This window comes from Actinoplanes solisilvae, from assembly GCF_003999975.1.
Lineage (GTDB): Bacteria > Actinomycetota > Actinomycetes > Mycobacteriales > Micromonosporaceae > Actinoplanes > Actinoplanes solisilvae.
The window spans coordinates 394,946-451,387 of the sequence record NZ_RJAC01000004.1 but is presented as its reverse complement, the minus strand read 5'-3'; the positions used below and the strand labels follow the sequence as shown (position 1 = coordinate 451,387).

General features: G+C 71.2%; 53 protein-coding genes and 1 pseudogene (2 of these 54 only partly in view). 36 read left to right on the top strand and 18 right to left on the bottom strand.

Going from position 1 to position 56,442, the window contains the following annotated elements; all coding sequences use genetic code 11:
• From EER30_RS15515 to EER30_RS15505, 3 genes are all read left to right on the top strand, one after another.
• Positions 1–75, top strand: partial view of an LLM class flavin-dependent oxidoreductase gene (locus EER30_RS15515; RefSeq protein WP_127501121.1) — the 3' portion only. It extends 921 nt beyond the left edge of the window; only the last 75 of its 996 coding nucleotides appear in the window; its start codon lies off the left edge, out of view; it ends in the stop codon at positions 73–75.
• 261 nt (positions 76–336) lie between these two features.
• Entirely contained in the window at positions 337–1,017 is a 681-nt protein-coding gene (locus tag EER30_RS15510) for a YceI family protein (protein ID WP_127501120.1), read from the top strand.
• Between the two features lie 133 nt (positions 1,018–1,150).
• The gene (locus EER30_RS15505; protein WP_240670032.1) at positions 1,151–2,011 is read left to right on the top strand and encodes a GGDEF domain-containing protein; all 861 of its coding nucleotides are present in this window, start codon (positions 1,151–1,153) and stop codon (positions 2,009–2,011) included.
• Here EER30_RS15505 and EER30_RS15500 read toward each other — a convergent pair.
• On the bottom strand, positions 1,987–2,469 hold the full coding sequence (locus EER30_RS15500; RefSeq protein ID WP_127501119.1) for a cupin domain-containing protein: 483 nt from the start codon (positions 2,467–2,469) through the stop codon (positions 1,987–1,989). The genes EER30_RS15505 and EER30_RS15500 overlap by 25 nt on opposite strands.
• Before the next feature lie 103 nt (positions 2,470–2,572).
• Between EER30_RS15500 and EER30_RS15495 the strand changes: the two genes are divergently transcribed.
• From EER30_RS15495 to EER30_RS15465, 7 genes are all read left to right on the top strand, one after another.
• A complete protein-coding gene (locus tag EER30_RS15495) occupies positions 2,573–3,931 on the top strand; it encodes an FAD-binding oxidoreductase (RefSeq protein ID WP_164842340.1) in 1,359 nt (452 codons plus the stop codon).
• 601 nt (positions 3,932–4,532) lie between these two features.
• Positions 4,533–5,543 carry an AAA family ATPase gene (locus EER30_RS15490; RefSeq protein WP_127501117.1) on the top strand — a complete coding sequence of 337 codons (1,011 nt, stop codon included), beginning with the start codon at positions 4,533–4,535 and terminating at the stop codon, positions 5,541–5,543.
• Positions 5,540–6,502 carry a DUF58 domain-containing protein gene (locus EER30_RS15485; RefSeq protein WP_127501116.1) on the top strand — a complete coding sequence of 321 codons (963 nt, stop codon included), beginning with the start codon at positions 5,540–5,542 and terminating at the stop codon, positions 6,500–6,502. The genes EER30_RS15490 and EER30_RS15485 overlap by 4 nt, the downstream gene beginning before the upstream one ends.
• Positions 6,499–7,449 (top strand): VWA domain-containing protein, encoded by a 951-nt coding sequence (locus EER30_RS15480; protein WP_127501115.1) that lies wholly within the window; start codon positions 6,499–6,501, stop codon positions 7,447–7,449. The genes EER30_RS15485 and EER30_RS15480 overlap by 4 nt, the downstream gene beginning before the upstream one ends.
• Before the next feature lie 64 nt (positions 7,450–7,513).
• Complete coding sequence (locus EER30_RS15475; RefSeq protein ID WP_127501114.1) at positions 7,514–8,374, top strand: S1C family serine protease; 861 nt, start codon at positions 7,514–7,516, stop codon at positions 8,372–8,374.
• 7 nt (positions 8,375–8,381) lie between these two features.
• On the top strand, positions 8,382–9,068 hold the full coding sequence (locus tag EER30_RS15470; RefSeq protein ID WP_127501113.1) for a response regulator transcription factor: 687 nt from the start codon (positions 8,382–8,384) through the stop codon (positions 9,066–9,068).
• Positions 9,069–9,119: 51 nt separating this feature from the next.
• Positions 9,120–10,331, top strand: coding sequence for a sensor histidine kinase (locus EER30_RS15465; protein ID WP_205650245.1), 1,212 nt, complete (start codon positions 9,120–9,122; stop codon positions 10,329–10,331).
• Here EER30_RS15465 and EER30_RS15460 read toward each other — a convergent pair.
• The gene (locus tag EER30_RS15460) at positions 10,321–11,106 is read right to left on the bottom strand and encodes a PaaX family transcriptional regulator (protein ID WP_127501111.1); all 786 of its coding nucleotides are present in this window, start codon (positions 11,104–11,106) and stop codon (positions 10,321–10,323) included. The genes EER30_RS15465 and EER30_RS15460 overlap by 11 nt on opposite strands.
• A gap of 88 nt (positions 11,107–11,194) precedes the next feature.
• Here EER30_RS15460 and EER30_RS15455 point away from each other — a divergent pair, with 88 nt between their 5' ends.
• From EER30_RS15455 to EER30_RS15415, 9 genes are all read left to right on the top strand, one after another.
• The gene (locus tag EER30_RS15455) at positions 11,195–12,376 is read left to right on the top strand and encodes an ABC transporter substrate-binding protein (RefSeq protein ID WP_127501110.1); all 1,182 of its coding nucleotides are present in this window, start codon (positions 11,195–11,197) and stop codon (positions 12,374–12,376) included.
• Positions 12,376–13,146, top strand: coding sequence for an ABC transporter ATP-binding protein (locus EER30_RS15450; protein ID WP_127501109.1), 771 nt, complete (start codon positions 12,376–12,378; stop codon positions 13,144–13,146). Before EER30_RS15455 ends, EER30_RS15450 begins: the two co-directional genes overlap by 1 nt.
• Positions 13,143–13,796 carry an ABC transporter ATP-binding protein gene (locus tag EER30_RS15445; RefSeq protein WP_240670031.1) on the top strand — a complete coding sequence of 218 codons (654 nt, stop codon included), beginning with the start codon at positions 13,143–13,145 and terminating at the stop codon, positions 13,794–13,796. The genes EER30_RS15450 and EER30_RS15445 overlap by 4 nt, the downstream gene beginning before the upstream one ends.
• A complete protein-coding gene (locus tag EER30_RS15440) occupies positions 13,793–14,626 on the top strand; it encodes a branched-chain amino acid ABC transporter permease (protein WP_127501108.1) in 834 nt (277 codons plus the stop codon). Before EER30_RS15445 ends, EER30_RS15440 begins: the two co-directional genes overlap by 4 nt.
• Complete coding sequence (locus EER30_RS15435; RefSeq protein WP_127501106.1) at positions 14,623–15,831, top strand: branched-chain amino acid ABC transporter permease; 1,209 nt, start codon at positions 14,623–14,625, stop codon at positions 15,829–15,831. The genes EER30_RS15440 and EER30_RS15435 overlap by 4 nt, the downstream gene beginning before the upstream one ends.
• Positions 15,794–16,753 carry an SDR family oxidoreductase gene (locus tag EER30_RS15430; RefSeq protein WP_127501105.1) on the top strand — a complete coding sequence of 320 codons (960 nt, stop codon included), beginning with the start codon at positions 15,794–15,796 and terminating at the stop codon, positions 16,751–16,753. The genes EER30_RS15435 and EER30_RS15430 overlap by 38 nt, the downstream gene beginning before the upstream one ends.
• The gene (locus EER30_RS15425) at positions 16,750–17,691 is read left to right on the top strand and encodes an amidohydrolase family protein (protein ID WP_127501104.1); all 942 of its coding nucleotides are present in this window, start codon (positions 16,750–16,752) and stop codon (positions 17,689–17,691) included. Before EER30_RS15430 ends, EER30_RS15425 begins: the two co-directional genes overlap by 4 nt.
• Positions 17,688–18,143, top strand: coding sequence for a MaoC family dehydratase (locus EER30_RS15420; protein ID WP_127501103.1), 456 nt, complete (start codon positions 17,688–17,690; stop codon positions 18,141–18,143). The genes EER30_RS15425 and EER30_RS15420 overlap by 4 nt, the downstream gene beginning before the upstream one ends.
• Before the next feature lie 70 nt (positions 18,144–18,213).
• Positions 18,214–19,842 carry an acyl-CoA synthetase gene (locus EER30_RS15415; protein ID WP_240670030.1) on the top strand — a complete coding sequence of 543 codons (1,629 nt, stop codon included), beginning with the start codon at positions 18,214–18,216 and terminating at the stop codon, positions 19,840–19,842.
• A gap of 43 nt (positions 19,843–19,885) precedes the next feature.
• On the opposite strand, the gene EER30_RS15410 is transcribed toward EER30_RS15415, so the two are convergent.
• Both EER30_RS15410 and EER30_RS15405 read right to left on the bottom strand, forming a co-directional pair.
• Positions 19,886–20,635 carry an RlpA-like double-psi beta-barrel domain-containing protein gene (locus EER30_RS15410; protein WP_164842339.1) on the bottom strand — a complete coding sequence of 250 codons (750 nt, stop codon included), beginning with the start codon at positions 20,633–20,635 and terminating at the stop codon, positions 19,886–19,888.
• Positions 20,636–20,810: 175 nt separating this feature from the next.
• Complete coding sequence (locus tag EER30_RS15405) at positions 20,811–21,083, bottom strand: hypothetical protein (RefSeq protein WP_127501102.1); 273 nt, start codon at positions 21,081–21,083, stop codon at positions 20,811–20,813.
• Positions 21,084–21,414: 331 nt separating this feature from the next.
• Between EER30_RS15405 and EER30_RS15400 the strand changes: the two genes are divergently transcribed.
• Both EER30_RS15400 and EER30_RS15395 read left to right on the top strand, forming a co-directional pair.
• On the top strand, positions 21,415–22,230 hold the full coding sequence (locus tag EER30_RS15400) for an SAM-dependent methyltransferase (protein WP_240670029.1): 816 nt from the start codon (positions 21,415–21,417) through the stop codon (positions 22,228–22,230).
• 415 nt (positions 22,231–22,645) lie between these two features.
• Complete coding sequence (locus EER30_RS15395) at positions 22,646–26,662, top strand: discoidin domain-containing protein (protein WP_127501100.1); 4,017 nt, start codon at positions 22,646–22,648, stop codon at positions 26,660–26,662.
• Positions 26,663–27,031: 369 nt separating this feature from the next.
• Here EER30_RS15395 and EER30_RS15390 read toward each other — a convergent pair.
• Together EER30_RS15390 and EER30_RS15385 are read right to left on the bottom strand one after the other, a co-directional pair.
• Positions 27,032–27,823 (bottom strand): annotated as a pseudogene (locus EER30_RS15390) (DedA family protein); the annotation flags it as partial.
• A 390-nt stretch (positions 27,824–28,213) separates the two neighbouring features.
• Complete coding sequence (locus tag EER30_RS15385) at positions 28,214–28,990, bottom strand: TIGR02452 family protein (RefSeq protein ID WP_127501099.1); 777 nt, start codon at positions 28,988–28,990, stop codon at positions 28,214–28,216.
• 137 nt (positions 28,991–29,127) lie between these two features.
• Between EER30_RS15385 and EER30_RS15380 the strand changes: the two genes are divergently transcribed.
• Positions 29,128–30,354 carry a M48 family metallopeptidase gene (locus EER30_RS15380; RefSeq protein WP_240670027.1) on the top strand — a complete coding sequence of 409 codons (1,227 nt, stop codon included), beginning with the start codon at positions 29,128–29,130 and terminating at the stop codon, positions 30,352–30,354.
• On the opposite strand, the gene EER30_RS15375 is transcribed toward EER30_RS15380, so the two are convergent.
• From EER30_RS15375 to EER30_RS15365, 3 genes are read right to left on the bottom strand one after another with little or no spacing between them, the layout of a single operon-like run.
• Positions 30,311–30,667 (bottom strand): hypothetical protein, encoded by a 357-nt coding sequence (locus EER30_RS15375; protein WP_127501098.1) that lies wholly within the window; start codon positions 30,665–30,667, stop codon positions 30,311–30,313. The two genes, EER30_RS15380 and EER30_RS15375, sit on opposite strands and share 44 nt — an antisense overlap.
• Positions 30,664–33,183: an AfsR/SARP family transcriptional regulator gene (locus EER30_RS15370; protein ID WP_127501097.1), complete on the bottom strand. Its 2,520-nt coding sequence runs from the start codon at positions 33,181–33,183 to the stop codon at positions 30,664–30,666. Before EER30_RS15370 ends, EER30_RS15375 begins: the two co-directional genes overlap by 4 nt.
• A gap of 49 nt (positions 33,184–33,232) precedes the next feature.
• The gene (locus EER30_RS15365) at positions 33,233–33,853 is read right to left on the bottom strand and encodes a hemerythrin domain-containing protein (protein WP_127501096.1); all 621 of its coding nucleotides are present in this window, start codon (positions 33,851–33,853) and stop codon (positions 33,233–33,235) included.
• A gap of 174 nt (positions 33,854–34,027) precedes the next feature.
• Here EER30_RS15365 and EER30_RS15360 point away from each other — a divergent pair, with 174 nt between their 5' ends.
• Positions 34,028–34,630, top strand: a complete 603-nt coding sequence (locus tag EER30_RS15360; protein WP_127501095.1) for a hypothetical protein — start codon at positions 34,028–34,030, stop codon at positions 34,628–34,630.
• 52 nt (positions 34,631–34,682) lie between these two features.
• Here EER30_RS15360 and EER30_RS15355 read toward each other — a convergent pair whose 3' ends face one another.
• Positions 34,683–35,558, bottom strand: a complete 876-nt coding sequence (locus EER30_RS15355; RefSeq protein WP_164842338.1) for a DUF4231 domain-containing protein — start codon at positions 35,556–35,558, stop codon at positions 34,683–34,685.
• 296 nt (positions 35,559–35,854) lie between these two features.
• Between EER30_RS15355 and EER30_RS15350 the strand changes: the two genes are divergently transcribed.
• The 4 genes from EER30_RS15350 (at position 35,855) to EER30_RS15335 (ending at position 38,505) form a co-directional block, all read left to right on the top strand.
• A complete protein-coding gene (locus tag EER30_RS15350) occupies positions 35,855–37,267 on the top strand; it encodes an amino acid permease (RefSeq protein ID WP_127501093.1) in 1,413 nt (470 codons plus the stop codon).
• Positions 37,268–37,361: 94 nt separating this feature from the next.
• Positions 37,362–37,520, top strand: coding sequence for a DUF308 domain-containing protein (locus EER30_RS15345; protein ID WP_127501092.1), 159 nt, complete (start codon positions 37,362–37,364; stop codon positions 37,518–37,520).
• 212 nt (positions 37,521–37,732) lie between these two features.
• Positions 37,733–38,017 (top strand): zinc ribbon domain-containing protein, encoded by a 285-nt coding sequence (locus tag EER30_RS15340; RefSeq protein ID WP_205650244.1) that lies wholly within the window; start codon positions 37,733–37,735, stop codon positions 38,015–38,017.
• A 95-nt stretch (positions 38,018–38,112) separates the two neighbouring features.
• Positions 38,113–38,505, top strand: coding sequence for an HdeD family acid-resistance protein (locus EER30_RS15335; protein ID WP_127501091.1), 393 nt, complete (start codon positions 38,113–38,115; stop codon positions 38,503–38,505).
• Positions 38,506–39,184: 679 nt separating this feature from the next.
• Here EER30_RS15335 and EER30_RS15330 read toward each other — a convergent pair.
• From EER30_RS15330 to EER30_RS15315, 4 genes are all read right to left on the bottom strand, one after another.
• Positions 39,185–40,810 (bottom strand): S8 family serine peptidase, encoded by a 1,626-nt coding sequence (locus tag EER30_RS15330; protein WP_127501090.1) that lies wholly within the window; start codon positions 40,808–40,810, stop codon positions 39,185–39,187.
• Between the two features lie 121 nt (positions 40,811–40,931).
• The gene (locus EER30_RS15325) at positions 40,932–41,363 is read right to left on the bottom strand and encodes a GNAT family N-acetyltransferase (protein WP_127501089.1); all 432 of its coding nucleotides are present in this window, start codon (positions 41,361–41,363) and stop codon (positions 40,932–40,934) included.
• A 33-nt stretch (positions 41,364–41,396) separates the two neighbouring features.
• Positions 41,397–42,167, bottom strand: a complete 771-nt coding sequence (locus tag EER30_RS15320; RefSeq protein WP_127501088.1) for an NAD(P)-dependent oxidoreductase — start codon at positions 42,165–42,167, stop codon at positions 41,397–41,399.
• The gene (locus tag EER30_RS15315; protein ID WP_127501087.1) at positions 42,164–42,832 is read right to left on the bottom strand and encodes a GntR family transcriptional regulator; all 669 of its coding nucleotides are present in this window, start codon (positions 42,830–42,832) and stop codon (positions 42,164–42,166) included. Before EER30_RS15315 ends, EER30_RS15320 begins: the two co-directional genes overlap by 4 nt.
• Before the next feature lie 120 nt (positions 42,833–42,952).
• Here EER30_RS15315 and EER30_RS15310 point away from each other — a divergent pair, with 120 nt between their 5' ends.
• The 4 genes from EER30_RS15310 to EER30_RS15295 all read left to right on the top strand — a co-directional run bounded on the left by EER30_RS15310 (position 42,953) and on the right by EER30_RS15295 (position 46,089).
• A complete protein-coding gene (locus tag EER30_RS15310) occupies positions 42,953–43,669 on the top strand; it encodes a PIG-L deacetylase family protein (RefSeq protein WP_127501086.1) in 717 nt (238 codons plus the stop codon).
• On the top strand, positions 43,666–44,370 hold the full coding sequence (locus EER30_RS15305) for a 4-carboxy-4-hydroxy-2-oxoadipate aldolase/oxaloacetate decarboxylase (protein WP_127501085.1): 705 nt from the start codon (positions 43,666–43,668) through the stop codon (positions 44,368–44,370). The genes EER30_RS15310 and EER30_RS15305 overlap by 4 nt, the downstream gene beginning before the upstream one ends.
• A 157-nt stretch (positions 44,371–44,527) precedes the next feature.
• Entirely contained in the window at positions 44,528–45,106 is a 579-nt protein-coding gene (locus EER30_RS15300) for a GNAT family N-acetyltransferase (RefSeq protein WP_127501178.1), read from the top strand.
• 62 nt (positions 45,107–45,168) lie between these two features.
• Positions 45,169–46,089 (top strand): S66 peptidase family protein, encoded by a 921-nt coding sequence (locus tag EER30_RS15295; RefSeq protein WP_127501084.1) that lies wholly within the window; start codon positions 45,169–45,171, stop codon positions 46,087–46,089.
• Between the two features lie 9 nt (positions 46,090–46,098).
• Here EER30_RS15295 and EER30_RS15290 read toward each other — a convergent pair whose 3' ends face one another.
• Complete coding sequence (locus EER30_RS15290; RefSeq protein ID WP_127501083.1) at positions 46,099–46,479, bottom strand: VOC family protein; 381 nt, start codon at positions 46,477–46,479, stop codon at positions 46,099–46,101.
• A gap of 234 nt (positions 46,480–46,713) precedes the next feature.
• Between EER30_RS15290 and EER30_RS15285 the strand changes: the two genes are divergently transcribed.
• From EER30_RS15285 to EER30_RS15265, 5 genes are read left to right on the top strand one after another with little or no spacing between them, the layout of a single operon-like run.
• Positions 46,714–48,615 (top strand): hybrid sensor histidine kinase/response regulator, encoded by a 1,902-nt coding sequence (locus EER30_RS15285; RefSeq protein WP_240670026.1) that lies wholly within the window; start codon positions 46,714–46,716, stop codon positions 48,613–48,615.
• A gap of 17 nt (positions 48,616–48,632) precedes the next feature.
• Entirely contained in the window at positions 48,633–49,829 is a 1,197-nt protein-coding gene (gene lhgO / locus EER30_RS15280) for an L-2-hydroxyglutarate oxidase (protein ID WP_127501082.1), read from the top strand.
• An 11-nt stretch (positions 49,830–49,840) separates the two neighbouring features.
• A complete protein-coding gene (locus EER30_RS15275) occupies positions 49,841–50,863 on the top strand; it encodes a HEAT repeat domain-containing protein (RefSeq protein ID WP_127501081.1) in 1,023 nt (340 codons plus the stop codon).
• Positions 50,864–50,899: 36 nt separating this feature from the next.
• On the top strand, positions 50,900–51,718 hold the full coding sequence (locus EER30_RS15270; protein ID WP_127501080.1) for an SAM-dependent methyltransferase: 819 nt from the start codon (positions 50,900–50,902) through the stop codon (positions 51,716–51,718).
• A complete protein-coding gene (locus tag EER30_RS15265; protein WP_127501079.1) occupies positions 51,715–53,352 on the top strand; it encodes a putative bifunctional diguanylate cyclase/phosphodiesterase in 1,638 nt (545 codons plus the stop codon). The genes EER30_RS15270 and EER30_RS15265 overlap by 4 nt, the downstream gene beginning before the upstream one ends.
• Here the strand turns inward: EER30_RS15265 and EER30_RS15260 are convergent.
• The 3 genes in view from EER30_RS15260 to EER30_RS15250 are tightly spaced (each overlapping or abutting the next) and all read right to left on the bottom strand, a layout consistent with a single transcriptional unit that may run on beyond the window.
• Positions 53,343–55,355, bottom strand: coding sequence for an FtsX-like permease family protein (locus EER30_RS15260; RefSeq protein ID WP_127501078.1), 2,013 nt, complete (start codon positions 55,353–55,355; stop codon positions 53,343–53,345). The genes EER30_RS15265 and EER30_RS15260 overlap by 10 nt on opposite strands.
• Positions 55,352–56,008 (bottom strand): ABC transporter ATP-binding protein, encoded by a 657-nt coding sequence (locus tag EER30_RS15255; RefSeq protein WP_127501077.1) that lies wholly within the window; start codon positions 56,006–56,008, stop codon positions 55,352–55,354. Before EER30_RS15255 ends, EER30_RS15260 begins: the two co-directional genes overlap by 4 nt.
• Positions 55,983–56,442: the 3' portion of a PadR family transcriptional regulator gene (locus EER30_RS15250; RefSeq protein ID WP_127501076.1), read on the bottom strand. 89 nt of this gene lie beyond the right edge of the window; 460 of the gene's 549 nt are visible here — the last part of the coding sequence; its start codon lies beyond the right edge, outside the window; the stop codon is at positions 55,983–55,985. Before EER30_RS15250 ends, EER30_RS15255 begins: the two co-directional genes overlap by 26 nt.

The window sequence follows — 56,442 nt, the reverse complement described above, 5'->3', positions numbered from 1 at the left end:
CACCACGCTTCGAGCGTGTCGGATCGCGTACGTTCCGTCGAACTCACCGGCGAAATCATGCGCGTATCGAAATAGCTCGTTCCGCATTCCGGAATGGTGTCGATCGTCACGCGAGTCGCTTTTGTTTCAAGGTCCGGAACTCTGTGTGACGAACGACGTCCCAATGTGACCTGGGTCGCTGCCTAAATCGGTCGTTTCCACATTTTCAGGTCGAGTGGTGTGGGCCACTGACCTGCGGTTGAGCACCCTCGGTGGCGATCCAGGAGGCAGCAGCGCACATTTACCGCCTAGGATTCTTTGAATTCGGAGAACCTGCTCGAGGGGTGGAGCGCTGCTATGGTCGATCGACCGATCCGCGAGTGGAACGGCCTGACCATTCCCGACCCGGGTGTGTACAAGCTGGACGACGGCCATAAAAGACTCGGCTTTCTCGCCCAGCACATGATGGTCAGCCCGGTGCGCGGCGAGTTCGCCCGCGGAAACGCCACCATTGTCGTCGGCGAGGACCCGGCCCGTTCCTCGGTCACCGCCACGATCGACACCACCAGCATCAACACCCACAACCCCGACCGCGACACCCACCTGTCCAGCCCCGACTTCCTCGACGTGGCCCGCTTCCCGACGATGGAGTACCGCAGCACCGGGGTGCAGTGGCAGGAGAGCAACGACGACATCTTCCTGTGGGCGCGGCTGCGTCAGAACCCGCTGTCGCGCCGGCCCAACGCGGCCGCCGTGCCCGCGGCGAAGGCCAGCGGCAAGTTCGTCGTCTCCGGCCTGCTCACGATCAAGGACGTGACCCGGCCGGTCGACCTGAACGTCGAGTACGGCGGTGCGCGCCGCGACCCGTACGGCCGCGACATCTTCGGCTTCAGCGCGACGGCCGACTTCGAACGCGAGGACTTCGGGCTGGTCTGGAACGTGGCCCTGGAGACCGGCGGCTGGCTCGTGGGCAAGACGGTGCGCATCGAGATCGCCGGCGAGGCCGTGCTCGAGACGGGCGTGCGGGAGCTGACCTGACCCTGCGGGAAGCCGTTTTGCTTTAACTCTCAAGTCAATAGCGGGCGGGTCGATAGGGGGCGTCATGGGCCGCCCTGGTCCGTGAGGACCGGAGGGACGGGTGGCGGACTCGGCGCACGGCAGGACGGGCACCGTGCAGACCACCTTCTTCGGGCTCGGGCTGGCCGCCGTCGTGGCGGTCATGTTCGCCCACCCGCACCCGCCGCGCTCGGGCCGCAAGCCCTACAGCCTTCTCCCGTACGGGGCCATGATCGTTGCTTTCGGTGCGCTGGTGAGCGCACTCCCGGGCGGCGTGACCCCGCGCCTGTGGGGCGTGGTGGCCGGCCGGGGCCTGATCGGCGCCCTGGTCGCGGCCCGCCAGCTCGTCGCGTTCCAGGACAACACCGCACTCATCGACCGGCTGCGCGAGCAGGAGACGCGGCTGTGGAGCCTGGCCCACTTCGACGGGCTGACCGGGCTCGCCAACCGCCGGCACTTCCACGACCAGGTGGTCCACGCGCTCGCTACCGCCGAGGCGTCCGTGCTGGTGATCGACCTCGACGGGTTCAAGGCGGTCAACGACACGATGGGCCACGCGGCCGGCGACGCGCTGCTGACCGCGGTGGCCGACCGGCTGCGCGGTGCCATCCGGGCCGTCGATGTGGCGGCCCGGCTCGGCGGCGACGAATTCGCGGTGCTGCTCACCGGCTGCCCTGTCGACGAGGCCGAGCGTACGGCCGAACGGATCTTGACCGCGCTGACCGTGCCCGAACGGATCGAGGGCGTGCCGGTGCGGGCGGCGGCCAGCATCGGGGTGGCCGTCGCCCGCACCGGCGCGGACGTGGGTTCGCTGCTGCGCGAGGCCGACCTGGCCATGTACGGCGCGAAGCGGCAGGGCAAAGGCACGTGGCTGCGGCACGGCGTCGCCCTGCCGCTGGTTGCCGACGCTCAGCCGCTGGTCAGTGGCGGTCAGCCGTTGGTCACCGGCGTTCAGCCCAGCCAGATGTTGTCGTGATAGGCGTAGAAGTCGGCGCGTTCCTCCTCGTCCATCTGCGCGACCCGTACGAGGCCCTCGAAGTAGCCCTCGCGCGGCGCCCCCGGTGAGAAGTGCAGCAGCATCGACGCGGGCGCGCCCGACTCGTTCTTGAACGCGTGGATCCCGCCGATGGGTACGTGCACGTAGTCGCCCGGCTCGGTGTCGATCCACTGCTTGCCGTCGTAGATGCGCATGCTGCCGCTCAGGATGTAGAACGACTCGGCGATCGAGCGATGGAAGTGCGCGTCCGGCCCGGTGACGCCCGGCCCGCACTCCCACCGGTAGAGCCCGAACAGCCCGCCGGTCGACGCCCCGGTCGACAGGTAGTGGACCTTGGTGCCGTTCGGATAGACCAGCTCGGGCGCGGTGCCGTCCGGCCGGTAGGTGGCGCTGACTTCCCCGGTTTCCCCGTGATACTGCGGCGGTGGATACGTCATGATCCCATCCTGCCTCGCCTTCGCGATCCGTGTCACACCGGTGAAGGCCCGTCGTGTGGGAACGTCGGTGCTCTGGGGGAACCCACCGAGCGAGGAGGTCGACATGAGCGACAACACCGCGGTGGCGGCGCTGCGGAAGGCGGCAGCGGAGGTCTACGGGCCGGGTGACGCGGGCTACGACGAGGCACGGACCACCTGGACCCTGGGGGCCGATCTGCGGCCGGCGGCGGTGGTGTTCCCGCGGTCGGCCGACGAGGTGAGCGCGGTAGTTCGAGCGGCTGCGGCCGAGGGGCTGCGGGTCTCGCCATCGGGCGGCGGGCACAACGTCTTTCCGCTGCCGGACCTCAGCGGCACGGTGCTGCTGCGGACGGCGCGGCTGGGGGAGATCTCGATCTCGCCCGACACCGAGATCGCCCGCGTCGGGTCGGGGGTCGTGTGGCTGCCGGTCGTGGGGGCGGCGGCCGACGAGGGGCTGGCCGGCCTGCACGGGTCGGCGATCGACGTCGGCGTTGTCGGCTACACGACCGGGGGCGGGCTGAGCTGGTACGGGCGGCCGTACGGGCTTGCGGCCAACCGGGTCACCGCGGTCGAGCTCGTGCTGGCCGACGGCGCTCAGGTGCGCGCCGACGCCAACCACGAGGCCGACCTGTTCTGGGCTCTGCGCGGCGGTGGTGGCGGGAACTTCGGGGTCGTCACGGCGCTCGAGTTCGCGCTGATGCCCTTCGAGAACGTGTACGCGGGGCTGCTCGCCTGGGATCTGGAGTCGGCTCCGCGGGTGCTGGAACGGTTCCGCACCTGGACGGCTGACCTGCCCGACAGCATCACCAGCATCTATCGGCATGCGCAGTTCCCGCCGCATGCTCCGCAGCCGTGGCGGGGCCGGCAGTGGGTGATCATCGACGCGACTGTGCTCGATTCCGATGCCGACGCCGAGCGTCTCCTGGCGCCGCTTCGGGAGTTGAAGCCTGAGGTGGACACGTTCAAGCGGGTGCCGGTGACCGACGTGCCGCATCTGCACATGGATCCCGAGGGGCCCTCGTACGCGGTGGGAGACTCCCGTTTGCTCGACGGGCTCCCGCAGTCGGCCGTCGAGATGATGCTTTCGCTGGCCGGGCCCGGGTCGGGGTTCGGGCTGGTCTTCGCGGAGTTCCGACATCTGGGCGGGGCGTTGGGGCGGGCTGATCCTGCGGGCGGGGCTCTGTCGTATTTGGACGGGGCGTACAACATGTTCGCTGTGGGTGCCTCGCCTACGGCCGAGGGGCGGGCGGCGGCTCGGGGTGAGATCAATACGCTTATCGACGCTGTGGCTGTGGGGAACTCGCACGGGCGTCGGTATCTGGGATTCCATCAGGCCGGGCATGAAGCCCATGCGGGGTATGACGACGCTACGTGGGTGCGGCTCGGGGCTATTCGGTCCCGGGTTGATCCTGGTCGGGTTCTGATGGCCAATCACTCTGTCTGAAAACCTCAGGGCTCTGCCCCGAACTCCGGCCGAGCGCTCGGAGACCACCCGACCCCGGGTCGGGCTTGATGAGCCCTTTTCGCGCAAGACGGCCCCGTTTTTCCGGCCGTTTGACACAGCGAAGCGCCAGCTTGGCGGCCGGCGCTCAGCCGACCGGCCCGATTTGTCCGGGTGGGCCGGCGCCATGTGAAGAATCCGGCAATATGCCGCCCGCCGTGGCGTCATTTCAAGGAAAGAGGGCCGTCGGCGGCGGCTGAGAGCCCTACATCAATGATTTCCGAGGCGATCATCGACGCTATTTCGGAAAGGGCCGATTCACATCCCGGGCCTGGCTCGTTCTGGTCGCCCGGTGGAGCGCTCAAGCTTCCGAACGTCAAGCCCGTCGTCAATGTGTCCTTTCCGGGAAGTGGGTCCTTCGGAGGCGTTTGAAAGCCCTCCTTCAACGATTTGCGAGACGATCAACGTCGTTATGCCGGAAGGAGGCGATTCTCAATCGCCGGCCGTGGATGCCCACCGCCGGCGCCACCCGTCCACCGTGACCGGCACCACGGGCCGTAGTTTCTTCGGTCTTCTTTCGGCCCCACTTGCTGAACTCAGATGCATGACAGATGACGCAACCGACCGACGCCTGGAACAGACCCTGTTCGAAGTCAAGAAAGTGATCGTCGGCCAGGACCGCCTAGTGGAGCGCCTGATGACCGCGCTGCTGGCCGGCGGCCACACGTTGCTCGAAGGCGTTCCGGGCGTCGCCAAGACGTTGGCCGCTGAAACCCTGGCTACCGCTGTCGGGGGCACTTTCCACCGCATTCAGTTCACTCCTGATCTTGTGCCCTCCGACATCCTCGGCACCCGGATCTATCGCGCCGGCAAAGAGAGCTTCGACGTCGAGCTGGGCCCGGTCATGGCCAACATCGTGCTCGCCGACGAGATCAACCGGGCGCCGGCCAAGGTGCAGTCCGCGCTTCTCGAGGTCATGGCCGAGGGCCACGTTTCGATTGGCGGACGGACCTACCCCGTACCGCAGCCTTTCCTTGTTCTCGCCACTCAGAATCCCATCGAGAGCGAGGGCGTCTACCAGCTTCCGGAGGCGCAGCGCGACCGTTTCCTGATGCGCGTTGTCGTCGGCTATCCGAGTGAGCAGGAAGAGCTCGGCATTCTGTATCGCATGGGTGGGGCGCGCCCGGTCGCCCAGCCGGTTCTCGACCCGGAGACTCTGCGCGACCTGCAGGGTAGGGCTCGTGGTGTTTTCGTGCATCACGCGCTCGCCGAGTACGTCGTCCGGCTCGTTCTCGCCACCCGCGAGCCGGAGCGGTTCGGGTTGCCGGAGGTGGCCGCCCAGCTCGCCTACGGGGCCAGTCCTCGGGCCACGCTCGGCCTGGTCGCCGCCGGGCGGGCTCTCGCTCTGCTTCGCGGGCGCGACTACGTTCTGCCCGCCGACCTGCAGGAGATCGCCTCCGACGTTCTCGCGCACCGGCTCGTGCTTTCGTTCGACGCGGTCGCCGACGGCGTACAGCCCGAGCAGATCGTCCAGCGCATCGTGGAAGCCGTACCGCTGCCTCTGATCGCTCCTTCTCAAGAGGGTTCCGGGCCCGGCCTCGGGATGGCCGCATGAACGAGGGTGGATTCCTGGCCGAGCTGGCCCCCGAGCGGCGGCTGCGACGGCTCGAACTGCTCATCACGCGGCGTCTCGACGGGCTGCTGCACGGGTCGTACCTCGGGTTGCTGCCCGGCATCGGCAGTGAACCGGCCGGTAGTCGGGAATACCGGGCCGGTGAGGACGAGGTCCGGCGCATGGACTGGGCCGTCACGGCGCGTACGACCGTGCCGCACGTGCGGACCGTTGACGCCGACCGCGAGCTCACCACGCAGGTGCTGGTCGACGGCAGCGCCAGCATGGACTTCGGCACGGCCGAGCTGGAGAAGCGGGAACTGGCCCTCGCCGCCGTCGCCGCCGTCGGGTTCCTCACGCTCGGCAACGGCAACCGGCTCGGGGCTCACCTGCTGACTGCTGAGGGCGTACGCCGTTTCCCCGCTCGCGGTGGGCGGTCTGCTCTGCTGGCGCTGTTGCGGGCGATGATGCTCACGCCGCGCGACCAGCAGGGCGGCGGACTCGCCGCCGGGATCGAGGCGCTGCACCGGCAGTCGCCTCGCAGTGGGCTCGTCGTCGTGGTCTCCGACTTCCTCGACGGCCTCGACGAGGACGGGCTCGGGCCCGCCGCCCCCGCCTGGGAGGAGCCGTTGCGACGGCTCGCGGCGCGGCATCAGGTGCTCGCCGTGCAGGTCGGGGATCCGCGCGAGCAGGAACTGCCGGACGTCGGGCTGCTCACCCTGGTCGACCCGGAGACCGGGCGGCGCCGTGACGTGCCGACCGCCAGCAAACGGCTGCGCGCGAAGTATGCCGCCGCGGCCGCCCAGCAGCAGGCCACCATCGCCGAATCCGTCAAGCGGGCCGGTGCTGCTCACCTTCCGTTGCGGACCGACCGGGACTGGGTCGCCGACATCGTGCGTCATGTGCACGCGCGGCGGCGCCTGAGCCGGGCCGCGATCAAACCACAAAGGACTCCGAGATGACCTGGCTGTCCCCGGAACGGCTGTGGCTGCTGCTCGGCGTGGTCGCGCTCGCCGCGGCGTACGTCGTCATGCAGCGCCGCCGCAGCAAATACGCCGTTCGATTCACCAACCTGAAGCTGCTCGACCGGGTGGCGCCGAGCCGCCCGGGCTGGCGTCGCCACCTGCCGGCCAGCCTGTTCCTGGCCATGCTGGGCCTGCTCGTGGTCGGGTTCGCCCAGCCGCAGGACGAGGTCCGGGTGCCGCGCGAGCGGGCGACCGTGCTGGTCGCCGTGGACGTCTCGCGGTCGATGCTGGCCACCGACGTCGCGCCGGACCGGTTGAGCGCGGCCAAGGACGCGGCCCGTGGCTTCGTCGCCGACCTGCCCGAGAAGTTCAACGTCGGGCTGGTCGGGTTCGCCGGGCAGGCCTCGGTCTTCGTGCCCCCGGGCACCGACCGCGAGCAGCTCGGCGGCGGCATCGACCGGCTCGCCGACGGTTCGGCGGGCACCGCCGGTACGGCGATCGGGGATGCGATCGCGTCGGCGCTGGAGCAGATCCGTTCGGTCGACGCCGAGGCGGACGAGGACGTGCCGCCGGCCCGTGTGGTCATCCTGTCGGACGGCGCGAACACGTCGGGGCAGGACCCGGCCGAGGCGGCCCGCACGGCGAACGAGCTGGGCGTTCCGGTCGACACGATCTCGTTCGGCACGGCGTCGGGCACGATCGGCGACGGCCAGCAGGTGCCGGTCGACGGCGAGACCCTGCGGTCGGTCGCCGACGCCACCGGCGGGCGCTTCTTCGAGGCCGCCAACACCGACGAGCTTCAGGCCGCGTACGCCGACATCGGCTCGTCCGTGGGCTATGAGACCGAGGTACGGGACGTGTCCGCCCGCTTCATCGGCATCGGGCTCGGGCTGGCCCTGGTCGCCGCGCTCGCCTCGATGTTCTGGTTCGCCCGTCTTCCCTGACCAACCCTCCTTCCCGTGCCTCCCCACCCCGACCGGTTCGCCGGTCGAAATCGAAAGGAACGACATGTCCGGACTTGGCACTCCACGCGGACCCGAGTTCCACTCGCCCGACTGGGCCTCCGCACCGCAAGCCGGGCAGGGCTCTACCGCAACCGCCGCACAGAAGGGCCGTCGTCTCCCCGCCGCCGCGCTGGCCGCTCTGGCCGTCATCGGCTTGTCGGCCGGCGCCGGGGGAGTGGCCGGCTACGCGGCCGGCCGCGACGACGACTCCGGCACCGAACCCGCCACCGCCGCCCCGCCCACGCAGGGCAACGTTCCCGCCGATCTGGTCGGTGCCGCCGCCCGGGTGCTGCCCGGTGTCGTGTCGGTGCAGGTGCGCACCGCTTCGGGCGGCGGTTCCGGTTCCGGCTTCGTCTTCGACGACCGGGGCCACATCGTCACCAACAACCACGTGGTCGCGGCCGGGAGCGGCGGGGCGATCACGGTCGTCGGCTCGGACGGGAAGCGGCTCAACGCCGAGGTCGTCGGCACCGACCCGAGCAACGACATCGCCGTCCTGCGGGTCGACGGCGGTGCCGCCCTCGACCGGCTCGCGCTGGCCGACCCGAACGCCACCCGGGTCGGTGAGCCGGTCCTCGCGGTCGGTTCGCCGCTCGGGCTCAGCGGAACCGTCACCGCCGGCATCGTCAGCGCGCTCGATCGGCCCGTACGCCTGGGTGGGTCTTCGCGGCAGACGGCGGTGCAGACCGATGCCTCCATCAACCCGGGCAACTCGGGCGGACCTCTCGTCAACGCCCGAGGGGAAGTTATCGGGGTGAACACGGCGATCGCCACCCTCGAGGGCGGCGGTTCGATCGGGATCGGCTTCGCGGTGCCCATTGAACGGGCCCGCCAGGTCGCCGACGGCCTCATCGCGCGTGGATAGTCGAAGAATGCGGTTGCTGGTGGTGGAGGACGAAGAGGATCTGGCCGAGGGCCTGCGAGTCGGGCTCACCCGCGGCGGCTACGCGGTGGACGTCGCTCTGGACGCCGCTCAGGCCTATGACCGGTTGACCGTGAACGAATACGATCTGATGCTGCTCGACGTGAACCTGCCCGACGGTGACGGGTTCGCTCTGTGCCGGTCGCTGCGGACCGGGGAGCTGCCGACGCCCGGCGACACCGACCCGCGCGTGCTGATGCTGACCGCGCGGGGCGGGCTCGACGACCGGGTGCGCGGCCTCGACGAGGGCGCCGACGACTACCTGGTCAAGCCGTTCCACCTGGCCGAGCTGCTGGCCCGGGTGCGGGCGCTGCTGCGGCGCGACACCGGCGGCGGGTCGGCGGTGCTGTTGGTGGGTGACATCGTGCTCGACACGGCCCGTCACTCGGTGACCGTTGCCGATCAGCCCCTCGCTCTGACGCCCAAGGAGTTCGGGGTGCTGGAATACCTGATGACCCGGCCGGGCATCGTGGTCTCCAGCGAGGAACTGCTCGAGCACGTGTGGGACGCCAACGCCGACCCGTTCACCCAGACCGTACGGGTCACCGTCGGCACTCTGCGGCGCAAGCTCGGCGAAGGCTCGATCGAGACCGTTGTCGGCCGGGGCTACCGGCTCAGGGAGGAAGGTGCGGCATGACCGACTGCACCGGAGTGAGCGAAGCGGTCGTAGGGCCAGGAGGGCATGCCCATGAGGCTCAGCAACCGTCCCGAGGTGTTCCGGTCGATTCGGTTCCGGCTGACCGTCATCTATTCGACGGTGTTGTTCGCGCTGGCCGGCCTGACCCTCGGGGTGATCTACGTGGCGGTCGCGCAGACCACCTCGCCCCAGCCGATCACGGCCCAGCGCGCGAAGATCATCGACCGCAACGGCTACGTTCAGGGCTCGACGAACGTCGCCGAGGTCAGCCAGGTCGAGGCGGCGGTCAACTTCAACACCATGAAGAAGCTGCGCGAATACTCGTTCATCGCGCTCGGGGTGCTCTTCGTGTCGAGCCTGGGCATCGGCTGGGTGCTGTCGGGGCGGGCGCTGCGGCCGGTCGGGTCGATCACCCGCGCGGCCCGCGAGATCCAGGCGACCGACCTGTCCCAGCGCATCCACCTCGGTGGCCCGCGTGACGAGCTGCGCGACCTGGCCGACACGATCGACTCGATGCTCGAGCGGCTCGACCACGCGTTCCAGGCGCAGCGCCAGCTCATCGACGACGCCTCGCACGAGCTGCGCAGCCCCCTGGCGATCATCCGGACCAACCTCGACGCGTCGCTGAACGCGCCCGACGCGACCCCCGACGAGCGCCGGCGGGCCGTGGCCGTGGTCGACCGGGCCACGACGCGCATGTCCCGCCTGGTCGAAGACCTGCTGGCGACCGCGCGCCGCGACGCCGACGCGACCCCCGACGCCGACGTCGATCTGTCGGTGGTGGCGCGCGAGGCCGGCGAGGAGTCGTTCGTGACCGACCGGCCGCTGCGGCTGACCTACGCGCTGGCGCCCGGCCTGCACCTGATCGGCGACGCCGACGCGCTGCGGCGGGCCGTGAACAACCTGCTCTCCAACTCGCTGCGGCTGGCCCCCAGCCATTCCGTGATCACCGTGGCGACGGGCCGGGAGGGTTCGTGGCTGTGGCTGGCGGTCGCCGACGAGGGTCCCGGCATCGCCCCCGACGACCTGCCCCGCGTCTTCGACCGCTTCTGGCGTGGCGCCAACAACGAGCAGACCCCGGGCGTACGGCGTGAGCGTCGCACCGGGCTCGGGCTGGCGATCGTCAGGCAGATCGTCGAATCGCACGGCGGCCGGGCGGCGGCCTATTCGACCCCGGGCCACGGAAGCACCTTCGTACTCTGGCTGCCGGCCGCCGACCGTGCCGACGAGACCCCGCCGCCCGCCGAAAATCCTAGGGGATGACTTCGAGGAGCCCGTCCGCGATCGTGCGGGCGGGCGCCAGGGATGCCTTCTCAAGCTCGCGGAAGACCTTCTGCGCGCGCACGGCCGGCCAGTCCGCGGGCAGGTGCTCGACCGGCAGGCGCGGGTCGCGTCGGATGGCGTGCAGCCACTCGGCGATCAGGCTGAGCCGGGCCGCGAGGGGGTCGTCGAGCGGGGGCGGCCCGTCCCAGCGGGCCAGGAACTCCGCGTAGCGCAGCGCCAGCGCCTCAAGGTCGTACGCGTCTCGGACCATCACGCCGACGTCGGTGAGCGCGTCGGCCCGGGCGTGGAAGACCCGCGCGTGCGCCTCGAGGCCCAGGTCGCGCACGATCTGCTGGGCGCCGACCTCGCCGGGCGCGATCCACAACCCGCCCTGGATCGGCCCGAACCCGGCCCAGGCCAGCTGGGAGCGCAGGTCGTGCCGCTGGCGCTGCCACGACTCGGGCAGCGAGAAGCTGAGCAGCGTCCACGTGCCGTCCCAGCGGTCGTTGACGGCGCCGGTCTCCCAGATGCGGGTGCGGCCGTCGCGCAGGATCGCGGTCGAGCGTTCGGTCAGGCCGAAGTAGACGCGCCGGCCCGCCCGCCGCCGGGTCAGCAGGTCACGCCCGGCCATGCGGGTCAGGGTCGAGCGGGCGGCGTGCTCGGAGAGGCCGAGCTGTCCGCACACGTCGATCACGCTGCCCGAGAAGACGCTGACGTTCCGGTCGAGCACGAAGTCGCCGAAGAGCATCAGCAACAGGGTCTGCGGTTGCACCATGAGGAAGATGTTAGGCAGATTCTTGACGGCCGTTCCAGATGCGCCTAACTTCGGTTCTCACGCTCCCGTCCTTCCTCGGGGAGGTTCCGTGCGCAGATACGTCCTGACAGCGGCCCTGGTGCTCGCCACGGCGGCATGCGGCGACGACGGTGGCAGCGGTGGTGGCGGCGACGACCCGATCCGCGTCGGCCAGATCGTCTCGCTGACCGGCAACTATTCGCCGCTCGGCTCCGAGAACCAGAAGTCCGTCGCCCTGGCCGTCGAGCAGATCAACGCGGCCGGCGGCATCGGCGGGCGCACGATCGAACTGTCCGTCCGCGACGACAAGAGCCTGCCCGACCAGGCCGTGCTCGCCTTCAACGAACTCAAGGGCGGCTCCGACGCCATCATCGGCTCGCCGTTCTCCAACTCCGCGCTGGCCACCATTCCGCTGGTCGACCGCGAACAGATCCCCTACATCTCGCTCACGCCCGCCGACGAACAGGTCAGCCCCATCCATCCGTACGTCTTCGTCGTCCCGGCATTGTCGGGCACCTATGCCGAGGCCGCGCTCAAGTATTTCCAGGCCTCGAAGCTCACGCGCGTCGCCGTCGCCTACGACACCAAGAGCAGCTATGCGTCGGCCGGCTTCCGGGGCCTGCAGAGCAAAGCCGCCGCGTACGGGGTGACCCTGGACCCGATCGAGCAGTTCCAGACGACCGCCACCGAGTTCAGCGCGGTGTTCACCCACGTGCGGGCGTCGCAGGCGCAGGCCCTGATGGTGTGGGCGACCGGCGCTCCGGCCGTGGCCCTGACCAAGCAGTACGCGGCCGGCGGCCTGAAGATTCCGCTGGTGCTGACCGGTTCCCAGGCCAGCAAGCTGTTCCTCGACCCGGCCGGGCCCGCCGCCGAGGGCGTCACGATCGCCGGCTCGATCGGCGTGGTCGGCTCGACCCTGCCGGCCGGCGCGCAGAAGACGGCGATCGAAGAGCTGTCCACGGCCTTCGAGGCGAAGCACGGATACCCGCCACCGCAGTTCGCGCAGGACGGCTACAGCGGCGTGAAACTGCTCGCGGCGGCCATCGAGAAAGCGGGCGGCTCCGATCGGAAGAAGGTTCGCGACGCGCTCGAAGGGCTCACGCTCACGACACCCAACGGCACCTACAAATACTCGGCCACCGACCACAGCGGATTGACGACCGACTTCATCGCCATCACCACCGTGCGGGGCGGCAAATTCGAGCCGACCGACTATTCGAAGACCAGACTCGCCGAGGTTGGCGGCCGCTGATGGCGGCGGGCGCCGCTCTCGCCGTCACGGGGGCGGCCCGGGCCTTCGGCGGGGTCTACGCCGTACGCGACGTGGACCTCGCCGTCGAGCCCGGCGAGCTGCGCGCGGTCATCGGGCCCAACGGCGCCGGCAAGTCGACGCTGTTCGCGCTGATCGGCGGGCAACTCGCCCCGGACGCGGGAACGGTCACGCTGGACGGCACCCGGATCGACCGTCTGCCGGCGTACCGGCGGGCTCGGCTCGGGGTGGGGGTGGTGTTCCAGGCCGCTCGCGTCTTCGCCGGGATGACGGTGCTGGAGAACGTGATGGTCGGGGCGCACAGTTCGACCCGGGCCGGGTTCGTCGCCGCGGCGATGCGGCTGCCCTCTCACCATCGGACCGAGCGCGAGATCCGTACGCGGGCGTTTTCCTGTTTGGAGCGCACCGGGATCGTCTCGTGGGCCTCGCGGCCGGCGTCGTCGTTGCCGCTGGGCCAGCAGCGGGCGTTGCAGCTGGCGCGGGCGCTGTGCGGGCGGCCCCGGCTGTTGCTGCTCGACGAACCGGCCTCGGGGTTGCGGGCCGGGGAGCGCGAACGGCTGGCCGCGCTGCTGCTCGACCTGCGGGCCGAAGGGCTGACAATGCTGCTGGTCGAGCACGACGTCGGGTTCGTGATGCGGCTGGCCGACCGGGTCACCGTGCTCGACCTGGGGCAGGTCATCGCCGACGGGACACCGGCCCAGGTGCGGGCCGACACCCGGGTGATCACGGCGTACCTCGGGGCTTCGGCGTGATCGTCTCGGTGGACGACCTGACCGTGCGCTACGACGGGGCGACCGCGCTCGACGGCGTGAGCCTGTTCGTCGAGGCGGGGGAGATGGTGGCGCTCGTCGGGGCCAACGGCGCCGGGAAATCCACCCTGGTGCGGGCGTTGTCCGGGCTGGTTCCGTACGAGGGGCGGGTCGTCGTGCGGGGGCGGCTCGCCCAGGTGCCCGAGGGGCGCGAGGTCTTCGCGGACCTCAGCGTGGACGACAACCTGCGGCTCGGCGGGTGGCGCAACGGGCGGCGGGGGCGCGACACGACCTTCGTCTACGCGCTGCTGCCGGAGCTGACCCCGCTGCGCAAACGGGTGGCCGGCACGCTCTCGGGCGGGCAGCAACAGCAGGTGGCGATCGGGCGGGCGCTGATGGCCCGGCCCGACGTGCTGGTGATCGACGAGCTGTCACTGGGGCTCGCGCCGCTGGTCGTCGACTCGCTCGTCGGCCACCTGCGCGAACTGCACGAGGAGCGGGGGCTGGCGGTGCTGCTGATCGAGCAGAACGCCCGGCTCGCCCTGTCGCTCTGCTCACGGGCGTACGTGCTGGAAGCGGGCCGGATCGTGGTGACCGGGCCGGCGCGCTCGCTGGTGGAGGACCCCCGAGTCGCGACGGCGTATCTCGGATGAGCGACCTCCTCGCGTACGTCCTGACCGGTCTGGGAATCGGCGCGGGGTATGCGCTGGTCGGCAGCGGGCTGGTCGCGATCTATCGGGTGACCGGAGTCGTGAACTTCGCGCAGGGGGCGTTCGCGGTGGTGGCCGCGATGCTGACCTCGACGCTGCTCGCGGGAGGACTGCCGCACGGGGTGGCCGAGCTGGTGGCGGTGGCCGTGGCCGCGCTGTGCGGGGTGCTGGTCGGGCTGCTGGTGACGGGGTCGCCGGGGCAGTCGCTCATCATCACCGTCGGGGTGGGCGTGTTCGCGTACGCGGTCGAGATCGTGCTGTGGGGCGATCAACCGCGGTCGTTCCCGGGCCTGGGCGGGGTCGTCGCCGGGGTTCAGGCGCACTACCTGCTGATTCTGGGCGTGACCGTGCCGGTGTTCGCGGCGATGGGGCTGTTCTTCACCCGCACCGACCTGGGCAAGGCGCTGACGGCGTGCGCGTCGAATCCGTACGCGGCCCGGGTTGTGGGGATCGACGTCCGGCGGATGGGGCTGCTGGCCTTCGGGCTGGGCGGGGCGCTGGGCGGGCTGGCGGGGGTGCTGACGACACCGGTGCAGCAGGTGACCTTCGACAGCGACGTGGCACTGATCGTCAACGGCTTCGCGGCGGCGGTGCTGGGCGGGCTGCGGCGGCCGTTCGTCGCCCTGGCCGGCGGGCTGCTGCTGGGGGTGGCGCAGACGTTGATCGCCGGGTACGGGGGCGGGGCCTATCAGCTGGAGGTGGCGTTGCTGCTCATGCTCGCGGTGATGATCGTGCAGGCGGCGCGGGCCGGGGCTGTGCGGGAGGCTACGTGAAGCTCTTCCTCCTCCTGCTTGCCTCGGCGGTGGTGCCGGCCCTGCTGCCCTCGCGGTATCTCGCGACGTTCGTGCTGCTCGGTCTGACGGCGACGGTCACGGTCGGGGTGTCACTGCTGATGGGGTACGCCGGTCAGGTGTCGCTCGGGCAGGCGGCGTTCTACGCGATCGGGGCGTACGGGGCGGGGCTGCTCTCGGTGCACGGCCTGCCACCGTTGGCCGGGTTGCTGGCGGCGCCGGTGATCGCGGCCGCGGCGGCGGTGTTGCTGGGCGCGCCGCTGCTGCGGTTGCGGGGACACCACCTGGCCTTCGCGACCCTGGCCGTGCAACTGATCCTGCTCTCGCTGCTGAGTCAAGGGACGTGGGCGGGCGGGGCGATCGGGTTGCAGGGCATCCCGCGGTTCTCGGTGGGCGGCTGGGAGGCGGTCTCCGACCTCACCTACGCCTACCTCGCGTTGGCCGCTCTGGGTCTGGTGCTCCTGATCTCGCACAACGTGGTGCGCTCGCGGGCCGGGCGGGGCCTGCGCGCCTCGGCGTCGAGCGAGATGGCGGCGGCGGCTGGGGGAGTGCCGGTCGGGGCTTATCGGCTGGCCGTGTTCGCGCTGTCAGCGGCCTTCGCGGGGCTGGCCGGTGGGGTTTACGCCTTCTACCTGGGCTACCTGTCGCCGGGTTCGTTCCCGGTGCTGCTGTCGATCGAGTTCGTGGTGATGGCGGTGGTGGGCGGCCTCGGAACCCTGACCGGCCCGCTGGTCGGCGCAACGGTGATCGTCCTGCTGGTACAGGTGCTGAACACGCTGGGCACCCAGCCCGGCATGCCGACGTACGCCCCCAGCGTCCTGTCGTATGCGGTCTACGCCCTGTTGCTGATAGTCGCGGTCCGCTACCTGCCCCACGGCATGGTCCCCGCTCTGGATCGCTTGTCCTCCCGCATCCGCAGGCCTTCTCAAGCGGGCGTGCCCGCAGAATCCCCTGGGCCGTCTCGCGGGCGTCCGCCATCTGAGGCAGCCTCTCCTCATGAGGGTCTGTCCTCCGAGACCGCCCTCCCCTCCCACGCGCGCCCGTCTCTTGTGGCGCGGTCGCCGTTCCTGGCGCGCCTGCCGTTCTTGGCGCGCCTGCCGTTCCGTGCGCGGCGATCCCACCCCGTACGCGAGATCAACAGGAGAAGTGATGAGACTGACCGGGAAAGTCGCCGTCGTCACGGGTAGTGGGCGAGGGCTGGGTCTCGGGTATGCCCGCGCGCTCGCGGCCGCCGGGGCCGCCGTGGTCGTCAACGACATCGACCAGGTTGCCGTGTCATCCGCGGTCGGGTCGATCACCGCCTCGGGGGGTCGCGCGGTCGGGGTCACCGCCGCTGTGGGGGACGCGGGAAGCGCTTCACAGCTTGTGGACACCGCGGTCGAACAATTCGGACGCCTGGACGTGATGGTCACGAATGCGGGAATCCTGCGCGACCGGGTCCTGTGGAAAATGACCGACGACGACTTCGATTCGGTCATCAACGTGCATCTGCGCGGAACGTTCACCTGTGCACGGGCCGCCGCTGTCCACATGCGCGCACAGGGTTCCGGTGGACGCATCATCGTGGTGTCGTCCCCGGCCGGTCAACGCGGAAACTTCGGCCAGACCAACTATGCGGCAGCCAAGGCGGGCATCGCCGCGATGGCCCGCACCTGGGCGCTCGAACTGGCCCGAGCCGGCATAACGGTCAACGCGGTCGTCCCCGTGGCGGCCACCGAGATGACGAAGACGATCCCCGCGTTCTCCCCCGCCATCGAGGAATCAGAACGCACAGGCGCCCCGCTCCCACCCTGGCTGCGCCGCGACGAGGGAATGGGATCGGTCGACGACGTAACCGGCCTGATCGTCTTCCTGTCCTCGGACGAGGCCCAGAACATCACCGGTCAGGCCATAGGCATAGGCGGCGACCGCCTGACCCTGTGGTCCCACCCCACCGAGAAGACGGTGGCCTTCACCGACGGCGGCTGGACCGCCGAAGCGATAGCCACCGAGTGGCCCCGAACCTTCGCCCCCAGCACAGAGACCTACGGAATCACCGCCCCGAACCCACCGGCCGAGTCGCCGTCGCCGTCCTCCGGTGGGCTGGGCGTGGGCAGAGGGACGTCATGAACGTCGAGCCACTGGTTGCCGTTGATGTTCATACGCATTGCGAGGTGGGGCGGGACGGGCGGGGGTCGCTCAGCCCGGAGTTGCTGGGCGCGTCGGCGGCCTACTTCAAGGCGGGTGGGCCGCGGCAACCGACGATCGACCAGATGGCCGGCTACTACCGGGAGCGCCGAATGGCCGCGGTGGTCTTCACCGTGGACGCCGAGCATCTCACCGGGCATCCGCGTATCCACAACGAGGAGGTCGCTGAGGGCTGCGCTGTCCACAGCGACGTGCTCATTCCGTTCGCGTCTGTGGATCCGCACCGCGGGCGGGCCGGCATCCGCGAGGCCCGGCGTCTCGTGAACGACTACGGCGTACGCGGGTTCAAGTTTCATCCGAGCCTGCAGGGTTTCGCGCCGGACGAGCGGTTCGCGTACCCGCTCTACGAGACGATCGAGGAGCTGGGTGTTCCCGCACTTTTCCACACCGGGCAGACCGGGATCGGAGCCGGAGTGCGCGGCGGTGGCGGTGTTCGTCTGCGCTATTCGAACCCACTGCTTGTGGACGACGTGGCTGTGGATTTCCCCGACCTGAAGATCATTCTCGCGCATCCGTCGTTCCCCTGGCAGGACGAGGCGTTGGCTGTCGCTACCCACAAGCCCCTTGTCCACATAGATTTGTCGGGCTGGTCGCCGAAATACTTCCCTCCACAGCTCGTTCGTTACGCCAACACCCTGTTGCAGGACAAGGTGCTGTTCGGTTCGGACTACCCGGTGCTCACCCCCGACCGCTGGATGGCCGATTTCGCCACCCTGGACATCAAGCCCGAGGTCCGCCCCAAAATCCTCAAACACAACGCGGCCCGCCTGCTCGGCCTCACCGACGATCCCCGCCCCTCCGGGCTCACCGACGACCTTCGGCCCTCCGGGCTCACCGACGACAAGGAGAACTCCTCATGATCACCGTCAGCGGATTGGACGAGCTCAAGACCTTCGCCGGCCGGGACCTCGGGCACAGCTCGTGGCTCGAGGTCACGCAGGACAGGGTGAACGCTTTCGCCGAAGCGACCGGCGACCATCAGTGGATCCACGTCGACGTGGAACGCGCTGGGAAGGGCCCGTTCGGCGGCCCGATCGCCCACGGCTATCTGACGTTGTCGCTGGTGATCCCGTTCTTCTCGGAGCTGCTTCAGGTCGACGGCATCAAGATGGGCGTCAACTACGGCCTCGACAAGGTCCGCTTCCCCACCCCGGTCCGCGTGGGCTCGAAGATCCGGCTGGCCGCCACCGTGGACACCGTCGAGGAGGTGGCCCCGCGCTGCGTCCAGATGGCCCTGACCTTCACGGTCCAGATCGACGGCGTCGACAAGCCGGCGTGCGTAGCCCGTCCGATATACCGCTATTACTCATGAGCCCGGCCGTCCCGAACCTGCGCGCTAGCGGTCTCCTTCCAGCTTGCACGCCTGGTGAAGTCTTTGCCGCTTGGGCGCGCGCGAGGTGCTGGGTGTGGTCGAGATGAGAAACTCCGGTCTGGGCGGTTGGCCGGGGAGGCGAGCCGCGATGTCGCCGGGTCGGGTGGCGCTTGTCTTCGAGGGGCGCTCGGTCACTTATGGCGAACTGTACGAACGGGTTGTTCGGCTCGCCCGCCGATTTCGGAAGGCAGGCGTCGCCCCGAGCGATCGCGTGGCTTATCTGGGGCCGAACCATCCCGGGCTGGTCGAAACGATGTTCGCGGCACACCTGCTGGGCGGGATCTTTGTGCCGCTGAACTTCCGGCTCACCGCTCCCGAGATCGACTTCATGCTTGCCCACAGCGGCACGAAACTGCTCGTGTTCGCTCCGTCGTGCGCGGGGACAGCCGAGGGGCTGAACACCGCGGCGGCACTCGTGCCCTTGCACTCGATCGCGGATGCTTTGCCGTTCCCGGCGGCGCGTGCTGGGGACGCCGCAGGGGTCACGAGGGCTGTGGAAAAGAAGGCCGACGGCCTGTCGTTGCCGGCTGTGGACGAGATGCGGCGGGAGGTCGAGGTGAGCGTGGGGCTCGATGAGCCCGCGTTCATTCTCTACACCTCGGGGACCACGGGACGGCCCAAAGGTGCGGTGCTGACGCACGGGAACGTCGTGTGGAACTGCTTCAACCTGCTGGTGGGGGTGGACGTCGGCGCGGACGAGGTCGGGCTGGTCGGGGCGCCGCTGTTTCATGTGGCGGCGCTCGATCAATGCCTGCTGCCGACGTTCCTCAAGGGCGGGACCAGTGTGCTCATGCCGAGCTGGGATGTGGACAACGCCCTGGACCTGATCGCCTCCGAGCGGGTGACATGGATGTTCGGGGTAGCGGCGATGTTCGCGGGGTTGGCTCAGTCGCCGCGCTGGCGGTCGGCGGATCTGTCGTCGGTGCGCAGCGTGATGAGCGGGGGCGCCTCGGTACCTCCCGCGCTCATCACGGCGTACCAGGAAAGGGGTTTGACCTTCTGCCAGGGGTATGGGCTCACGGAGACCGCGCCGGGGGCGACGTTCCTGGAGGCGCGGGAGAGCCTGGCGCATGTCGGGTCGGCGGGAGTGCCGGTCTTCTTCGCGGATGTGCGATGTGCGCGGCCGGATATGAGCGACGCGGACGTGGGGGAGCCGGGCGAGGTTCTCGTGCGCGGGCCGAATGTCACACCCGGGTACTGGGATGATCAGGCCGCGACCGAAGCTGCGTTCGCGGACGGTGGGTGGTTCCGGTCGGGGGACGTCGCGCTTGTGGATGAGAGCGGCCATTTCCACATCGTCGACCGGCTCAAGGACATGTACGTGTCCGGTGGGGAGAACGTGTATCCGGCCGAGGTCGAGTCGGTCATCTTCGAGCATCCCGACGTGGCCGAGGTGGCGGTGGTCGGCGTGCCGGACGAGAAGTGGGGCGAGGTAGGGCGCGCGTTCGTGGTGGCGAAACCGGGCCGACGAGTCGACGTCGGGGAGTTGCGCGCGTTCCTCGGCGGGAGGCTGGCCAGATACAAGCTGCCGGTCTACGTCGAGGTGGTGGAAGGGCTGCCGCGCACGGGATCCAACAAGGTGCGCAAGGCTCCGTTGCGAGCGATGCCGTTGAACACGGCGACGCCCGGCGATCGGTAGGGACGATCGCCGGGCGCACACTTGGTGCACGTTGGTGCGCGAGTCAGCCGACGCGCTCGATGACGGCCCGGCGGATCAGGAACTTGCCGGGCTCGCGGACCTCCTCGAACGCGGCGTTGTTCAGCAGCACGCAGCTTCCGGAGGTCGTCTCGACCTTGACGGTGATGCTCTTGTTGTTGTCCAGGTTGGTGACCTTCAGCGTGGTGCCGAGCGGGAACGTTCCGCTCGAGGCGAACGGGGCGCCGGCCTCGCCGGACAGGGTGACGGTGGAGCCCTTGCAGACAACCTCGCCCGCGCCGGTCCCGGCGTTACCGGTGTTGCCGGCGTTACCGGCGGGAGGGTTGGCCGCCGGGGGTTTGGTGGCGGGCGGCTTGGTGGCGCCACCGGCCTGGTTGCCGCCGTTCTGACCGCCGCCGTTCTGACCGCCGCCGTTCTGGTTGGCGCCGTTGTGGCCGCCGGCCTGGTTGTTTCCGCCGGGCTTGGCGGCAGCGCCGGGGACCTCGGCGGCGACGTTCTTGGTACAGCCGGCGACCACGCGGCGCTGGTTGATCAGGTCGACCACGGCCTGGCGGTTGGCGATGCGGGCCTCCGACTGCGCGTCGGGGGCGGCACGCTGACCGGCGATGAACTGCAGGTTCTGGCGCAGCGCCTGGTCGAGGCCGTCGCAGTTCTCGCCGGCGCTGCTCAGGCCGGTGCCTACGGCGAACGCGCCACCAGCCAGGGCCACGGCGGACGCTCCCAGCACAACCTTGCGGGTCGTCGAGGACATCTTGCGCCGTTGGGTCCGATACATCGTGGGGCTCCTTCGCGGGTGGGGCGGTTTCGGTGGTGCTGTACCGACAACTACGAACTCGCTGGGAGCAGCGGATGAGCCCCGAACCATAAATAACCTTAAATAGTGGTGGCCCGGGAGGGAGACAATCGCCTTGGCCGACCCCGGTGATGGGCGCCCGGGATTTGAGGGGGCGTCAGGGCGCGGTGAGCGCTTCCGCGGCGAGCGTCTCGACGTCACGATCTCCGGTGGCGCCCGCGGCGGCCAGCACTCGTTGCAACTCGAGGCGGTCCTTGTTCAGGAGCACTCGGAGGAAGGCGGCGAGCAGGTCGTCGCCGAAATCCGGGAGGGTGGTGCGGCATTCGTCCACACGGCCGAGCGTCCACAGCACCAGGGCTTGACGGTTGCGGGCGTAGGCGACACCGCGCAGATCGACCATGCTCTCGGCCAGCGCCGCCGCGATTTCCAATGTGTTCAGTGCCTCGGTGGGTGTGCCGTTCTGTTGCAGGTCGGTGGTGGTGGCGAACGTTCCCGTTGCCGCGCGGCGAGTGAGCAGCGCGGGTTGAGAACGGCTCGGGTGGCGTTCCGCGGGTGGAGAACCGCTCGGGTGGCGCTCCGCGGGTTCAGAACCGACTTGTTGGCGCGCGGCAAGTGGATAGCGCGGGTGGAGAACCGCCGGAGGGGGTCCCGTCGCGGCCCTCCGGCTTCGTGACGTGATCGAAAGCGGACAGGCGTACCCGGTCTTGATCGGCCTTATACAGTATGGCCGTCCATATTTTTGATTGTCGATGGGGGACATCATGACCGAGCTGGAGTCCACATCCGCGGCGATCGACTCGTCGGTTGCGCATCCTGCTCGGCGTTACAACTATTGGCTGGGCGGCAAGGACAACTTCGCGGCCGACCGTGAGTCCGCCGACGCGATCGAGCGCATGTTTCCCGGGATGCGGGCCGGGGTCCGGGCCAACCGTGACGTGCTCGGCCGCATGACACGGTTTCTGGCCGCCGACGCCGGGATCCGGCAATTCCTCGACGTCGGCACCGGCCTGCCGACGGCCGACAACACCCACGAGGTGGCGCAGCGTGTCGCGCCGGACAGCCGGGTGCTCTACGTCGACAACGACCCGCTCGTCATGTCCCATGCGCGGGCGCTGCTCAACAGCACTCCGGAGGGCGTCACCGACTACATCGAGGCGGATCTGCGGGATCCCGACTCGATTCTCGATGCCCCTCAGCTTCGCGCTGCCCTCGATCTGTCCCGGCCGGTCGCGTTGATGCTGGTCGCCGTGCTGCATTTCGTGCCGGGTCCGGGCGCGGCGCGCGGGCTCGTGAAACGGTTGGTGGACGAGCTTCCGTCGGGAAGCTACCTCGCCGCCACGCATTTCACGCTCGACTTCATGCCGCCGCACGAGCAGGCGGCCTATCGGCGGATGCTCGATTCGGGCCGGAGCGACATCTGGCCGCGCGACCGCGACGAGTTCACGGCACTGTTCGACGGTCTCGAGCTGGTCGACCCCGGCGTGGCGCTGGTGTCGGACTGGCGTCCCGACGGGGATGCCGAGCCGGTCGACCCGAGCCGCGTCAGCATCTGGGCCGGCGTCGCGCTCAAGCCTTGAACCCGGCGGTCGGCCCGGAGCTGTGTGTCCGGCGGTCGTGGGCAAGTTCTGTGTCCGGCGGTCGCCCGCGAGCTCTGTGTCCGGCGGTCGTGGGCAAGTTCTGTGTCCGGCGGTCGCCCGCGAGCTCTGAGCCCGGTGTCGGCCGGGAGCTCTGAGCCCGGCAGTCGCCTGCGAGTTCTGAGCCGGCGGTCGCGCGGAGGTCCTGTGCCCGGTGTCGTCCGCGAGCCCCGCGTCGGTGTCGCGCGCGAGCGCTGAGCTCTGAAATTTCGCCGCCGCCGACATGGCCCTGAGCTGCCACGGAGCGACCGCGGGTTGGAGTAGTTCGAAACGAGATCTTGACACATTGGACTTCCTGCGGTGTAAATGACAGCGTTGTCATGGCACCTGACAACGTTGTCACTTCCCTGGAGTCCTCATGGTCGACACACCGTCTGTCTCGCGCCGTGCGCTGCTCAGCGCCGGTGGCGGCCTGCTCGCCTCGATTGGGGTCAATGCCCTCGTTCCGAGCGCCGCGCAGGCCCACCCCGCCGCCCCGGCCCACCCCGCGGGCGCCCCGGGCACCGTTCCCGCCCCCTCTGACCTGGCTAAATTCCGGCCCGTCACGGCGTCGTCCACCGCGTACGCCCCGACGCCGGCCTGGTTCGCGGTCGATGGGCTTTCGCGGGGCGGCGTACGCGGCTCGGGCTGGCGGGCGGGCGACGGCGACCCGCAGTGGATCGCCGTCGACCTGCAGGCGGTCTGCGAGGTCCGGTCGGTCACGCTGACGTTCGAGGCCACGCTGGCCGACCCGCCCTTCGACGGCAACTACAACCAGGCCGACGGCGACGAGATCCTCTCCAGCGCCGCGGTCGCGTTCAAGCTCGACGTCTCCACCGACGGCCAGAGCTGGACCACCGCGTACGAAACCACGAACGGTCAGGGCGGCACGCAGGAGATCGCCCTGTCCGCCCCGGTCCGCGCCCGCCACGTGCGCATGAGCGTGTCGCGCCGCCACAACAGCAACCCGGTCGGCCTCAACGGCTTCCAGGTGTACGGGCGTCCGTTGTCCGCGCAGCCCAAGGCGACCGGCTGGACCGACTGGGCCGGCGGCAACACCCGGCCCGCTCCGGCGTTGACCGTCGCCGCGGACGGCACCGTGCCTGTGGAGAACGGCTGGGCGCTCACCCTGGACGACTTCGTCGATGTGGACGGCGCCGCGTTGTCCACAGGCAAGCGCGATACGCGCGACTGGCTGCCCGCCACTGTTCCCAGCACGGTCCTGGCCACGCTCGTCGAGCAGGGTCACCTGCCCGACCCGGTCGGCGGCTTCGAGAACCTGCGCGTCCCCGAGGCCCTCTCGCGGCACTCCTGGTGGTACCGGCGTGAGTTCCGTCTGCCGCGCGACCTCGACACGTCGGCCGGCCGGCACGTCTGGCTCGAGTACGACGGCATCAATCACGCCGCCACCACCTGGGTCAACGGTAAGAACCTCGGCACCGTCACGCACCCGTTCGCGCGCGGCACGATCGACATCACCGAGGCGCTCAAGGGCAGGACCGACCACACCGTCGCCGTACGGGTCGACCCGATGCCCCACCCGGGAACGCCCGGCGACAAAACGCTCACGAGCTGGACGTTCCTGCACGGCGGCTCGATCTGGCTGGACTCGCCGACCTACCTGGCCGTGTCGGGCTGGGACTGGATGCCCGCCGTGCGCGACCGCGTCAGCGGCATCTGGAACCACGTGCGCCTGCGCAGCACCGGCGACATCGTCATCGGCGACAGCCACGTCTCCACCAAGCTGACCGGCACGTCGATTGCCGACCTGACCGTCACCGTCCCGGTACGCAACGTCGCCGGCACCGCGACCAAGGTGACCGTGCGTGCGTCGTTCGACAAGGTGCGCCTGGAGCAGACGGTCACCGTTCCGGCCGGCGCGAAGATCGACGTGGTGTTCAAGCCGGTGCGGGTGAAGAACCCGAAGCTGTGGTGGCCCAACGGCTACGGCGAGCCGAACCTGCACGACCTGAGCGTTTCGGCGACCGTCGGACGCTCGGTGAGCGACACCCGCACGAGCCGCTTCGGCATCCGCGAGTTCGCGTACGACTCGTTCCAGCCGGTCATCATCACCCCGCCCGGCAAGCCGCCGCTGGACTTCCAGAACGGCAAGGCCGCCCAGACCGTCACCTTCGATCGGCAGAACCTGCAGTACGTTCGCATCCAGAACGACCAGCGGGCGACCGGCTGGGGCGTGTCGATGTGGGCCGTCCAGGTGCGCGACGGTGTGGACGGCGCCGACCTGGCCCTGGGCAAGACCGCCACGGCGTCGAGCGCGGCCGACGGGACCACGCCCGGTGCGGTGGTGGACGGCAACGACGGCACGCGCTGGACCTCGGACTACCGCGACGGCGAATGGGTGCAGGTCGACCTGGGGACGGCCACCGGCTTCGACCGGGTTACGATCCTGTGGGAACAGGCGTTCGCGATGAGGTTCCGCGTGCAGGTGTCCGCGGACGGCGACCTGTGGACAGACCTGACGACCGTCAACAACGAGACGCCTGTGGGCAACACCGGACGCCAGGTTGTGGATTTCGACGAGCGAAGCGCGCAGCATGTGCGCATCCAGGGCGGCCACCGCGCGACCGACTGGGGATTCTCGCTGTGGACGCTGTCGGTGCGCCGCAAGGCCGACCTGTCCACCGATCTGGCCCTGAACCGGCCCGCGACCGCCTCGACGGCCGAGGGCTCGAGTCCCGCCTCCAACGTCACCGACGGCAATCCCCGTACGCGGTGGGCCTCGGACGCGCAGGACAACCAGTGGATTCAGGTCGACCTCGGCGCGCGGGTCGCGTTCGATCAGGTCGAGCTCGCGTGGGAGACCGCGTACGCCCGTGACTTCGTCGTGCAGATCTCCGACGACGGCGAGCACTGGACGGACGTCAAGGCTGTGGACAACGCCGCGACCGAGCTGACGATCAGCGTCAACGGGACGAAGGTCTTCTGCCGGGGCGGCAACTGGGGCTGGGACGAGATGCTGCGCCGCACCGAGCCCTACCGCACGCGGGAGACGGTCGCGCTGCACCGCGACATGAACTTCACCATGATCCGCAACTGGATCGGCAGCAGCAACCGCGAGGAGCTCTACGCGGCCTGCGACGAGTACGGCATCCTCGTGTGGAACGACTTCTGGGAGGCGGGGCCGTTCATCGAGGGGTCGCCCACCTACGACGCGATCGTCTACGACACGATCAGCCGTTACCGGCACCACCCGAGCATCGCGGTGTGGTGCGCGGCCAACGAGCAGTTCCCGCCGCCGGCCATCGACGCGGGCATCCGCAAGGCCGTGGCCGAGCTCGACCCCGAGGTCGCGTACATCCCGTCGTCGAACGCGGGCGTGGTCAGCGGCACCGGACCGTGGCACTGGATCGACCCGGACACGTACGGGGACCGGAACGTCTACAAGGCCGGCGTGCTCGGTTTCCACACCGAGATCGGCATGCCCGTCGTGCCGCACCCCGAGACGATGCTCAACCTGGCCGGGGACGAGCCCGCGTGGCCGATCAGCCAGGTCTGGGGATATCACGACTGGGCGTCGAACGGGAACCAGCACGTGGACTGGTACCAGAAGGCGATCGAGGATCGGCTCGGCGTCGCGTCGTCGCTGGACGAGTTCACCAGCCGGGCGCAGTTCATCAACTACGAGAACCACCGAGCGATGTTCGAGGCGTGGAACGCGAGCCTCTTCCACAACGCCTCGGGGCTGCTGCTGTGGATGTCGCACCCGGCCTGGTACAGCACGGTCTGGCAGACGTACGACTACGACCTGGACGTGAACGGCGCCTACTACGGCTCCCGCAAGAGCTGCGAGCCCCGGCACGTGCAGGCCGACCCGGCCACGTGGACGGTGCGCGCGGTCAACCACACGCCGGAGCCGCTGAACGATGTCACGGTGTCGGCCCGCGCCTATGACCTGAACGGCCGCGCGCTGGGCCCGGTCAAGTCCCAGAAGGTATCGGTGGAGGCGTCATCCACCACGGCGGCGTTCGGGGTCGCGGTCCCGGCCGGCGCGAAACTTCACCTCGTACGCCTGGAGATGCGCGACCGGCGGGGTGCGCTGATCTCGGACAACACGTACTGGCGGTATGCGGAGTCGGCCGACATGCGCGCGCTGTCGTCGATGCCGAAGACGCGTCTCACGGTGACCACGAGCTCGGCGAGCCGGCCGGGGGAGGAGGCCATCACGGCCACGGTCACCAACCGGGGTGACGCGGCAGCCGCCCTGGTGCGGCTGGCGGTCCGCGACGGCAAGGGCGAGCGGGTACTGCCGGCGACCTACGACGACAACTACTTCTGGCTGCTCCCGGGGGAGAGCCGCAAGGTCGTCGCGTCGTGGCCGTGCCGGCTCGGCCGCCCGCGCGGGCTGACGGTGACCGCCAAGGCCTACAACTCGTAACCGGCGGCGGCCCCGGTTCACAGCCGGGCCGCCGCCCTCCCGCCGAGCGGCGGACCTTCCGCCAGAGGTCCGCCGCCCGCGAGCTGGACACCCTCGGCGGCGCACTCGTCCCCGCGCCGCGTCCAGCACCCGCCATCCGGCCGCAGCCCTCCCCCCGGGCGCGGCCGGGTGGCGGGGCCAATTTCACCGCTCACAGAGAAGCCGGCCGCGGGCGGACCCGGGCCGGCTTCTGATGCTGCGCCCGCTGGGGCGAGGGTGTCAGGGGTGGCGGCGGTTGTCCGGCTGCTGGCCGGGGATGGTGCGCAGGATCACCGTGGCGTCCAGGTCGCGAGAGGCCCGGGGGTCGTTCGTCTCGCGGCCCCAAGGGGCACCGGCGGCCGTGTCGGGGCCGTAGGGGGTGGCCGCGGTCGTTCCTCGGTCGTGAGGGGCACCGGGGGTGTTGCGGTCGTACGACGTGGTGTCGGCTCGGCGGTCGGGGATCACCGGCAGAAGCATGGTGGCGTCGGGGTCGGCGTCCGGGGTGATCAGGCGGTTGGAGCGCACGCGCTGCCAGACGAAGTAACCGATGCCGATCACGACGCCGATGATGACGATCTTCTGGAAGACGCCGGCGTAGCCCTCGACGCGGTGCCAGTTCTCGCCCAGGATGAAGCCGGCCGTCACGAACAGGCTGTTCCAGATGAGGCTGCCGAGCGTCGTGAGCAGCGTGAACTTCCAGAAGCTCATGCGTTCGACACCGGCCGGCAGCGAGATGAAGCTGCGGAACAGCGGCACCATGCGCCCGAAGAAGACCGCTTTCGTGCCGTGCTTGGCGAACCACTCCTCGCAGCGGTCGAAGTCTTGCACCTTGACCAGCGGGATCAGCGCGACCAGGTTGCGCGTGCGCTCACGGCCGAGCAGCGCCCCGGCCCAGTACACGATGATCGCCCCGACGACCGAGCCCAGCGTGGTCCAGAAAAGGGCCTCGGGCAGGCTGAACACGCCCCGGCTGGCCGAGAACCCGGCCAGCGGCAGCACCAGCTCGCTGGGGATCGGCGGGAACAGGTTGTCCAGGCCGACGATCAGGGCGGCACCCACGCCGCCCAGCGACTCCATGAGGCCGACGGCCCACCCGGTCAGCCCCCCGGAAGTGTCGGGGGCGGCTTCGGCGAGCACGGACACGTGTGCACCTCACATTGCTTCGACGGCATGACCACCAGCAGTATCGGCAACGCGCCTGTGAAGTTCCTGCCAGCCCGCTGAACCATCGTGACCAGGCGTTTCACCGAAGATCGCGGACGGTGCGCGTCTCCGTATCGTAGGAACGCGCCGCAACGAACAGACCGGTAGCCGGTGGCAGCCAGGCCAGACTCGGCAACCCCGCCTCGAGAAGCAGAGCCCACAGATCCCGTACGCCCGCAGTCAGCTCTTCATCAGGCAACAGCTCGACGGTGTGCACGATCAGAACGCGTACCGGATGCGGCAACCGGGCCGTCGGGGGTTCAGCAGCACGGACGCGAGAATACCCAGCTCAGAGCCGGTTGAACGCCGCCCGCGCGGGTGAGTCGGCGGTCAGAGCCGGTGGAACGCCGCTCGCGTCGGAGAGTCGGGCGTGCGGTCGAGGATCGCGAAGACGACCTGGTCGAACCACGGGTTGGCCCGCAGGGCCGCGGCGAACGCGTCGGCGACCACGATCGGGTCGTTGCCGAACACGCCGCAGCCCCACGCTCCCAGCACGAGGCGGCGGTGACCGTGCGCGGCGGCGATCGCGAGGATCCGGGAAGCACGGCGAGCGAGCACGCCCGGCACCTCAGGAAGCGATGATGGCTGGTTGCGGGCGATCGCCGACCGGTTCGGGGCGGCGGCGGTCAGGAACGAGACCGGGTACGGCGAGTCGAGCAGCGCGCCCTTGTCGTCGCGAATCACCGGCACCGAGGGCGAATAGATCACGCGGTCGCTGTAGGCCAGTGATTCGTGCGCGCGGTGGTAGGCGTAGAACTCGCCGGCCGCCCGCAGGCACGGGTAGAGCGCCGAGCTGCGGGCGACACTCTCCTCCTGGGCCTGCGCGCCGTTGAGAAAACCGCCGCCGGGGTTGCGGGCCGACGCGAACACCAGGCACGCCACGTCCCCGCCGAGCCGCCGCGCGGCGGCCAGGGTCGACTCACCGGTCACCTCGAGCGCGGCCGCGACCGGCGCGACCGGCGGGGCTGCCACTGCTTCGTCCGGCCGGTAGAGACGGGTGCCGCGCACGGCCCGCGACACGTCGTCCGCGATGTCCACGGCCCCGTACCCGCCCCGCGACGCGATCTCCACGGTCTCGCGGGCGATGGCCCTCAGTCGACTGCTCACGTGGGCATGATCCCCGACGGTCCTTCGTCGCGCGACCGAAAAACGGTCAGCCGCAGCAGCACCAGGCCGATCCCGGTGTACAGATAGGATCGATACGGGGTTGCGCCCGGTACTCGGGCCGTACAAGATCATCCCCCGTGACCACCACCACAGCCTGCCCGCGCTGCGCGGAACCGACGGTGACCACGGGTTTCCCGCGGCCGTGGTGCCCCTCCTGCGACTGGAACCTCGACCGCGCCGTGCCCGTCGTGTTCGGCTGGCGGTGGCTCGACCGCCGGCTGCACCGGGTGGCCTACCGGCTGACCGTCGGACAGTTCGAGGCCCTCGCCGGCGGGCCGCTCGTGCCGCGCAAAATGACGGCGGCCCGGTTCGTGACGCTCGCCGCGGCGGTGCTCCTGCTGGGCGGGGTGCTGGCTCTGGCCGTACTCGGACTGTGGCTGATCTTCTTCGACTTCTTCAGCCTGGCCACCGTCGGCGGGATCGTCCTGCTCGGCCTCGCCTTCCTGCTGCGGCCCCGGCTCGGTTCGCTCGGCGAGCGGCGACCGCTCGACGAGGCCGCCGCGCCCGCGCTGTTCGGCCTGGTGCGCCGCGTGGCCGAGGCGGTCGGGGCTCCCACGCCGCAGATCATCACCGTCGAGTACGACCTGAACGCCTTCACCAACGCGGTCGGCCTGCGCCGGCAGCGAGTGCTCGGCCTCGGCCTGCCGCTGTGGGCCACGCTCGAGCCGCAGGAGCGGGTGGCGCTGCTCGGCCACGAACTGGGCCACTTCGTCAACGGCGACATCCGCCGCGGACCGTTGACCCAGGTCGCGGAGACGACGCTCGGCCGGGTCGCCGACGCGCTCGACGTGGACGGCTCGGCCGACGCGGGCGGCTTCATCGGCCTGCTCACCCGGGGCCTGGGGTGGATCCTTTCCCGTACGACGTCCCTGCTGCACCTGCTGCTGGTGTGGACGAGCCAGCGTGACTCCCAGCGCGCCGAGTACCTCGCCGACGAGCTGGGCGCCCGAGCGGGCGGAACCGACGCTGCCGTACGCCTCGAGGACCACCTGCTGATCCGCGACGCACTCGACACCGTCATCCGCCGCGAGGCCCGCGCCGGCCACGGGCCGGACGCGTGGCTCGCCGCCGCCCGCCTCGCCCGCGCCAACCAGGCGCCGAACATCCCCCTGCTGCGCCGCCTCAGCCGCCACGCCGACGTGTCCCTGTTCGCCTCCCACCCGCCGGGCGGCCTGCGGGCCGAGATGCTCGAACGCCGCCCGCGCGTGGCCGCCGCGGTGACCCTCACCGAGACCGAGGCGGCCCGCATCGACGCCGAGCTCAAGCCTTTCGCGGAGCGGGTCCGGCGGGATCTCGCCGGCTGACGCGGCGGGCCATCACGATCCAGCCGACGATCAGGACTGCGGTGACGGCGGCGGGAGCCGCGACGACGGCCAGGTAGGACGGGCTGTCGTGCAGGTGTTTGGTCAGGGTCACCACGGCGACGAAGGCCAAGCCCAGCATGAAGAAGTAGAGCCCGAGGACGGGCCGGGACAGAGCCGTCACCGGGCCGTCCCACAGGCGGCCGCGCGGGGCGGGGGCGATGCCGGCTCCGATGATGACGGCCGCGCCCAGCATCGCCGCGCCGGGGGACATGAGAACGATCCAGGCGAGACTGATCAGCAGCCTCGTGGTCATGGGGCCTCACTTTCGGGCAGGTCGAGGGCCATGGTCAGGCGGGGCAGGTCGGGGTGGCGGGTCGCCTCGAACAGGCGCAGCGCCTCGGCCCGGCCGTCCGGCTGCCAGGCGTGGTGCCACGCGAGCGGGTGCAGCGCGCCGGCCACCTCGGCCCGGCCCTGGTCGTTGCCGAGCCGCACGTAGAGCTCACGGGCCTCGGCCGCGAACGGGTAGGCCTCGGCCGCCTGCTCGCGGGTCGGCGAGGAATGCGTGCCCACGATGGACTCGGCCACACCGAGCAGGGCGTTGGCGAGCGCCACCGGGTCGCCGCTCGCCCGGCCGACCGCGATCGCCTTGGCCAGCTCGGCCCGTGCCTCGGCGGGCCGGTCGAGTCGCAGCAGGCCGCGGCCGAGCACGTAGTGCAGGTAGCCGACCCACCATCGGTCGGACGCGACCGCGAGGGCGTCGCGGCACAGGGTCAGCGAGTCGGCCAGGTGGAAACGCAGGTCCTGCTGGTAGGGGGTCAGCACCCACACGAACGGCGGCAGGTACGACGACCACTGCGGCGTGCGGCACAGCTCCAGCAGCGCGCCGAGGTTCTCGTACTCGTCGTCGAGCCAGGCGGTGCCCGCGGCCGGGCCGGCGAACGAGAGGCCGGCCGGTCCGGGCCCGACCATCACGGGGTGGCGGTACGGCGAGTGCAGCAGCGCGGCGCTGCGGGCCGAGTGCAGGTAGAACTCGAGCAGGCGGCGCAGCGCGCCGGACTCGGGCGGGGCGATCTCCCGGGCGTACGCCCGCAGCAGGTCGTGCAGCGTGAACCGGCCGGGCCGCGGCTCGGCGATCAGGTGCGCGTCGACCAGCCGGCGCAGCAGCACCCGGGCCACCGCGGGATCGACCCCGGCCAGCGCGGCCGCCGCCTCGACGCTCACCTCGGCGCCGGGGTGCAGCGGGAGCAGCCGGAACAGGCGGGCGGCGGGCGCGGCGAGACCCCGGTACGACCACGAGAAGACGGCGCGCAGGTCGTGGCGGACACCGGTGACCGCGAACGCGTCGAGCCCCTCGACCCCCGCCTCGATCTCGCGCAGCGGCGCCGGCGACGACGCGGCCCGCGCGCAGATCAGCGCCAGGGCCAGCGGCAGCCCACCGCAGCGGGCCACGATCGCGTCCCGCGCCTCGATGTCGGCGTCGGCGGCCGGGCCGAGACGTCGGCGCAGGTAGGCGACCGCCTCGTCGTCGCTGAAGGCGGAGAGATGCATCGCGTACGCCCCGTCGGCGACGACGAGATCGCCGAGCCGGCTGCGACTGGTGACCACGACCGCGCAGCCGGGCGCGCCGGGCAGCAGGGGTCGCACCTGGTCGGCGTCGCGGGCGTTGTCGAGCACGATCAGCATGCGCCGTCCGGCGAGGACGCTGCGCAACAGCGCCGACCGTTCCTCGGTGCTGGGCGGCACCCGCTGGCCGAGCGCGCCGAGGAACCCACCGAGGATGTCGCCGGGTTCGGCGGGCGGCTCCATCGGGCAGTAGCCGCGCAGGTCACCGTAGAGCTGCCCGTCGGGGTAACGGGCAGCGGCCTCGTGCGCCCACCGAACGGCCAGGGTGGTCTTGCCGAGCCCGCCCGTTCCGCTGATGACGACCAGGCTGTGCTTGTCGAGTCGGCGAAGCTCGTCGTCGCGGCCCGAGAACGCCTCGGGGGAGCGGGGGAGCTGGGCCGGGCGGACCGCGTCGGACGGCCGCAGGGCGGTTTCGAGCACGTCGGCCCGCTGCCCGAGGATGGCCTGTTCCAGCGCCACCATCGCCGGTTCGGGGTCAAGACCCAGCTCGGCCGCGACCAGGCGGCGGTGCGCGGCGAGCACGGCGAGGGCGTCGGCCGACCGGTTGCCCGCCCACAACGCGAGAGCGTGCAGCCGCCACGGCTCGCCGCGCAGCGGTTCCTCGCCGGTGAGCTCGCGCGCGGCCAGGGCGGCGTCGCCGGGCCGGCCGAGGCGCAGCAGCGAGGTGACGGCCCGTTCGCGTGCGATGTGGCGCAGCTCGGTCAGGCGGGCGGTCTCGGCCGCGGCCCACTCGGCGTCGGCGAACTGCTCGTAGGGCCGGCCCCGCCAGATCGCGAGTGCGGCCTCGAGGCGGGCGAGTTCATCGGCGGGGGTGAGACCGGCCGAGGCCCGTACGGCGGTCTCGAACCGCTCGGCGTCGAGCGCCCCCGCCGGAAGCCGCAGCGCGTAGCCCGCCCCCTCGCTGACCAGCAACGACGCGGCGCCGCGGGGAGGTCGCTCGGGTTCCAGCGCGCGCCGCAGCCGGGAGATGTGCGCCTGCAGCACGGCGTGGGCGCCCGGCGGCGCGGCCGCGCCCCACAGGTCGTCGGCGAGCCGGTCGGCGGCGACCGGGCGGCCCCGGGCGACGGCCAGCATCGCGAGCACGGCCAGGGGCTGGTTGCCGCGCACGGCGACCGGCACACCGCCCCGGCGGATCTCGACCGGACCGAGGACTCCCACCTCGGTCATCGTCGGTTCCCCCAGCGTGTCGTCGATCAGTCGAGACACGCGATCCTATGTGCCGGGCGCCACCTCGGGCGGTCGGGTTCCGGACACCTCAGTCCCGTGGTTCGCGCAGCTCGGCGACCCTGCGGGCGTAGCGGTGACGCCCGGACACCCACCACAGTGCCCGGTCGGCGAACGGTAGCCGGGACAGCAGGGTCTTGCGCTCGGCCATGCTGGCCTCCTCCAGCAGAGCGCCGAGCGCGGGCGTGGCCTGGTCCCGCGCGACCTGCGAGAACTCGGCCGGGGTCAGGTACTCGGCGATCAGCGGCAGGATCATCTCCTCCTCGTCGTCGAGGTGCTCGACCAGCAGCAGACGGTGCTCGGCGAGGTGTTCGCCCAGCTCGTCCTGCGTCTCGTCGGTCGCCGTCAGCTCCCAGTGCGGCAGCAGGTCGCCGATCGTGAGCAGGCCCTTCTCGAGCCGGGCGTGCTGTTCGTGCATGCGGTTCACCTGCTCGTCGTAGAGGCGGGCGCGGGCGTGCAGCAGGGGCCGGACCAGGTCGTCCTCGAGCCGGCAGTGCTGCAGCAGGGCGTCGGTGTAGTCGCGGATCGCCGCGGCCACCTGGGCGGCCCGCCGGGTGTCGCCGGGGCGGGCCGCCAGGACGAAGCGGAGCAGGAACGACGCCTCGCGCCGGAACACCCGGTGTATCACCACCAGCTCGGTCGGGTCGGGCACGGCAGGCTCCTAGATCGTCGGGTAACGGAAGGGCGCCAGTGTTCCGGAACCGACTTGACCGTGACTTGACCGGTTCAGTGCAGATAGGACCCCCGAGGACGGGCACGTGGGCCGGCCCACTCGCCGGGTGGCCGAGTCGGCACTCTCAGCTAACTCTGGTAATAATGTCCGTCGATGAACGGGAATGCGGAGTGGCAGCGGTGGCGGCAGGAGATCTTCGGCGACTCTCCGGGGGCGGGACGCGACTTCGTGGCGCTGACCGAGGCCGCCCGGGTCGGGCCGAAAGCCGTCGAGCGCATGCTGCGGGCCGGTCTGGCCGCCGGTGACCCGCTCGCCGCTCGCTCCTTCACCGCTCTGGCCTCGGCCGGTCTCGCGCCGCCGGACGCCGTCAGCTTCCTGCGCACGGCACTGATCCGTGCCCAGGACGAGTTCCGCGTTCGCGTGGCCGAGGCGCTCTATACCGTCACGCGCGATCCCGGCTGGGCCACGCCCATCGCCGGTGTCCTCTCCGGAGCGCGGTCAGAGGTCGTACGCCTCGACGCCGCGATCGCCCTGGCCGGTTTCGTGCCCACCGTGGGGCTGGTGCGGGCGCTCGCGGCGGCGGTCAGCGACCCGGAATACCTGGTCCGCTACCACGCCGCCGACACCCTGCTGCGCTGGGCGGGCGACCGCCGCGGGGTCGACGGCGTCCCCGCCCTGCACGAGAAGCTCACCGCCGAGGCCGAGAGCGCCTGGCGGGCCGCCGCGGAAGAGCTGACCGCCCGCCTCTGCCCCTAGGCCTGTTCGGAATGGTGCCGGGCCGCGGACGAGGCCGCATTCCGAACAGCCCCTATGCCAGCCCCTTCGTGGCACGCCACAGGGAGTGCTCGCGGGTGACCGTCGCCTCGGCGTCCTCGACGAAGCCCGGCCACCGGTCCTCGGCGACGGCAGCGAGGTGGGCCTTGACCAGGCCCAGCTCCCGGTAGGTCGTCGTGTAGGAGCGCGTCGTCTCGGCGTACCGCTGGGCCTGGATCCACGCCGCGAGACCGGCCGCGGCCGCGCCGAACACGCCCAGCAGGTCGACGTCGAGAACGCCGAACGCCTTCAGCCCGGCCCCGGTCAGCCCGGCGAACTCGAGCGCGATCGCCACCGAGGTCAGCGTGCGGAACCGGCGGGCGTCGGCGCGGGCCGTGTCGCGGTACCACCCCTCCTGCGCGACGACGCGGTCGCGCAGGTAGGCCGCCTTCCGCTCGTCGAACGGCGCAGCCCGCAGCTTGCGCATCGGCTCGGTGATCAGCTCGTTCGTGTCGTCGCGGCCGGGCTCGGCCACCGTATCGAGCGAGGCGGCCACCGCGGTGAGCCGCGCGACCAGTCGTTCGTCGGCCTCCCGCGCGGGCAGCGTGCCGGGGAACGGGTTGCCGCCGACGGCGTAGCGCCAGGCCAGCGTCTTCGTCGACTCGGTCGCGGTGCGGGCCTCGTACCAGAGCTTCTCGGGGTCGATCGTCAGCAGATAGGCCCCGGTGGCCAGCGCGACGGCGAACGACACCAGGCCGAGCACGCCGAACAGGTCGACCTCGCCGGTTCGCCACGAGGCGGCGCCTCCGACCGCGGCGACGAAGAGCGCGAGGAGGCGTACGCGGTTCGCCGTTCGGAAGCTGCGATGACCGGACACGCTGCCGCGGTCCCACGAGTAGTACATGGCGGGGTAGAAGAGTTCGTTGCTCAAGCGGCGACCTCCTGCCCTGCATGGTGGCGGTCGCTGTCCACATCGGGCAACCCGGGTCTCGTACGGGGGAACGGCCGTCGATATCGCGGGCCGTCCTCGTTGGGCAACGGTGGACGACGACGAGTGGGAACACAGCATCGGGCCGGGCACGACGATCGCGCTGATCGCGGGGCTGATCGTCTTCTACGGCCTGTTCATCGCGGTCGCCCTGACCCGCGGATAAATATCAACGCCTGTAGATGCGAAAGACGGCCTCACGTGGTACTCCGAGAGGAGCGCTCATCGGGGAGGCCGTCATGTCCGTGTCACCGCAGCGATTCGGCCGGGGGTCGGGGATCTTCCGGCGCAAACCGGTCGACGACGTCACCGACGAGGGCGGCACCGATCTCGAGCGCTCGCTCGGGCTGTGGCAGCTCACCGCGATCGGCGTCGGCGGCATCATCGGCGCCGGCATCTTCGCCCTGGCCGGCGCGGTCGCCAACGAGACGGCCGGTCCCGCGGTCCTGTTCTCGTTCCTGATCGCCGGTATCGCCAGCGCCGCGGCCGCCCTGTCCTACGCCGAGTTCGCCGGCATGATCCCGCGGGCCGGGTCGGCCTACACGTACGGCTACGTCGTGCTGGGCGAGGTGGTGGCCTGGTTCATCGGCTGGGACCTGCTGCTGGAGTACACGGCCATCGTCTCGGTCGTCGCGATCGGCATCTCCGGCTACTTCTCCTTCCTGATGGCCGACCTCGGCGTCGACCTGCCGGCCTGGATGCTCGGCGCCCCCGGCACCGGCGACGGGCACGTCGTCGACCTCTTCGCCGTCGTGCTTTGCCTGCTCATCGCGTATCTGCTGAACCGCGGGATCCGGGCCGCGGCCCGCGCCGAGACCGCCGTGGTCATCCTCAAGGTGGCCATCGTCCTGCTCGTGGTGATCGTCGGCGCCTTCCACATCACCCGCTCCAACTACGACCCGTTCTTCCCGTTCGGCTGGAGCGGCGCGATCACCGGCGCGGCCACCGTCTTCTTCGCCGTTTTCGGCTACGACGCGATGAGCACCGCCGCCGAGGAGTCCAAGGACGCCCGCCGTCACATGCCCAAGGCCATCATCTACTCGCTGATCATCTCGATGGTCCTCTACGTGCTGGCCACCCTCGTGCTGACCGGCATGCAGAACTACCGCGACATCGACCCCGAGAGCGGCTTCTCCACCGCGTTCGCCTCGGTCGGGCTCTCCGGGCTGGCCGACGTCATCGCGGTCGGCGCCATCGTCGGCATCCTGACGGTCATGTTCACGTTCATGCTCGGCGTGACCCGGGTCTGGTACTCGATGAGCCGCGACGGCCTGCTGCCCGCCTGGTTCGGCAAACTCCACCCGACCCGCCGCGTGCCGACCCGGGTCACCTGGATCGCCGGCATCGCCTCGGCGGTCATCGCCGGTTTTCTGCCCATCCGCGAGGCGGCCGAGCTGACCAACATCGGCATCCTGCTGGCCTTCGTGGTCGTCTGCGTCGCCGTGATCGTGCTGCGCTACCGCCGCCCCGACATCCCGCGCAGCTTCAGGCTGCCGTGGATGCCGATCGTCCCGGCGGTCGGCGTCGTCTTCTCGATCTGGCTGATCACCTACCTCGACCCGGTGACCTGGTTGCGCTTCGCGGTCTGGTTCCTGCTCGGAGCCGTCCTGTACGCCTTCTACGGCCGGCACAAGTCGAAACTCAACCACTGAACGGCGCCGAGAGTTGTCGCAGAACACGCTCTACCGAACTTCGTGAACGGGCACACCGATCTCGTTGGCACCAACCGGGACGGGAGATCTGGCGATGCGTAGCAGTCTGGTGTGGCGTGGTGTTTTGGCTCTGGTCACGGGGGTGATCGCGGTCATCTGGCCGGAGATCACCGTCGGGGCGTTCGTGCTGCTGTTCGCGATCTTCTCGATCGGGTCCGGGGTGCTCGAAGGGTGGCATCTGGTGATGTGTTGATAGTCGGTAGTGCTCACTGGTTGGCAATAGTGACGGTGTCAATGGAAGAAATGGGCAGCGGCCACCGGTATCTCGTAGGGAACCGTGCTGCGGCGCCACATGCCAAATCCTAGGCAGACGACAATCTGTCTCTTGACTAGTTGTCATGCGGTGCGGGAGACTGTTTTCGTTCCGATGGAGGGCGCGTAGAGAGGGGGACCGTGAGCGATAGTGTGCGTTCCGGTGTCGCATCTGCGATCTCGGCGCCGGGCCGTGATGTCGACGCTTTGTACAAGGCCGCGTTGCAGGATCGTCCCTCCAAGACCTGCTCGGCCTGTGGCGCGGTGACAACCAAGCCCGCCCTGTCCGAGCGTGAATTCGCCTGTGAGGCGTGCGGTCTGGTCATCGACCGCGACCGTAACGCCGCCCTGAACCTGGCCGCTCTCGCGGCGAAGCTCGACACCGCCGGGAGCCGACCAGAAGACCCGCGCATGCGGGCAGGTGGCTGTGAAGCGTGAACCCGGCACGACACCAGTCGGTCAGACCGGGACCGTCCCGCCGCAAGGCAGGACTACCGATCAGGTGCTCACCAAAGCACACAGAGAGGTAACGGGTGCGGGCCTTCCGGTCCGAGGCGGCCGGCCCGGTGGTCGGCCGCCTGCTGATCGGCGTGCTCGACGTCGCCGCCGGTGTGGTGGCGCTGCTCTGGCCGGGCATCACCGCCCTGGTGCTGGTGCTGTGGATCGTGGCCTGGGCGGTCATCTCCGGGGTCACCGAGCTGGCCCTGGCGTTCGGCCCCGACCGCGGGCGCAGCCGGGTCTGGCTGGCACTGACCGGTCTGCTCGGCATCGTGTTCGGGCTCGTGCTGTTCGCGTCGCCGAACATCGGGGCGATCACCCTGGCGCAGATCTACGGCTTCTTCAACCTGATCACCGCCGTCTCGCTCTTCGCGACGGCGATCGACCTGCGGGCGACGGCCCCCGGCAAACTGCACGCCGCCGCGTGAGAACGGGGGAGGCCCAGCTCGAGGGCCTCCCCCCATTTCTCAGGAGCGGGCGTACGCCCTCAGCACCGTCTGCTTGACGCTGTTACCCGCCCGGTCGGTGGCCGTGACCCGCAGCGAGACGGTTCCGCGACCGGCCGGCACCCTCGTGCCCTCGACCCAGGTGCGGCCCTCGTCGCCCGAGGTCTCGACCTTGACCGTACGGGCACCGGGCACGCTCACGCCCAGCCGGTGTGCCCGCGTCGTCGCCGTGTTGCCGAGCTCGACCGGGGCGTCGTACGAGATCTGCAGCAGCGGCAGGTCGCCGGACCGCGCCGACCGGAACGTCCACTCCGTCGAGGTCGTCGCCGGGTAGTTCGGGCGGGCCGTGGTGAGCGCCAGGCGGTAGGTCGCGGCCCCGCCCGGCACGGGCACGTCGCGCCAGCCGTCGGGCAGCTCGGTCAGCAGCTTGCCGTCGCAGTAGAGCTTGGCCGTCATCGAGCCCTGGTACGCCAGGTCGCCGACCAGCCAGTGCTCGTCGGTCGCGTCGACGTAGGCGGCCACCCGCAGGCGTAGCGCGTCACCGACGCGGACGTTCGCCGCGCCCTTCGGGGTGGCGGGCCGCACGACGGAGGCGTACCACGTCTCGGTCTGCTCGCCGGGACGCGGATAGCTGACCCACGGCCGCCACCCGGTGCGCTCCTCACCGACGAAACGATCGCCGCTGCCCGAGTAACGGACGGTGATGCGCCGCGAGTTGGACTCGCTGACCCGGTGCACCACCTTCGCCGGCACCTGCTGCCGCGAGACCTGCGAGACGTCGTACAGGTAGGGACTCACCGTGGTCAGGGTGAGCGCGACGGAAGCGCCCGGCCGGCCTGCCCGGTCGAGGATCGCCTGCCCTTCGGTGCTGGTGAGCACGACCGTGGGCACGGCCAAGCGTTCCTGGGCGTCCGGATCCCACTGCAGACCGGCGCTGACACCGGGCGGCCGTACGAGCAGGATCGCGGCCGCTCCGGCCTCGGTGGCCGCGGCGATCTGGGTGTACTCGCTGTCCGAGGACAGCACCACGGCCTTGCCGCGCGCCTTCTTGACGTCGCCGACCAGGTCGAACCGGCGCGTGCCGGCGTACGCGGGGGACGACGGCCACAGGCTGGCGCGCCGCACTCCCGGCGTCCCCGGCAGACCGACCTCGGCCCGGGGCGCGGCGAGCTGCCAGCGCGACGAGAACTCGAACGTGCCTTGCGGACCTTCGCCGTCGGCGTGACGTTGACCTGCTGCACGCCGCCTCGCCGCTGGTCGGCACCTGAGCGTTGAGCAGGTAGTCGCCCTCGGGAACCTCGATCGTGCCGACCTGGCCCTCGAACAGCCCGGCCAGCACGTCGAACCGCGGGTCGTCACCGAACATCTGCAGCGTCGGCACCCCGGCCGGCCGGCCGTCGAGCCCGATCGCCGAGAAGGTGACCTTACGGTGGGGTGCGTCCAGCGCCCCGCCGATCGCCGTGGTGACCTGCACGTTCCCGGCGGCCGTGGCGGTCAGGCGCCCGCCGAACCGGCCCACTCCACGCCGGCCGGTGTCGAGGCTGAGCACCGCGTCGGCGCTGCCCCCGGCCGGAACCGTGAGCGTCGCCGGACTCACCGACGCGACGGCCACGTCGGACCGCAAGGTGAGGGTGACCGGCGTGGTCCCGCTGTTGGTGTAGGTGACCTTGCGGGTCGCGATCACCGGCGACTCGCCGTTGAACCGCAGCCCGAAGTCGGCGACCGCCGTGCCGGTGACCCGCTGGCTGACCGCCCGCGCCACGTCGACCCGGCCGGCGCCCTCCTGGTAGACCGTCGACTGCGTGCTCTTGACCGTGCTGACGAGGGCGTCCTTGAGCTGCGCGCCGGTCCAGCCCGGGTGCTGCTGGGCCAGGATCGCGGCCGCCCCGGCCACGTGCGGCGTCGCCATCGACGTGCCTGAGGCGGCGGTGTAGAGGTCGTCGACCGGGTTGCCCATCTCGGTGCCGGCCGCGCGGGCCGCCACGATGCCCACGCCGGGCGCGCTGATCTCGGGCTTGAGCCCCTCGTCGAGCCGCGGCCCGCGACTGGAGAACGGGGCGAGCGTGTCATCCCGGTCGACCGCCCCGACGGTCAGCGCCGAGGTGGCCGCCCCCGGGGAGCCGACCGTGTATTCCTGACCCTCGTTGCCGGCGGCGATCACGAACAGGGCGCCGCTCTCGGCACTGACCCGGTCGACCGCGAGGCTCATCGGATCGGTGCCGTCGGTCGGGTCGCCCCCCAGGCTCATGTTGATCACCTTGGCCCCGGCGGCCGCGGCCCACTCCATGGCGACATGGCGCTATGTGGACAGTCGGCTGCGTCTTCCGGTTCCTCCTGACGGGCCGCGCCAACAGCCAGGTCCAGGCGTTCTCGTGGGGGAACCGGTCGAGGGTGTGCTCCTGCCGGCGCTAGAGCGCCTTGGCCATCTTGCGACCGGTCTCGACGTAGCCGAGTTGCTCGTACAGGTTGCGGGCGCCGTGGTTGTGGGCGAAGACGTGCAGGCCGATGGTCGTCGCGCCGTTGTCCCGGCTCCAGCGTTCGCCGGCCTCCATGATGGCGCGGCCGTAGCCTTGCCGGCGCTGGTCCTGCTCGACGGCGACGTTGTAGACGAACGCGGTCGTGCCGGTGAGCTTCAGCCAGAGGAAACCAACCCGGCGCTCGCCGTCGTAGGCGTACCAGAGGTGGTTCCCGGGCGTCTCGGCGCCGTCGGGGAGCAGGTTCGCGTAGGTCTCGGCGGCCTCGGCCGCCGCCGCCTCGGCCGGTGCGCCGGTGCGGGCGACGCTCTGGGCGTAGTGCGCCTCCGCGTCGGCCTTCCAGGGTGCGAACTGTTCGTCGGTCATCGGTTCAAGCCGTACTTTTACCACGCCTTCAGCTTAGGCCTCGGGGTTTTGCCTCAGGTCGGCGAGCCAGTCTCGGCTGGCCCGGGCGACCCGGGCCGGGACTCCGAGGGAGTGGAGCAGCTTGGCGGCGGCCGCCATCTCGTCCTCACGGCGGGCGGCGTGCAGGCGGGAGCCCTCGACGATGCGGTCGAGAGTGCGGTCGTCGCTGCGGGTGAGCTCGGCGCGGATGTCGGCGGCCAGCCAGTCCTCCAGGCCCGCCTGTCGCGCGGCGGCGAGGGCCTCGGTGACGGCGGCGGACATGCCCTTGTAGAAGACGCTGCGCAACAGCTTGCGGGTGGCGGCGGCACCGACCGGGCCGTCGATCACGTCGATCACAGCGCCGTAGGGGGTGAGAACGGCGGCCAGGTCGTGAGCTTTCGGGCCGCTGGCGGTCATCGGGGTGCGCAGTCCGCGGCCGGGGACGGGCGCCATCAGGGCCACGTCCACCACGGATACGGTGTTGCCGGCCGCGTCCCGCAGGGCTTCCTTCAGGGTCGGGGCCGAGGTGTTGAGGTCGGCCCAGAGCGTGCCGGGGCGGCAGCCGGGTAGGGCGTTGTCGAGAGCGGCCCGTGCCTCGTGGGCGGTGGTGAGGCTGAGGACCACGTCGGCGTCGCGACAGGCCTCAAGGTCACTGCCCTTCATGCGTACGCCGTCAAGGTGTTCTCTTGCCGGGTCGAAGCCCTGGACCGTCGCGCCGGCGGCGGCCAGGTCGGCCGCTATCCGGCTGCCCGCCTCGCCGAGGCCCAGCACGGCGATCGTCGTCATGCCGGGCCGCTCAGGTAGTCGAGCGTCCGCAGGGCTTCGAAGACGCTGGCTATGTGCTCGCGCATCGCGGACTCGGCGGCCTTGGGGTCGCGGGCGCGGACGGCGGCGATGATGCGCTCGTGCTGGGGCAGCGAGACCTGCGGGCGGCCGGGCAGCACCGACAGCATGAACTGGTGGCGCACGAGCTGGCCGCGCAACGTCTCGACGATCTGGTCGGCCGTCTCATGGGCGGCGATCTCGCGCAGCAGCGAGTGCAGGCGGTGATTGAGGTCGCTGTAGCGGAAGTGCTCCTCGGCCTCGACGGCGTGGCGCATCAGCACGCCGATCTCGGCCAGCTCGCTCGCCTGCCGATCGGTGACGCGCTCGGCCGCGCGGGCGGCGATCAGGCCCTCGAGCACCATGCGGACCTCGGTGATCTCGAGCGCCTCGCGCAGCGAGACCTTGCGCACCTGGGCGCCGCGGTTGTGCTCGAGCACGACGAGACCCTCGGTGGCCAGGCTGTGCAGGGCCGCGCGCACGGTGAAGCGGCTGGCGTCGAACCGCTCGATGAGCTGGGCCTCGACGAGGCGCTCGCCGGGCAGGTATTCGCCGTGCAGGATCGCGGCGCGCAGGCCGTGGCGGACCTGTGCGGCGCCCGTCTCGCCCGGCCGAGGTGTCGATGGCACCAGGTCAGTCTTCCTATGTGCCAACAATATTGTCAACGATTGCTCCCCGATGCGGCTCGGCGCTAACGTTTGCGCACCGCAAATCGCTGACGAGATTGTTGACAATCTGCTGGAGGCTTGATGCTGCTCGTTCTCACGGCCCACCCCGGCGACTTCGTGTGGCGTGCGGCGGGCGCCATCGCGCTGGCGACCTCGCGCGGCGGGCGGGCGGTGATCGGCTGCATGAGCTTCGGCGAGCGCGGCGAGTCGGCGTCGCTGTGGCGCAAGGGCCACACGCTCGACGAGATCAAGGCCCAGCGCCGGGCCGAGGCCGAGAAGGCGGCGGCCGTGCTCGGGGCCGAGATCCGGTTCTACGACGCCGGCGACTATCCGCTGACCGCGACGCCCGAGCTGACCCGCAGCCTCATCGACCTCTATCGCGAGGTGCAGCCGACCGTGGTGCTGACCCACGCGGCCGCCGACCCCTACAACCACGACCACGCGACCGCGCACGCCATCGCGCTGCGCGCCCGCGTGCTCGCCCAGGCGCCCGGTGTCGAGGGGCCGGGCGAGGTGATCGGCGCGCCACCGGTGTTCTGCTTCGAGCCCCACCAGCCCGAGCAGTGCGGCTTCGTGCCCGACGTGCTGCTCGACGTCACCGGGGTGTGGGAACGCAAACGCGAGGCCATGCAGGTGCTGGCCGCCCAGAAACACCTGTGGAACTACTACACCGAGCTGGGCGCGCGGCGCGGGCTGCAGGCCTCCCGCAACTCGGGGCCAAACCTGGGGCTGCCCGACGACACCCGCGCCGAGGCCTACCAGCGGGTGTTCCCCCAGGTGACCAGGGTGTTGTCGTGAACCGCGCTGTCGTGAACCGGCACGTGGTCGTCCGGCGGGTGCCCCGGGTGGCGGCCGAGGTGCTCGCCGGGCTCGCTTCGGCGGGAGTGTCCACGGTGCACGAGGCCGACGGGCGGCGCGGCGCGCTCGACCCGGCGCTGCGGCCGATCCAGACCGGCGCGCGGGTGGCCGGGTCGGCGGTCACCGTGTCCTGCCATCCCGGCGACAACCTCATGATCCACGCGGCGGTCGAGGTGTGCGCGCCGGGCGACCTGCTCGTCGTGACGACCACGTCGCCCTCGACCGACGGCATGGTGGGAGAGCTGCTGGCGATCTCCCTGTCCGCGCGCGGGGTCGTGGGGGTGGTGCTCGACGCGGGCGTGCGCGACGTCGCCGAGCTGCGAGCGATGGGGTTTCCGGTGTGGGCGCGCGCGGTCAGCCCGCGGGGCACGGTGAAGGCCAGCCCGGGGTCGGTGAACGTGCCGGTGGTGTGCGGCGGGCAGTCGATCGCCGCCGGCGACGCGGTGGTGGCCGACGACGACGGTGTCGTGGTGGTGCCCCATTCGCGGGCGAATTCCGTGCTGTCGGCCGCTCGGGCGCGACTGGAGTCCGAGACGGCCAAGCGGGCCCGGCTGGCGGGCGGAGAACTGGGCGTCGACATGTACGAGTTGCGGCCCCTGCTCGACAAGCTGGGTGTCGTCTACGTCGACGAGGCGCCATGAGCGGCGTCCCGGTTCTGGTGATGCGGGGCGGCACTGCTACCTCCGTCGGCTGTCCGGGTGCGGACCAGGGCGTACGACCGTCCGGTGCGCTGGTCACATGGCCACTGACGCCGCTGGCGGCGAAGAATTCACTCGCGGCACTGGTTATGTTCGCGGCATGCGTGCCATCACGAGCGATCGCCTGCTGATGCGCCCCTGGCGCGACGACGATGCCGACTTCCTGCTGGATCTCGAATCGCGCTGGGAGGTCGTCCGCTTCCTCGGCGCCCGTCCGACGACCATGAGGACGCGGGAGGACGCGCTCGCGTCGATCCGGCGGCGCCGTGCCATCGACCATCCCGTGCACGGCATCTGGGCGATCGCCACCGCGAACGGCGGTCCGGTCGGAAACGTCCTGCTCAAGCCGATCCCGCTGTCGGCCGGGGAGCTTGCCGGCGCGACGGACGAGGTCGAGATCGGCTGGCACCTGCACCCGGATGCCTGGGGACACGGTTACGCCACGGAAGCGGCGAGGGCCGTCCTTGCCGACGCGTTCCACCGCGGGCTGCGGAGGGTCCTGGCCGTGACGGACCCGGGGAACCACGCATCGCGGGCCGTGTGCCGGCGGCTCGACATGACGGCACTCGGTCGCACCTCCCGGTACTACGACACCGTCAACGAACTGTACGAGACAGCGTCCGGAGGGAAGCGTCGCCGAGTTGCGGGCGCACCATCCCTGCCCCCACCAACCCATTGACCTGCGTCGACGCGTGGCGGGCGGGCGGGGTGAGGCCGCGGCCCTGAGTAGGCTGCGTGGTCATGATCAAGGCGAGTCGGCTGGTGCCGGGGGATCTGGTGGCGCTGGTGTCGCCGTCGGGGGCCAGTGAGGCGGGGCGCATCGCGGCCACCGTTTCGGTCCTCGAGGGGTGGGGGCTGCGGGTGCGGCTCGGGGCGCACGCGGGCGGGCGGCACGCGTTCTTCGCCGGCACGGACGACGAGCGGCTGGCCGACCTCAACGACGCACTGCGCGACCCGGACGTGCGCGGGGTGTTCTGCATGCGTGGCGGTTACGGCATGCAGCGCATCGTCGACCGGGTCGACTTCGGCGCGGTGCGGGCCGACCCGAAGGTGGTCATCGGGTTCTCGGACATCACGGCGCTGCACGCGGCGCTGTGGACCGAGGCCGGCCTGGTGTCGGTGCACGGGCCGACCGGCGGCCAGTTCGAGCGCGGACCCGAATCGCTGACCGTCCGGTCGGCCCGGCAGGTGGTCACCCGGAGCGAGTCGATCACGGTCAGCGCGGACCCGGCCGAACCCAGCCACGCCGTCCGCGCTGACGGCGTCGCCGAGGGGACGCTGCTCGGCGGGAACCTGGCCATGCTGGTCAGCACGGTCGGCACCCGCCACGCCCTCGACACGAGGGGCGCGATCCTGCTGCTCGAGGACATCAACGAGGAACCGTTCCGGGTCGACCGCATGCTGGTCCACCTGCGCCGCGCCGGCTGGTTCGACGGCCTGCGCGGGATCGCGCTCGGTCAGTTCACCGCCTGCGACGGCACCGACGCGGGTTACCCGCCGATCGTCGACGTGCTGCGCGAACAGCTCACCTCCCTGGGGATCCCGGTGCTGGGCGGCCTGCCCATCGGCCACGGCGACGACCAGTCGGCCGTCGGCCTCGGCGTCACCGCGCGCCTGGACACTGCCGCCGGCACCCTGGTGGTCGACCCCGCCGTCAGCTGACGGTTGCGGCTACTTCTCGGCCCAGACGCCCAGTTCGTTGCCGCTGGGGTCGGTGAAATGGAAGCGGCGGCCGCCGGGGAACTCGTAAGGACCCTCGATGACCCGGCCACCGGCGGCCTGCACGGCGACGACCGACGCGTCGAGGTCGGACGAGAACAGCAGGACCAGGGGGCCGCCGACGCCGACGGTCTCGCCCGCGCGCAAGCCGCCGACCTCAGCGGAGCCGGAACCGGAACCGGAGCCGGGGCGGCGAATGCCCGCGTAGTCGGGGCCGTAGTCGTTGAACTGCCAGCCGAACGCCTCGCCGTAGAACTGCTTGGCCGCGGGCAGGTCGCCGACCGTGATCTCGATGTAGTCGATGACGTGGTGGTGATGCGTCTGCTCGGTCATGGCGGCCATCGTGCTCCGGGGGTACGACAATTTCGGCGTCGGCCGAGCGCTGTTGTGCCCGGGGCGGCAGGTTCCGGCTGTTGGGGGTCAGCGGCCTCGGCCACAAGCGGGCCACCCGGGCGGGGGCTGCACCTCGACGGGCGGCCGGGCCGCCTGCTCCTCGGCGTCGGCGGGCGGCGCTGCATATCTGCGAGATCGGCTCAGGTCGGGAGCGCGACGGCCGATAGGGCGATCGTGCCGGAACAGGTCTATCTTCTCGGCAACCTCGTCATCATGGTTGCGTACGCCGCGATCATGATGGCGATCATCGTGCCGATCGCCCGTGCGGGGCAGCTGCGCAGCAACACGCTCGGCGTGGCCACCGCGATGATCTTCTTCACCTGCTCGGTGGGGCACGGGTTGCACGGGTACGCGGCGATCCGCGACATCGAGCATCTCAGCACGGCCTTCATCTGGCCGTCGGCGATCTGGGACGCGTTCACCGCCGCCGTCGGCGTCTACTACTGGACGCTGCGCCGCAGCTACAAGGTGCTGCTCGAGGGCGGGACGATCTACAGCTCGCCGGGCGAGCAGCACCGCCTGGCCGAGGCCGACGCCCGCGAACTGGCCGCGCTGAACGCGGCCGAGAAGCACCGGGCGACCCTGGCCGCGGTGGTCGAGCACACCGACGACGCGATCATCGGCGTGAACCTCGAGGCGAGGGTGACGGCGTGGAACCGGGGCGCCGAGCGCCTGTTCGGCTACAACGCGGGTGCGATGATCGGGCAGCCGATGTCGCTGTTCTCGGGCGATGCGAGCGCGGCCGCCGACCAGCTCTCGATGATTGCCCGCATCCGGCACGGCGAGCGCCGCATCCACTATGAGGCCCGCCGGGTGCACCGCAACGGCTCCCCGCTCGAGCTGTCGGTCAACATGGCCCCGATCCGGGACGCCGCGGGCGTGGTCACCGGCGCGTCGATCACCGCCCGGGAGATCAGCGCGCTCAAGGAGGAGGCCGACAGGCGGCGGGCCGAGGAGGACCGGGCGATCCAGGCGCAGCGCATGGAGAGCCTGGGCAAGCTGGCCGGCGGCATCGCCCACGACTTCAACAACATCCTGGCGATCATCGTCAACTACACCGAGTTCGCCATCGAGGAGACCAAGGACCAGGGCGTACGCGACGACCTCGCGCATGTGCGCTCGGCGGCCGACCGGGCCATGGCCCTGACCCGCCAGCTGCTCACCTTCACCCGCGGTGACGGCGCCCAGCCCCGCGACCTCGACCTGAACGCCGCGCTCGAGGAGGCCCGCGAGGCGCTCGCGGCCGACGTCGGCGAGAACGTCAGCATCACCACCCGGCCCGCGTCCGGCCCGTTGAGCGTGCACGCCGACCCGGGCCAGCTGCGGCAGGTGCTGCACGCGCTGGCCGTCAACGCCCGCGACGCCATGCCCGAGGGCGGCACGCTCGTGCTCGAGGCGAACACCGCCGAGGGGCCGCCCGGCCTGCCGCCGGGGGTCTATGCCCGGCTGCTGGTCAGCGACACCGGCGAGGGCATGACGCCGGAGGTCGCCGAGCGCGTCTTCGAACCGTTCTTCACGACCAAGCCGGGCAAGGGCGCCGGCATGGGGCTGTCCACGGCGTACGGGATCGTCAGCGAGGCCGGCGGGTCGATCGCCGTCTACACCGAGCCCAGGGTCGGCACGACGTTCCGCATCTATCTGCCGCTGACAACCGTCCCCGGGATGCCGGGTCACCGGTCCGCGCCACCGTCGGGCGACGGCCGTACGGTGCTGGTCGTCGAGCACGAACCGGCGCTGATGCGGGCGGCGACACGCATCCTCACCGTGGCCGGCTATCAGGTGCTCGCCGCCTCGACCGGGCCCGAAGCACTGGTGGTGCTGGGCGACCGGCAGGTCGACGGGCTGGTGACCGACGTGGTCATGCCCGACATGAGCGGGCCGCGGCTGGCCGAGCTGCTGCACGAGCGGTGGCCGGACCTGCCTGTCGTGTTCATGTCGGGCTACAGCAGCGGCATGCTCGACGTGTCCGGCATGCTCGCGCCGGGCAGCCCGTTCGTCGAGAAACCGTTCACGGCCAGTGATCTGCTGCACCGCGTGCACGACGCGCTGGGGGACCGTACGCATTCGGCGGTGTGATGGTGTAGACCGTGTGCATGGCGGATGAGATCGTCGGCGTGGTCGGGGCGGGGATCGTCGGGCTGGCGATCGCCCGTGAGCTGACGTTGCGCCGACCGGGCACCCGGGTCGTGGTCATCGAGAAGGAGGACCGGGTCGCGGCCCACCAGACCGGGCACAACTCGGGGGTCGTGCACGCGGGCATCTATTACCCGCCGGGCAGTCTGAAGGCGCGGTTGTGCACCCGGGGCGGCGCGATGCTGCGCGAATACTGCGCCGAGCGCGGGATAGCGTACGAGGCCTGTGGGAAGCTGGTCGTCGCGGTGACGCCCGAAGACGTGCCGCGGCTCGATGCGCTGGCCGTGCGGGCCGAGGCCAATCAGGTGCCGGGGCTGCGCCGGGTCGGGCCGCAAGAGATCAAGGACATCGAGCCGTACGCAACCGGGCTCGCCGCGCTGCATTCGCCACACACCGCGATCACCGACTATCCCGCGATCAGCCGGGCCTTCGCCGACGACGTCATCGCGGCCGGGGGCGAGGTCCGGTTCGGTTTCCCGGTCACCGGGGTGACGCCGTCGGGTGGTGGGCTCGTGGTGTCGTCGCGGGACGCGGAGGTGCGGGTCGACCAGCTCGTCATCTGCGCGGGGATCCAGAGCGATCTCGTGGCGCGGCTGGCGGGGGACGATGCGGCGCCGCGGATCGTGCCGTTCCGCGGGGAGTACATGAGGGTGCGCCCCGAGAAGACCCATCTTGTCCGCGGCATGATCTATCCGGTGCCCGACCCGCGCTACCCGTTCCTGGGGGTGCATTTCACGCGGCGGGTCAACGGCGAGGTCGAGGTCGGGCCCAACGCGGTGCTGGCGACGGCGCGCGAGGGCTACGGGTGGGGCGACATCTCGCCGGCCGACCTGGCCGGCATCGCCTCGTGGCCGGGCATGTGGCGCATGGCGGCCAAGCACTGGCGTACGGGGATCCGGGAGATGTACGGGTCGGTGTCGAAGCGCGCCTACATGACAGCGGCGCGGCGCTACGTGCCCGAGATCGGCGCGGCCGACGTCGAACGGGCGGGCTCGGGCGTACGGGCCCAGGCTCTCGACCGTGACGGCAGCCTGGTCGACGACTTCCGCATCCACCGGATCGGCCCGGTCACGGCCGTGCGAAACGCGCCCTCGCCGGCGGCCACGTCGAGCATGGCCATCGCCGCCCACGTGGTCGACGGACTCTCCACTTTGTAATATCTCTCGCCATGATCAACTGGGATGACTGGGCATCGGCGCGTGAGATGACCGGCTCGGAAGGGGTGCTCTGGGCGGCCGAGCACGCAGACCTGGAAATGCTGCAGGACCTGCTCGACACGGCAGAGGACGAGGATCAGCCGCTCCCTTCCCTGCCGGAGGCGCTCGAGGCGGCCCGCGGGTGGCTGACGGTCGACGAGGAGGCCGAGGCCCGGCGGCGTGGCGCGGCCGGGGCCCCCGAGCGGGTGCCGCACGGCGACGGCAGCTATCAGGTCGTGCGGGTGGGTGTCTACGGGCTGGCCCACCGAGCCGTCGTCACCGAGCTGGAGAGGCGGCTCGGCGTGGAACCGGCGGCCGTGGAACTGCTCGAACGGGCGCTGCACTACGGCGACCCGGCCTCGGTCGACTGGCTCGCCTCGGTGGTCGCGCTGGGGACGCGGGAGCCCGCGATCGACCAGTTCCGGTGGGCGGCCGCACGTATCGGCGATCCGCGGGTGCTCGTGCGACGGTTCGCGGCCGACCTGGTCGAGCTGCTCAGCTATGAGCGGCCGCCGTTCCAGGGCGAGGCGGCCGAGGCGGTGCGGCCACGGCTGGCCGCCGAGTCGGACGCCGGGGTGCTGCTGAGCCTGGTCAAGGCGTACGCCGAATATCGCCAACCGCAGGGGCTGAGCGTGCTGATCCCGCTCGCGCGGCACGCCGATCCGGCCGTACGGGTCGAGGTGGCGTGGCGGCTCGACGACCTGGCCACGCTGTTCGAGCTGGCCGACGACCCGGTCGCGCGGGTGCGGGCCAACGCCCTGGCCAACATCCTGCGCACCGACCGCGGATCTTCGGGCGCGCTGGCCGCGTACGCCCGGCATCGCGACGACCGCGACGAGGAGGTCCGGGTCGAGGCGCTGGCCGGGCTGGCCCGGCACGGCGACGACGTGGCCCTGGAGGAGCTTCGCGCGATCGCCGAGCGGCAGCCGGGATGGGTGGCCCGATCACGATACGACGGGGTGGTGGCCGAGCGATCGCTCCACTTTGGGCAGTAGACTATCCGTCTGCATCAATATGACGTGGGGGCGGGGATGACCGAATCGTACGGATGGGTGCCGGAAGGTGTGGACATCGCGGTGCCGGACGCGTCGCGGGTCTACGACTACGCGCTCGGCGGCGTGCACAACTTCGCCGTCGACCGCGAGTTCTGGCACCGGGCCGAGAAGATGTTCCCCGAAGCGCGGCTGGTCGCCCGGGCCAACCGCGCCTTCCTCGGCCGGGCCGTGCGCCGCCTGACCGCGCTCGGCGTGCGCCAGTTCCTCGACATCGGCTCGGGCATCCCCACGCTCGGCAACGTGCACGAGGTCGCCCAGGACGCTGACCCCGAGGCCCGGGTCATGTACGTCGACATCGACCCGATCGCCGTTCAGCAGAGCCGCAGCCTGCTCACCGGCAACCCGTACGCCCGGGTGATCGAGGGCGACCTGCGCAAGCCCGACAGCATCCTCTACCACCCGGACGTGCTCGACCTGTTCGACTTCTCCGAGCCGCTGGCCGTGCTCACCGTGGCCGTGCTGCATTTCGTGCCCGACGAGGCCGACCCGGCCGCCATCCTGCACCGTCTCGGCGAGCCGCTGGTCAACGGCAGCTACCTGGTCGTCTCGCACCTTGGCCCCGAGGTGACGCCCGAGGGCCGAGAACGGCAGGAGCTCGCCCGGCAGCTCTACGAGAAGACGCCCACCCCGGTCGTCATCCGCACCCGCGAGCAGATCACCGCGCTGATCGGCGACGAGTTCGAGCTGGTCGAGCCGGGCGTGGTCAGCGCGACCGACTGGCATCCCGACCCCGACGAGGCCGGCGAGCCCCCGCAGCCCACGGCCCTGGTCACCCTCGCCCGCAAACAGGCATGACCGGGCTCGCGGCGCTCACCGACGACTGGTTGCGTGGGGTCGCGGCGGCCGGTTTCGTCCCGGGAGTGCGCGCTCGGGCGCGGGCCGCGCTGCACGATCTGCTCGAAGAGTTCGTCGCTGCGGTGCGGGCCGAGCCGTTCGACCCCGCGCCGGGCACGCGCATCGGCGCCGAACTGGTCGACCTGCGCATGTCGGCGCCGCCCGTGATCGGGACGACGGTTCACCTGTTCGCCGGGCGGCTGCCGGCGCTGCTCGGCGACGATTCCCGCGGTCGGATCCTCGAACTGCTCGACCGGCTGGTGACCGGGTTCGTCGCCGCTCAGCGCGATGCGGCCGTGCGCGCGGCCGAAGAGATGAACCGCTCGGAGAAGATCCACTGGCGGGCCGTGCAGCTCGATCTGCAGCGCCAACTGCAGCAGGCCGTGCTGCACCGGCCCGACACCGGGCTGCCCAACGAGCAGCACCTGCGCAAGACGCTCGCCGACCTGGGTGAGGGGCGGCTCGGGCTGATGCTGCTGCGGGTCGACCGCTACGACGAGCTCACCGAGGCGCTCGGGCACGACCGGGGCGCCCGGTTGCTGACCGCGGTCGCCCGGCGGCTGCGGCCGCTCGGTCTGCTCGCCCACCTGGCCGACGACCTGTTCGCCGTGCTCGTGACCGGCACCAGCGGGCCCGACGACGTGCTCAAGGTGGCTGACCAGGCGACCCGGGTGCTCGCGCCGCCGTTCCCGATCGACGGCCACCGCCTGCACGTGACCGCCACCGCGGGTCTGGTCGAGCGGCCCGCGGCCGGCGTCGATCCGGGAAGCTGGCTGCACGACGCGCGGCTCGCGCTGGGCTGGGCGCCCGAGAGTTTCACGCTGTCCGGCCCGGCGCGCCCGGAGGGTTTCGCGGTGTTCGATCCCGACCGCGCCGAGGCCGAGCGGCGCCGTCACCGGCTGGCCGCCGACATGCCGTCCGCTCTGGAGCGCGGCGAGTTCCTGCTGCACTACCAGCCCCTCGTACGGCTGGCCGACCGTGCGGTGATCGGGGTCGAGGCCCTGGCCCGCTGGCGGCGGCCGGGCGACGCCGGACTGCTCGGGCCGGGGCACTTCATCCAGCTCGCCGAGCGTACGGGCCTGATCCGGCCCCTCGGACGCCGTCTGCTCGAGGATGCCTGCCGGTGGGGTGCGGCCCGGCCCGACCTGCTGATCAGCGTCAACCTGTCGCCGGTGCAGCTGCGCGAGGCCGGGCTGGTCGGCGACGTCGCCGACATCCTGCACCGTACTGGACTGCCCGCGGCCCGGCTGCAGCTCGAGATCACCGAGACGGCCGAATCGCTGCGCTACCGCTCGGAGCTGGCGGCGCTCGGAGCCCTGGGCGTGCGGCTGGCCCTCGACGACTTCGGCACCGGCTATTCGAGCCTGGCCGTGCTGACCGCCCTGCCGTTCACCGAGGCCAAGCTGGCCGCCGAGTTCCTGCTCGGTGCCGGGCGGCGCGGCGTGCTCCGGCACATCATCGACGCCTGCCACGCGCTGGGCATGACCGTCACCGCGGAAGGCATCGAGACGGCCGAACAGGAGAGCATCCTGCGGGATCTGGGCTGTGACCACGGCCAGGGCTTCCACCTCGGACGGCCGACGCCCTACTCGTAGCGGATCGAGTCGGGCCGGGTCACGGGGCCGAGCAGGGGCAGCGCGGCCGCCGCCAGGAGCAGGGCGGCGAGGATGCCGGCGGCGAGCAGGGCCAGGGTGGTGGGTTGCGGTGGGTGCCACTGCGCCGGGTCGGTGCGGGTCATCGCGTACGCGGTGAGGAGCCCGGCGCCGAACGCGGCGACCGTCGTGAGGGTCATCGTGGCGGCCGTCTCGAGCAGGACCACCCGGCGCAGCTCGCCGAGGTGGACGCCGGACGCGCGCAGTACGGCGAACGGTCGGCGGCGTTCGGCCAGGGCGCCCAGCGTGCCCGCGGTGAGCGAGCACGCGCCGACCACCAGGACGAACAGGCACGCGGCCAGGGCGAGACCGCGCTGTCCGGTGAAGCCGTCGCCGACCGGGTCGCGGTCGCTGTTGACGATCGCGTTGGGGATCAGGGTGGCCACGGTCGTGCGGAGGGCGTTCTCGGCCGCGAGGGTGCCGTCGGTCGGGACGAACAGGTCACCGATCACCGCGCCGGGCGTCGACTCGACCCGGGGGCCGTCGGGGCGGTGCGGGCAGGTCACGTGGACCACCTGGGCCAGGTCTGCGCAGGGCACCTCCATGCCGCGGAAGCTGCGGCCGGTCAGTACGGCGCCAGGGGAGACCAGGGCGGCCACGGCCGCGGCGGACGCGCCTCCAGTGTCGATGTGGACGACTCCGGGACGCAGGGGGAGGTCCGAAGGCTGGGTGAGAGCGCCGGTGGTGCTGCCGAGGACGGTGGCGGCCCAGGCCGCGAGGGCTACGCCGCCGACGGCTCGGAAGGTCGTGCCGGGGTCGGCGGCGATGCGGCGCGCGGCGATCAGGGAGGGGACTCCCCGGCTGAGACGGGCCAGTCCCCGACCGGCCAGGACGCACAGGTAGGGGCCGGCCACGACGACGCCGACCACGGTGATCAGGGCGCCCAGCGGCCGGGCGCCGGCGAACACGAGCGCCGGCCCGGCCGCGAGGGGCAGCGCGGTCCAGGCGGTCGGCCCGCCGCGCGTTCCGAGGCCGGGTGGTCGCGAGCCGGTTGGAACCGGCGATCGCCAGGCGGCGGCGAGGACGGTCAGGAGCGGGGCGCCGACCAGGGCGGCGGCGACGATCCACGGTCGTACGCGAAGGTCGTCGAGGGGTAAACGGCCGCCGTCGAAGACGAAGGTGGCGGCTAGCACGCGCCGGGCGACGAGGTAGGCCAGCCAGCCGAGCAGAACGCCGACGGCCGCACCGATCGCGGTTTCGGTGGCGGCGACGACCGCGGTCTGCGCGCGGGTGGCGCCGGCCAGGCGGAGGGCGGCCAGGCGGGAGGCGCGGCGACCGGCCGAGATGCGCGACGCGGTGACGACGAGCAGGACCACGGGGGCCAGCAGGATGACGGCCGACGTGAGCAGGAGCGCGCGGTAGACCTGGAAGAACGCGTTGCCGCTGGGCAGGATGCCGAAGCCGTGCACCTCTCGCACCGATCGTACGGCTTGAAGATCAGCGGGCGTGCGTCCGATGACGGCGACCAGTTCGTCGGTGTGGCCCAGGCCGTCGGGCGTGATCGTCAGGGTGTCGCGGCCGGGGAACCGCTCGCCGAGCGCGGGGTAGGCGGCGATCAGAGTGCGCAGGCCGGGGGAGAACGCCACCTCGCCCGGTTGCGGTAGCCGATCGAGGCCGGGCGGCACGGGCGGTTCGGGCCCGAGGGCGGCCACGTAGGCGCGGGTCATCGGTGTGCCGTCGTGATAGTCGCTGACCGCCAGGAAGAGGGCCGCGTCGGCGGAATCGGCCGGCACCTGTTCCACGGTCGCCGCGTCCTGCCAGCCGATGCGTTCGGCGCGCTGAGCGACGGCGGTCTGCGCCGACAGGGCCAGCAGCATCAGGGCGACGCCGAGAGCCACGCCCGCGCCGGTGAGGAGCAGGCGGATCGCGGCCTCCCGCCCGCCCGTCAGCGCCAGCCGCACGCCCAGCAGCACTACGCGGCCGGTCCGGCCGGTCCGGCCGGTCATGCCGCGCCGTCGCGGACGAGGACGGTGCGGTCGGCGTACGCGGAGACCCGGGGTTCGTGGGTGACCAGCACGACGCCGGTCCGCTGGGCCCGGGCCGCGTCGACCAGGAGGTCCATGACCTGGTCGGCGGCGACCGAGTCGAGGGCGCCGGTGGGCTCGTCGGCGAAGACGACCCGGGGGCGGGCGATCAGCGCGCGGGCCAGGGCCACCCGCTGGGCCTCGCCGCCGGACAGGTCGGCCGGGCGGCGGTCGGCGGCGTCGGGCAGGCCGAGCCGGGTCAGCCAGTCGCGGGCGGCGGCCAGGGAACGCCGGCGTGGGGCGCCGGCCAGCAACAACGGCAGGGCGACGTTCTCGGCGGCGGGCAGTTCGGGGACGAGCTGGCCGAACGGGAAGACGAAGCCGAACTCGCTGCGCCGCAGGCCGGTGCGCGTGCGGTCGGGCAGGTCGTCGATGCGGCGGCCGTCCAAGCGCACCTCGCCCGCGTCGGGGGCGATGATCGCGGCCAGGCAGCGCAGCAGGGTCGACTTGCCGGAGCCGCTCGGGCCGATCACGGCGACGATCTCGCCGGCCGCCACGGTCAGCCCGGCGCCGCGCAGCGCCCGCGTGCGGCCGAACGCCTTGTGCAGGTCAACCCCGGTCAGCAGGGGTGCCATCGCGCACCTCCTCGGCCAGGGCGGCCAGCCGGGCCTCGGCGTGGTCGATCCAGCGCAGGTCGGCCTCGATGTGGAACAGCCGGTAGTCGGCGAGCATCGCCGCCTGGGTGCCGGGGGAGCGGCGGCGCTCGGCGGTCAGCTCGCGCATCGCGTCGAGGTGCTTCACGCGCTGCGCGTCGAGGAAGGTGGCGGCGGGACGGCCGGAGAGCAGCGCGAGCACGACCTTGGTGAACAGGACGGACTGGAGCATCGGCTCGGGCTCGGCCGGCTCGCCCAGCCAGGCGTCGAGGTCGGCGACGCCCTCGGGGGTGATGGCGTAGCGCTTGCGGTCGGGCCCGGCGCCGGACTCGACGGCGGTCACCTCGATGCGGCCGTCGCGGGTGAGCTGGGCCAGCGTGCGGTAGATCTGGCCGAAGCGCACCGGGCGGGCCGCG

Bases quoted from the DNA above. Each gene is read 5' to 3' on its own strand.
- EER30_RS15510 (WP_127501120.1), top strand. From the start codon at position 337: ATGGTCGATCGACCGATCCGCGAGTGGAACGGCCTGACCATTCCCGAC.
- EER30_RS15500 (WP_127501119.1), bottom strand. From the start codon at position 2,469: ATGACGTATCCACCGCCGCAGTATCACGGGGAAACCGGGGAAGTCAGC.
- EER30_RS15495 (WP_164842340.1), top strand. From the start codon at position 2,573: ATGAGCGACAACACCGCGGTGGCGGCGCTGCGGAAGGCGGCAGCGGAG.
- EER30_RS15490 (WP_127501117.1), top strand. From the start codon at position 4,533: ATGACAGATGACGCAACCGACCGACGCCTGGAACAGACCCTGTTCGAA.
- EER30_RS15485 (WP_127501116.1), top strand. From the start codon at position 5,540: ATGAACGAGGGTGGATTCCTGGCCGAGCTGGCCCCCGAGCGGCGGCTG.
- EER30_RS15480 (WP_127501115.1), top strand. From the start codon at position 6,499: ATGACCTGGCTGTCCCCGGAACGGCTGTGGCTGCTGCTCGGCGTGGTC.
- EER30_RS15475 (WP_127501114.1), top strand. From the start codon at position 7,514: ATGTCCGGACTTGGCACTCCACGCGGACCCGAGTTCCACTCGCCCGAC.
- EER30_RS15470 (WP_127501113.1), top strand. From the start codon at position 8,382: ATGCGGTTGCTGGTGGTGGAGGACGAAGAGGATCTGGCCGAGGGCCTG.
- EER30_RS15465 (WP_205650245.1), top strand. From the start codon at position 9,120: ATGAGGCTCAGCAACCGTCCCGAGGTGTTCCGGTCGATTCGGTTCCGG.
- EER30_RS15460 (WP_127501111.1), bottom strand. From the start codon at position 11,106: ATGGTGCAACCGCAGACCCTGTTGCTGATGCTCTTCGGCGACTTCGTG.
- EER30_RS15450 (WP_127501109.1), top strand. From the start codon at position 12,376: ATGGCGGCGGGCGCCGCTCTCGCCGTCACGGGGGCGGCCCGGGCCTTC.
- EER30_RS15440 (WP_127501108.1), top strand. From the start codon at position 13,793: ATGAGCGACCTCCTCGCGTACGTCCTGACCGGTCTGGGAATCGGCGCG.
- EER30_RS15430 (WP_127501105.1), top strand. From the start codon at position 15,794: ATGAGACTGACCGGGAAAGTCGCCGTCGTCACGGGTAGTGGGCGAGGG.
- EER30_RS15425 (WP_127501104.1), top strand. From the start codon at position 16,750: ATGAACGTCGAGCCACTGGTTGCCGTTGATGTTCATACGCATTGCGAG.
- EER30_RS15420 (WP_127501103.1), top strand. From the start codon at position 17,688: ATGATCACCGTCAGCGGATTGGACGAGCTCAAGACCTTCGCCGGCCGG.
- EER30_RS15410 (WP_164842339.1), bottom strand. From the start codon at position 20,635: ATGTATCGGACCCAACGGCGCAAGATGTCCTCGACGACCCGCAAGGTT.
- EER30_RS15400 (WP_240670029.1), top strand. From the start codon at position 21,415: ATGACCGAGCTGGAGTCCACATCCGCGGCGATCGACTCGTCGGTTGCG.
- EER30_RS15395 (WP_127501100.1), top strand. From the start codon at position 22,646: ATGGTCGACACACCGTCTGTCTCGCGCCGTGCGCTGCTCAGCGCCGGT.
- EER30_RS15375 (WP_127501098.1), bottom strand. From the start codon at position 30,667: ATGACCACGAGGCTGCTGATCAGTCTCGCCTGGATCGTTCTCATGTCC.
- EER30_RS15360 (WP_127501095.1), top strand. From the start codon at position 34,028: ATGAACGGGAATGCGGAGTGGCAGCGGTGGCGGCAGGAGATCTTCGGC.
- EER30_RS15350 (WP_127501093.1), top strand. From the start codon at position 35,855: ATGTCCGTGTCACCGCAGCGATTCGGCCGGGGGTCGGGGATCTTCCGG.
- EER30_RS15345 (WP_127501092.1), top strand. From the start codon at position 37,362: ATGCGTAGCAGTCTGGTGTGGCGTGGTGTTTTGGCTCTGGTCACGGGG.
- EER30_RS15330 (WP_127501090.1), bottom strand. From the start codon at position 40,810: ATGGAGTGGGCCGCGGCCGCCGGGGCCAAGGTGATCAACATGAGCCTG.
- EER30_RS15325 (WP_127501089.1), bottom strand. From the start codon at position 41,363: ATGACCGACGAACAGTTCGCACCCTGGAAGGCCGACGCGGAGGCGCAC.
- EER30_RS15320 (WP_127501088.1), bottom strand. From the start codon at position 42,167: ATGACGACGATCGCCGTGCTGGGCCTCGGCGAGGCGGGCAGCCGGATA.
- EER30_RS15310 (WP_127501086.1), top strand. From the start codon at position 42,953: ATGCTGCTCGTTCTCACGGCCCACCCCGGCGACTTCGTGTGGCGTGCG.
- EER30_RS15300 (WP_127501178.1), top strand. From the start codon at position 44,528: ATGCGTGCCATCACGAGCGATCGCCTGCTGATGCGCCCCTGGCGCGAC.
- EER30_RS15295 (WP_127501084.1), top strand. From the start codon at position 45,169: ATGATCAAGGCGAGTCGGCTGGTGCCGGGGGATCTGGTGGCGCTGGTG.
- EER30_RS15290 (WP_127501083.1), bottom strand. From the start codon at position 46,479: ATGACCGAGCAGACGCATCACCACCACGTCATCGACTACATCGAGATC.
- lhgO (WP_127501082.1), top strand. From the start codon at position 48,633: ATGGCGGATGAGATCGTCGGCGTGGTCGGGGCGGGGATCGTCGGGCTG.
- EER30_RS15275 (WP_127501081.1), top strand. From the start codon at position 49,841: ATGATCAACTGGGATGACTGGGCATCGGCGCGTGAGATGACCGGCTCG.
- EER30_RS15270 (WP_127501080.1), top strand. From the start codon at position 50,900: ATGACCGAATCGTACGGATGGGTGCCGGAAGGTGTGGACATCGCGGTG.
- EER30_RS15265 (WP_127501079.1), top strand. From the start codon at position 51,715: ATGACCGGGCTCGCGGCGCTCACCGACGACTGGTTGCGTGGGGTCGCG.
- EER30_RS15260 (WP_127501078.1), bottom strand. From the start codon at position 55,355: ATGACCGGCCGGACCGGCCGGACCGGCCGCGTAGTGCTGCTGGGCGTG.
- EER30_RS15255 (WP_127501077.1), bottom strand. From the start codon at position 56,008: ATGGCACCCCTGCTGACCGGGGTTGACCTGCACAAGGCGTTCGGCCGC.